Annotated in this window: 50 protein-coding genes and 1 pseudogene (1 of these 51 cut by a window edge); 16 read left to right on the top strand and 35 right to left on the bottom strand. The window is 61.4% G+C overall.

Annotation, left to right across the window (positions count from 1 at the left end; all coding sequences use genetic code 11):
* Together ACJ7C5_RS11815 and ACJ7C5_RS11810 are read right to left on the bottom strand one after the other, a co-directional pair.
* Positions 1-2,343 carry the 5' portion of a DUF6531 domain-containing protein gene (locus ACJ7C5_RS11815; protein WP_412703994.1) on the bottom strand. 879 nt of this gene lie to the left of the window's left edge, so 2,343 of the gene's 3,222 nt are visible here — the first part of the coding sequence; the start codon lies at positions 2,341-2,343; its stop codon lies off the left edge, out of view.
* Between the two features lie 192 nt (positions 2,344-2,535).
* A pseudogene (locus ACJ7C5_RS11810) lies at positions 2,536-3,381 on the bottom strand (PA0069 family radical SAM protein); the annotation flags it as partial.
* A 536-nt stretch (positions 3,382-3,917) separates the two neighbouring features.
* On the opposite strand from ACJ7C5_RS11810, the gene ACJ7C5_RS11805 reads away from it, so the two are divergent.
* Entirely contained in the window at positions 3,918-7,586 is a 3,669-nt protein-coding gene (locus tag ACJ7C5_RS11805; protein WP_412703993.1) for a YobI family P-loop NTPase, read from the top strand.
* A gap of 137 nt (positions 7,587-7,723) precedes the next feature.
* Here the strand turns inward: ACJ7C5_RS11805 and chrA are convergent, their stop codons facing one another.
* The 3 genes from chrA to arsH are packed head-to-tail and all read right to left on the bottom strand — an operon-like array spanning position 7,724 to position 10,134.
* The gene (gene chrA / locus ACJ7C5_RS11800; RefSeq protein WP_412703992.1) at positions 7,724-8,923 is read right to left on the bottom strand and encodes a chromate efflux transporter; all 1,200 of its coding nucleotides are present in this window, start codon (positions 8,921-8,923) and stop codon (positions 7,724-7,726) included.
* 54 nt (positions 8,924-8,977) lie between these two features.
* A complete protein-coding gene (arsC, locus tag ACJ7C5_RS11795; RefSeq protein ID WP_412703991.1) occupies positions 8,978-9,397 on the bottom strand; it encodes an arsenate reductase (glutaredoxin) in 420 nt (139 codons plus the stop codon).
* Positions 9,394-10,134 (bottom strand): arsenical resistance protein ArsH, encoded by a 741-nt coding sequence (gene arsH / locus ACJ7C5_RS11790; RefSeq protein WP_412703990.1) that lies wholly within the window; start codon positions 10,132-10,134, stop codon positions 9,394-9,396. The genes arsC and arsH overlap by 4 nt, the downstream gene beginning before the upstream one ends.
* A gap of 40 nt (positions 10,135-10,174) precedes the next feature.
* Between arsH and ACJ7C5_RS11785 the strand changes: the two genes are divergently transcribed.
* Genes ACJ7C5_RS11785 through ACJ7C5_RS11765 form a run of 5 tightly spaced genes read left to right on the top strand, consistent with a single transcriptional unit; the run spans position 10,175 to position 14,181 of the window.
* Complete coding sequence (locus ACJ7C5_RS11785; protein WP_412703989.1) at positions 10,175-10,489, top strand: ArsR/SmtB family transcription factor; 315 nt, start codon at positions 10,175-10,177, stop codon at positions 10,487-10,489.
* A 24-nt stretch (positions 10,490-10,513) separates the two neighbouring features.
* Positions 10,514-11,005 carry an arsenate reductase ArsC gene (locus ACJ7C5_RS11780; protein ID WP_412703988.1) on the top strand — a complete coding sequence of 164 codons (492 nt, stop codon included), beginning with the start codon at positions 10,514-10,516 and terminating at the stop codon, positions 11,003-11,005.
* A 20-nt stretch (positions 11,006-11,025) separates the two neighbouring features.
* Entirely contained in the window at positions 11,026-12,081 is a 1,056-nt protein-coding gene (arsB, locus tag ACJ7C5_RS11775) for an ACR3 family arsenite efflux transporter (protein ID WP_412703987.1), read from the top strand.
* A gap of 3 nt (positions 12,082-12,084) precedes the next feature.
* Complete coding sequence (trxB, locus tag ACJ7C5_RS11770; RefSeq protein WP_412703986.1) at positions 12,085-13,071, top strand: thioredoxin-disulfide reductase; 987 nt, start codon at positions 12,085-12,087, stop codon at positions 13,069-13,071.
* 24 nt (positions 13,072-13,095) lie between these two features.
* Positions 13,096-14,181 (top strand): ArsO family NAD(P)H-dependent flavin-containing monooxygenase, encoded by a 1,086-nt coding sequence (locus ACJ7C5_RS11765; RefSeq protein WP_412703985.1) that lies wholly within the window; start codon positions 13,096-13,098, stop codon positions 14,179-14,181.
* Here ACJ7C5_RS11765 and ACJ7C5_RS11760 read toward each other — a convergent pair.
* The 4 genes from ACJ7C5_RS11760 to ACJ7C5_RS11745 form a co-directional block, all read right to left on the bottom strand.
* The gene (locus ACJ7C5_RS11760; protein WP_412703984.1) at positions 14,160-14,675 is read right to left on the bottom strand and encodes an arsenate reductase ArsC; all 516 of its coding nucleotides are present in this window, start codon (positions 14,673-14,675) and stop codon (positions 14,160-14,162) included. The two genes, ACJ7C5_RS11765 and ACJ7C5_RS11760, sit on opposite strands and share 22 nt — an antisense overlap.
* A 107-nt stretch (positions 14,676-14,782) precedes the next feature.
* Complete coding sequence (locus ACJ7C5_RS11755) at positions 14,783-15,037, bottom strand: STAS domain-containing protein (protein ID WP_412703983.1); 255 nt, start codon at positions 15,035-15,037, stop codon at positions 14,783-14,785.
* Between the two features lie 316 nt (positions 15,038-15,353).
* Entirely contained in the window at positions 15,354-15,887 is a 534-nt protein-coding gene (locus ACJ7C5_RS11750; protein WP_412703982.1) for a hypothetical protein, read from the bottom strand.
* A gap of 98 nt (positions 15,888-15,985) precedes the next feature.
* The gene (locus ACJ7C5_RS11745) at positions 15,986-16,126 is read right to left on the bottom strand and encodes a hypothetical protein (RefSeq protein WP_412703981.1); all 141 of its coding nucleotides are present in this window, start codon (positions 16,124-16,126) and stop codon (positions 15,986-15,988) included.
* Positions 16,127-17,334: 1,208 nt separating this feature from the next.
* Here ACJ7C5_RS11745 and ACJ7C5_RS11740 point away from each other — a divergent pair.
* Together ACJ7C5_RS11740 and ACJ7C5_RS11735 are read left to right on the top strand one after the other, a co-directional pair.
* On the top strand, positions 17,335-17,475 hold the full coding sequence (locus tag ACJ7C5_RS11740; protein ID WP_412703980.1) for a hypothetical protein: 141 nt from the start codon (positions 17,335-17,337) through the stop codon (positions 17,473-17,475).
* 2 nt (positions 17,476-17,477) lie between these two features.
* Entirely contained in the window at positions 17,478-18,467 is a 990-nt protein-coding gene (locus ACJ7C5_RS11735) for a hypothetical protein (RefSeq protein WP_412703979.1), read from the top strand.
* A 468-nt stretch (positions 18,468-18,935) separates the two neighbouring features.
* Here ACJ7C5_RS11735 and ACJ7C5_RS11730 read toward each other — a convergent pair whose 3' ends face one another.
* From ACJ7C5_RS11730 to ACJ7C5_RS11695, 8 genes are all read right to left on the bottom strand, one after another.
* A complete protein-coding gene (locus ACJ7C5_RS11730; protein ID WP_412704038.1) occupies positions 18,936-19,235 on the bottom strand; it encodes a helix-turn-helix domain-containing protein in 300 nt (99 codons plus the stop codon).
* 733 nt (positions 19,236-19,968) lie between these two features.
* The gene (locus ACJ7C5_RS11725; RefSeq protein ID WP_412703978.1) at positions 19,969-22,035 is read right to left on the bottom strand and encodes a hypothetical protein; all 2,067 of its coding nucleotides are present in this window, start codon (positions 22,033-22,035) and stop codon (positions 19,969-19,971) included.
* 46 nt (positions 22,036-22,081) lie between these two features.
* Complete coding sequence (locus ACJ7C5_RS11720) at positions 22,082-23,911, bottom strand: hypothetical protein (protein ID WP_412703977.1); 1,830 nt, start codon at positions 23,909-23,911, stop codon at positions 22,082-22,084.
* Between the two features lie 96 nt (positions 23,912-24,007).
* A complete protein-coding gene (locus ACJ7C5_RS11715) occupies positions 24,008-25,039 on the bottom strand; it encodes a tyrosine-type recombinase/integrase (RefSeq protein ID WP_412703976.1) in 1,032 nt (343 codons plus the stop codon).
* Positions 25,040-25,699: 660 nt separating this feature from the next.
* The gene (locus ACJ7C5_RS11710) at positions 25,700-26,176 is read right to left on the bottom strand and encodes an NIF family HAD-type phosphatase (protein ID WP_412703975.1); all 477 of its coding nucleotides are present in this window, start codon (positions 26,174-26,176) and stop codon (positions 25,700-25,702) included.
* 118 nt (positions 26,177-26,294) lie between these two features.
* Complete coding sequence (locus ACJ7C5_RS11705; RefSeq protein ID WP_412703974.1) at positions 26,295-27,185, bottom strand: hypothetical protein; 891 nt, start codon at positions 27,183-27,185, stop codon at positions 26,295-26,297.
* A 196-nt stretch (positions 27,186-27,381) separates the two neighbouring features.
* On the bottom strand, positions 27,382-28,473 hold the full coding sequence (locus ACJ7C5_RS11700; RefSeq protein WP_412703973.1) for a PA0069 family radical SAM protein: 1,092 nt from the start codon (positions 28,471-28,473) through the stop codon (positions 27,382-27,384).
* Between the two features lie 149 nt (positions 28,474-28,622).
* Positions 28,623-28,958, bottom strand: coding sequence for a hypothetical protein (locus ACJ7C5_RS11695; protein ID WP_412703972.1), 336 nt, complete (start codon positions 28,956-28,958; stop codon positions 28,623-28,625).
* 80 nt (positions 28,959-29,038) lie between these two features.
* Here ACJ7C5_RS11695 and ACJ7C5_RS11690 point away from each other — a divergent pair, with 80 nt between their 5' ends.
* Entirely contained in the window at positions 29,039-29,263 is a 225-nt protein-coding gene (locus ACJ7C5_RS11690; protein WP_049452997.1) for a helix-turn-helix domain-containing protein, read from the top strand.
* 138 nt (positions 29,264-29,401) lie between these two features.
* On the opposite strand, the gene ACJ7C5_RS11685 is transcribed toward ACJ7C5_RS11690, so the two are convergent.
* The 15 genes from ACJ7C5_RS11685 to dnaA all read right to left on the bottom strand — a co-directional run bounded on the left by ACJ7C5_RS11685 (position 29,402) and on the right by dnaA (position 45,530).
* The gene (locus ACJ7C5_RS11685; RefSeq protein WP_412703971.1) at positions 29,402-29,671 is read right to left on the bottom strand and encodes a hypothetical protein; all 270 of its coding nucleotides are present in this window, start codon (positions 29,669-29,671) and stop codon (positions 29,402-29,404) included.
* A 124-nt stretch (positions 29,672-29,795) separates the two neighbouring features.
* Positions 29,796-30,539, bottom strand: coding sequence for a pyridoxine 5'-phosphate synthase (locus tag ACJ7C5_RS11680; RefSeq protein ID WP_412703970.1), 744 nt, complete (start codon positions 30,537-30,539; stop codon positions 29,796-29,798).
* Between the two features lie 9 nt (positions 30,540-30,548).
* Entirely contained in the window at positions 30,549-30,818 is a 270-nt protein-coding gene (locus tag ACJ7C5_RS11675; RefSeq protein WP_088022968.1) for a hypothetical protein, read from the bottom strand.
* Between the two features lie 40 nt (positions 30,819-30,858).
* Positions 30,859-32,319, bottom strand: coding sequence for a cardiolipin synthase (gene cls, locus ACJ7C5_RS11670; RefSeq protein WP_412703969.1), 1,461 nt, complete (start codon positions 32,317-32,319; stop codon positions 30,859-30,861).
* A 161-nt stretch (positions 32,320-32,480) separates the two neighbouring features.
* Positions 32,481-32,894 (bottom strand): ExbD/TolR family protein, encoded by a 414-nt coding sequence (locus ACJ7C5_RS11665; RefSeq protein ID WP_005411740.1) that lies wholly within the window; start codon positions 32,892-32,894, stop codon positions 32,481-32,483.
* Between the two features lie 3 nt (positions 32,895-32,897).
* Positions 32,898-33,290, bottom strand: a complete 393-nt coding sequence (locus ACJ7C5_RS11660) for an ExbD/TolR family protein (protein WP_005414972.1) — start codon at positions 33,288-33,290, stop codon at positions 32,898-32,900.
* 95 nt (positions 33,291-33,385) lie between these two features.
* Complete coding sequence (gene exbB / locus ACJ7C5_RS11655; RefSeq protein ID WP_005411738.1) at positions 33,386-34,147, bottom strand: TonB-system energizer ExbB; 762 nt, start codon at positions 34,145-34,147, stop codon at positions 33,386-33,388.
* A 94-nt stretch (positions 34,148-34,241) separates the two neighbouring features.
* The gene (locus ACJ7C5_RS11650) at positions 34,242-34,925 is read right to left on the bottom strand and encodes an energy transducer TonB (RefSeq protein WP_412703968.1); all 684 of its coding nucleotides are present in this window, start codon (positions 34,923-34,925) and stop codon (positions 34,242-34,244) included.
* A gap of 128 nt (positions 34,926-35,053) precedes the next feature.
* On the bottom strand, positions 35,054-36,241 hold the full coding sequence (locus tag ACJ7C5_RS11645; RefSeq protein ID WP_049447424.1) for a tetratricopeptide repeat protein: 1,188 nt from the start codon (positions 36,239-36,241) through the stop codon (positions 35,054-35,056).
* Between the two features lie 132 nt (positions 36,242-36,373).
* The gene (locus ACJ7C5_RS11640; RefSeq protein ID WP_006479406.1) at positions 36,374-37,180 is read right to left on the bottom strand and encodes a M48 family metallopeptidase; all 807 of its coding nucleotides are present in this window, start codon (positions 37,178-37,180) and stop codon (positions 36,374-36,376) included.
* A gap of 71 nt (positions 37,181-37,251) precedes the next feature.
* The gene (locus tag ACJ7C5_RS11635) at positions 37,252-38,097 is read right to left on the bottom strand and encodes a CPBP family intramembrane glutamic endopeptidase (RefSeq protein ID WP_412703967.1); all 846 of its coding nucleotides are present in this window, start codon (positions 38,095-38,097) and stop codon (positions 37,252-37,254) included.
* 67 nt (positions 38,098-38,164) lie between these two features.
* A complete protein-coding gene (gyrB, locus tag ACJ7C5_RS11630; RefSeq protein WP_094001764.1) occupies positions 38,165-40,624 on the bottom strand; it encodes a DNA topoisomerase (ATP-hydrolyzing) subunit B in 2,460 nt (819 codons plus the stop codon).
* 112 nt (positions 40,625-40,736) lie between these two features.
* The gene (gene recF, locus ACJ7C5_RS11625; protein ID WP_094001765.1) at positions 40,737-41,831 is read right to left on the bottom strand and encodes a DNA replication/repair protein RecF; all 1,095 of its coding nucleotides are present in this window, start codon (positions 41,829-41,831) and stop codon (positions 40,737-40,739) included.
* A gap of 991 nt (positions 41,832-42,822) precedes the next feature.
* On the bottom strand, positions 42,823-43,923 hold the full coding sequence (gene dnaN, locus ACJ7C5_RS11620; RefSeq protein WP_005411731.1) for a DNA polymerase III subunit beta: 1,101 nt from the start codon (positions 43,921-43,923) through the stop codon (positions 42,823-42,825).
* Positions 43,924-44,198: 275 nt separating this feature from the next.
* The gene (gene dnaA, locus ACJ7C5_RS11615) at positions 44,199-45,530 is read right to left on the bottom strand and encodes a chromosomal replication initiator protein DnaA (protein WP_005411730.1); all 1,332 of its coding nucleotides are present in this window, start codon (positions 45,528-45,530) and stop codon (positions 44,199-44,201) included.
* A gap of 255 nt (positions 45,531-45,785) precedes the next feature.
* Here dnaA and rpmH point away from each other — a divergent pair, with 255 nt between their 5' ends.
* The 6 genes from rpmH (at position 45,786) to ACJ7C5_RS11585 (ending at position 53,008) form a co-directional block, all read left to right on the top strand.
* Complete coding sequence (gene rpmH, locus ACJ7C5_RS11610) at positions 45,786-45,926, top strand: 50S ribosomal protein L34 (protein WP_005411729.1); 141 nt, start codon at positions 45,786-45,788, stop codon at positions 45,924-45,926.
* Positions 45,927-45,931: 5 nt separating this feature from the next.
* The gene (gene rnpA / locus ACJ7C5_RS11605) at positions 45,932-46,426 is read left to right on the top strand and encodes a ribonuclease P protein component (protein WP_021203275.1); all 495 of its coding nucleotides are present in this window, start codon (positions 45,932-45,934) and stop codon (positions 46,424-46,426) included.
* The gene (gene yidC / locus ACJ7C5_RS11600; protein ID WP_412703966.1) at positions 46,426-48,141 is read left to right on the top strand and encodes a membrane protein insertase YidC; all 1,716 of its coding nucleotides are present in this window, start codon (positions 46,426-46,428) and stop codon (positions 48,139-48,141) included. The genes rnpA and yidC overlap by 1 nt, the downstream gene beginning before the upstream one ends.
* A 149-nt stretch (positions 48,142-48,290) precedes the next feature.
* Positions 48,291-50,963 (top strand): polysaccharide deacetylase family protein, encoded by a 2,673-nt coding sequence (locus ACJ7C5_RS11595; protein WP_412703965.1) that lies wholly within the window; start codon positions 48,291-48,293, stop codon positions 50,961-50,963.
* A 3-nt stretch (positions 50,964-50,966) separates the two neighbouring features.
* Complete coding sequence (mnmE, locus tag ACJ7C5_RS11590; protein WP_412703964.1) at positions 50,967-52,316, top strand: tRNA uridine-5-carboxymethylaminomethyl(34) synthesis GTPase MnmE; 1,350 nt, start codon at positions 50,967-50,969, stop codon at positions 52,314-52,316.
* A gap of 104 nt (positions 52,317-52,420) precedes the next feature.
* A complete protein-coding gene (locus tag ACJ7C5_RS11585) occupies positions 52,421-53,008 on the top strand; it encodes a sce7726 family protein (RefSeq protein WP_088028168.1) in 588 nt (195 codons plus the stop codon).
* On the opposite strand, the gene ACJ7C5_RS11580 is transcribed toward ACJ7C5_RS11585, so the two are convergent.
* Entirely contained in the window at positions 52,956-54,038 is a 1,083-nt protein-coding gene (locus ACJ7C5_RS11580; RefSeq protein ID WP_412703963.1) for a beta family protein, read from the bottom strand. The genes ACJ7C5_RS11585 and ACJ7C5_RS11580 overlap by 53 nt on opposite strands.
* 203 nt (positions 54,039-54,241) lie before the next feature.
* Between ACJ7C5_RS11580 and ACJ7C5_RS11575 the strand changes: the two genes are divergently transcribed.
* Positions 54,242-55,357, top strand: coding sequence for a glycerophosphodiester phosphodiesterase (locus ACJ7C5_RS11575; protein ID WP_100447235.1), 1,116 nt, complete (start codon positions 54,242-54,244; stop codon positions 55,355-55,357).
* 112 nt (positions 55,358-55,469) lie between these two features.
* Here ACJ7C5_RS11575 and ACJ7C5_RS11570 read toward each other — a convergent pair whose 3' ends face one another.
* Together ACJ7C5_RS11570 and ACJ7C5_RS11565 are read right to left on the bottom strand one after the other, a co-directional pair.
* Positions 55,470-56,240: a rhomboid family intramembrane serine protease gene (locus ACJ7C5_RS11570; protein ID WP_412703962.1), complete on the bottom strand. Its 771-nt coding sequence runs from the start codon at positions 56,238-56,240 to the stop codon at positions 55,470-55,472.
* A 106-nt stretch (positions 56,241-56,346) separates the two neighbouring features.
* Entirely contained in the window at positions 56,347-57,309 is a 963-nt protein-coding gene (locus ACJ7C5_RS11565) for a TerC family protein (RefSeq protein WP_412703961.1), read from the bottom strand.
* Positions 57,310-57,671: the final 362 nt, after the last annotated feature.

The raw sequence follows: 57,671 nt of genomic DNA, 5'->3' as shown, positions 1-57,671 counted from the left end.
GGCTTGGCAGGCCGCAGCAACTCCTGGCTCGCTGGCGAGGCTTGCTTGAGTGCTTCCCAGGTAAACGTTTCCTTCGGCGTAGCCGTCCACCTGGATGGATCCGGCCGATCCGGTAGAGCAGGCCCAGCCACGAATGAACCAGTTCCACTGCCCGTCATGGGTGATTTCGTCAATCATTCCCTTGACCGCCGTATCGATCGGATAGTCGGTTTGGGAAACCTCGGTGCGCGTGCGATTGGACGCGTTGTTGTAGCTATGACGGGTCCACGCCCATTTGCCGTCCCCCATCGAACGGACTTCATGCGTCAGGCGGCGTCCTGCATCGTAGCCGTAGCGTACCGTCACGCCATCGGGCTGGGTGAGCGAGGCGATGTCGCCTGCGGAGGTGTAGCCAATGGCTGTGGTCGCCCAGCCGGTTCCCGAGTTGGTTCTGTCGGACACAACGCGGCCACGACCGTCATACGTCAGCTCCCGCACACCACCGTTCGCATTGACGATACGTCCCGGCAATCCCAAGCCGTTGAAGTTGGAATAGCTGATCGTATGACCGAGAGCGTTGGTGGTGCTGGTCAGATCGCCCTGGTTGTTGAAGGTCGAGGTGACGTCATCCTGCGGAAGCGGGCCATCGATCTTGATCGAGGCCTTCAATCCATTGGCGTGATAGCTATAGGTGGTGCGGGTTACCCGCGTCTGGCTGGGCACCCCACGTGCCGTCAGATTGCGCTCAGTCACGCTGGCCACGTTTCCGCGATCGTCATAGGTGTAGGCGACTTCAAGATCACCCACCACCGTTGTCTTGAGCAGCCGGTTACGCGCGGTATCCCACTCCTGCAACGTCGTACGTTCGGCCGTGCTGCCGACCGCTTCCACCCGCTTCAGCAGGTAGCCCTGTGCGCTGTAGTCGAAGTTGGTCAGATTGTCCTGGAAATCATGGACCAGATCAGGGTACCCATTGGCGTCGTAGCTCTGCTCCTTGTAGCTGGCAGGGCAGTTCGGCGACGGATCACCCTTGGTCGACACCATCTTTCCGTCCTTGAACGTGTAGGTGGTGCTGCGGCCAAGAGGGTTGATCACAGTGACATCGATATCGACGGGCCGCGTAAGGCTCGGCGCAGCGGCGGCAGTCATGCCGAGAGCGCTCTCCATCGGCAGCGAATCGACAGGCAGCGAGCGCGGCTGGTAGCAGATGCGTGAGCCTCCGGGGCGCTGCTCGCACCATCCACGCTCTTCGTCGGCGCGGACACCGCCCGGTCGAGCCGGGGCCGGGGGCGGAAGCACCGGTTCGGTGCTGCGCACGGCGTAGCTGAAGCGGAATCGTTCGATGCCGCCATTGTGCTCGGTGCTGATGGCGCGCCGCTCCGCGTCGTAGGCAAACGTGGAATAGCGCACGCCGTCAAAGGACTTGCCGGTCAGGGCACCCGGGAAGCGGCCGTCTTCGTAGTGGTAGCTGATCGTCGTTGCAGGAGCGCCTGGCAATGTCGTGCTGGCGAGCCGCCCACGCCCATTCCCGAACACGTTGGGGGTATAGGTGTAGCGGTAGATGTTGCCGGCCGGGTCGGTCACCTGGGAGACCTGTCCATTGGTCCAGCCAAAGCTGATACTGCGTCCCGAGGAGTGGGTGACCTTCTGCAGGTAGCGATCGGTATAGGAGAACGTCCAGCTCACACCTTGCTCATTGCTGAGCCGGGTGATGTAGCCCTCGGCGTTGTAGATTTCCGTCCCGTTGTTTTCGTTTCGAAGCGTGAACGTGCCGTCTCCGTTCGCGGCGAGATACGCGATGGGCTGGGCCTTGTCCTCGTACCAGCGGCCGCTGGCTGGATCCTTGAGATACTTGATGCGGCGACCGTCGGGCCGTTGTACCCACGCCAGCTGGTTTGCATCGGTGAACGCGAGCGAATAGTCGAAGTTGCTCAGCCAGTGATTGCCGAACAGACCGGTCGCGCTCCAGTAATGATTGTAGTTGCGCTGCAGGAACAGGCCCATTTCGCCCTGGCTGGCGAAATCGAGTTCCGGCTCGACCTTGTTGCCGCTGTAGAGCACGACAGGATTGCCCTTGCGGCCATTACAGTCCTTCTCCTTGTCATCGGTCGGCTGTTCCTTCGCCGTTTCGGTCGGAATTGCACCGCCGCCACCGCCATTGTCCATCTGTGACTCGGACAGGTGGACACCACTGCCGCCACCAAATCCAAAACCGCCTACGCCGCCACCTCCAGCAGGGCGCGTGGCGGTGACTTGAACGGTTTCGAGGGTGTTTGCCGCAGTTGCCAATGTCATCGGCAGGGAAAGCAGCGGCAGAAGAAGAAGTCGGGACTGCAAGGTGTTCCGTGTTGCAACGTGCGTCATGCGCTTGCCTAGCTCCTCATCCGAGACCGACTCATTCAGTCATCGGGAATTCATGTTTGTAACGAGTGTATGACGGCACGCTGCAACGGTGCAATGGAGGCACGTAATGTTTCTCGTGCATTGCCCATCAATGAGCTGGGCACAGCACAGCGCGACGAATCGCTGGTGCATACGCCAGCAGATGTACACACCTCAGAAGAGCGAACCCTGTGGCGAATCCCTCTTCGGCGGCAGCGGCTTCTGGAACCGGCTGCAATCCAGCTTCGGCCAATGGCTGTTCTGCGCATTGAAGCCCAACCGCTTGCGTGCCAGCTTGAAGCGGTTGTTCAACAGCTCCGCATACACGCCCTGGCCACGCATGCGCGTGCCGAACTGGCTGTCGTAGTCCTTGCCGCCGCGCAGCTGCTGGATCGTGCTCATCACATGCGCGGCGCGATCGGGATGGTGCGTATCCAGCCAGTCGCGGAACAGCGGCGCCACTTCCAGCGGCAGGCGCAGCAGCACGTAGCCTGCGGTGCTGGCACCGGCATCGTGTGCGGCCTCCAGCACGGCTTCCAGTTCGCTGTCATTGATCCACGGAATCACCGGCGCCACCATCACGCCCACCGGAATGCCTGCTTCGTGCAGGCGCTTCATCGCGCGCAGCCGTGCATGCGGCGCTGACGCGCGCGGCTCCAGCTTCGCGGAGAGGTGCGGGTCCAGCGAGGTCACCGAGAAATGCACGCTGACCAGGTTCTCCGCGGCCAGCGGTGCAAGCAGATCGATATCGCGCTCGACCAGCGCGTTCTTGGTGATCAACGAAAACGGATGCTTGGTTTCCAGCATCACTTCGATCAACTGGCGGGTCAGCTTGAACTTGCGCTCGATCGGCTGGTACGCGTCGGTGTTGATGCCCAGTGCGATCGGTTGCGGCACGTAGCCCGGCTTCGACAGCTCCTTGCGCAGCAGCTGGGGTGCATTGGTCTTGGCGAACAGCTTGGTTTCGAAGTCCAAGCCTGGCGACAGGTTCAGATAGGCATGCGAGGGGCGCGCGAAGCAGTAGGAGCAGCAGCACTATATGTGTTTGGAAAAAACTGTTCATCCGGTAGTGGCGGCCTGCACTTCATTGCGTGAAGAGTACCTGCGTCTAACCCATCACCGTGTAGGCCAACTGGCTTTGTCGAGTGGTTAGTTGGCCACGAGCGTTGTGTCTCACCGTCGCCTGCGCCAAATGCCTGAGCGTTGTGAAAGTGCCGAAGCATGCACAATGTGGCGACGCCGTTCCGATAATTCCCGGTCTTCCGCGGCTGATCGCAGCGCGGCGGACCGGATGCCTGTCTTGAACTCTGTCTTGTCAGCTACTCGATCGCTCCGCCAGTCTCGATCCGGGTTAGGGCCTGATGATCACCGCTACTAAGAGGCGGCTCACGGACACTGGGGAAAGGCCCGCGAAGGAACCCGCGGTATCGCGCCATTCGGACTGACCGTACGGCCGCTGGGTCATCCAAAGGCCACTTGCCAAATCAGCCCGGAAACTTCACATTTCGCAACGAGGTAATTTTAGTGGACTTGCTGGAGCAGGGGAGAAAAAGGGAATGTTTAGCTTCTCGCGGAAGATGAAGCCGGAAAAAGAGCCAGTTTTAAATCCGCTTACGCCCCACTTCATTGAGGAAGAGCATGGACTGTATGTCGATAAGCTCAATGAAGCCTTGGCCAATCCCAGAGTTCAGAACATAGCCCTTTCAGGGAGCTATGGCGTCGGAAAGAGCAGCATTCTGAAGCGTGTAGCAGAGATCCACAAGAAAGCTGTTCTGGAGCTATCACTTTCCACCTTGGCACCGATTGAGCAGCCTGAGGGGGAGGAAGGACCTCCGAGACAGGCAACCACTCCGACGAACACCATTCAGCAGGAGATCGTAAAACAACTACTCTACAGAGAAAAGCCCGGCAGGACGCCTGGCTCCCGATTTAGGCGAATCGAGAGATTCCACTGGTTGAGGGAGTGCCTTCTTGCGCTATTGGTGGGGGTGGTACTCGCTACTGTGTTCATCCTGACCGGATGGACCGGCAAGATTGTTACTGCGCTACCTTCCATTCAGCTAGCAACACCTTGGACTCATGCAGCCGTGCTGTGCGTAGGGGCCCTCGTATCTTTTCTATTAAGGCACGCCTTCTATGGAAGGCTAAACATCAAGGAGCTGAAAGCGGGCGCTGCAACGGTAACACTTGATGCGAAATCTGTTTCTTATTTCGACCAATATTTAGACGAGATCGTCTACTTCTTCGAGATCTCTAAGAAGAAGATAGTAGTTTTCGAAGATATCGACCGGTTCAACGATTCCCATATCTTCGAGACGCTTAGGTCACTCAACGCACTCCTTAACGGGTCGCCGCAGATCAAGGGCAGAATATGCTTCATCTATGCAATTAAGGACAGCATCTTTGATCGCCTTTCAATTGCACAGGACAAGCGGCGATTCGACCATGACCTACCGAGTGGTGATGACCCGGCCCAGGCCGAGATCATACGAGCGAACAGGACAAAGTTCTTCGACCTCGTCATTCCTGTCGTTCCATTCATCACTCATCAGAGCGCAAGAAACCTAGCAGCGCAGCTCCTTCGAGGCCTGAACCACAGCGTAGATCTGGATCTAATCGATCTTGCTAGCCGATTTGTGCCTGACATGAGGCTGCTCAAGAACGTCCGAAACGAGTTTCTGGTCTTTAGAGAGAAGGTTCTGACACCTGGCGTCGGAGGCCTTAAGCTTCATGAAACTGAATTGTTTGCCATGATGCTCTATAAGAGTACTCACCTCTCGGACTTCGAGGCGATTCGCGTTGGGAAAAGTAAGCTGGACGACCTCTACCTTATGAGCCGTCGGGCGGTTGCTACGAACATGCTGCGGCTCGAAAATGAGGTGCTTGAGCTGCGTCGTCTCGATACCCTTGACTTGACCATAAACAGTCGCAGCGCTGACCTGGGCAAGCGACTCCGCGCTCACTTGAAGGTCGCAATCAAGGCTTGCGGCAAGGACTACGATCGCGCTCGGTTCGTCCTGAATGCCGAGAATTTTACTGACGACGATCTTCAGCGAAAGAAGTTCTGGAAGGCATTCATCGATGCTGATGGAGATCCCGCGCTTATCGTGGAGCTTCCTCAACGGCACTACCAAGATCCGCTCACCAGGCTGAGCTTCTCAAGATCGGATCTTGAAGGTGTTCTAGGAAAACTAGATGCAGCGGCCTGGAAAACTGTGGATCGCAACAAGAATCTCGAATCTCAGGAGGGACTACGGGAACTGATGCGATTTATCAGGAGCGCAGACATTCATAATTTTATGGCACGTGATGACATTCCAGTTGACGGAAATTCTGGCAGCGGCGGACTTGATCAAGCCGCCAAAGGGATCTTTCGGGAGGGCCTAGCCTATCAGCTGCTCAAATCCGGTTACATCAATCGAAATTTCACTCTGTATACGGCAACCTTTCACGGAGACCGAGTAAGCTCAGCAGCAACAAACTTCATAATTCATCACATCGACAGAGATGAGAGAGACGAAGATTTCGCACTGGCCACTGCAGACGTTGAAGCGATTATTCGCGAGCGCGGCTCCTCTTTTGGCGACCCTGCTGTATACAACATTGATATTCTTGATTTTCTCTTGTCATCAACAGCGCATGGCAAAGTAACGACAAAGATTATTAACTCTCTTGCCAAACTAGGAAAGGAGCAACAATCTTTCGTAAACAGCTATCTGAGACGGGGAGCGGAGCCAGATGCTTTGGTTGAGCGCATGACCCCTATCACGACAAGAATACTTGTTTACCTGGCGTCCGAGGCGGCGCTTGAGTTATCGGACCGCGTAAGGTTCTTCAACTCTGCCTTGTCGAAGCTCTCCCTCGACGTGAAGTACATGACTGGCGGAGACATCACGACGCTTTTGTCTCACAATTACGAGAAACTGGAGCTTCTCTCATCTGACGAATCCAGTGACGAGCAGCTGGATTTGGCCGCGTCGCTTTTTGAGCAGCTTGGTATTGAACTGAGGTCGCTTCAGCCGCTCGGGGATAAAGCACGGAGGATGTTTACCGGCAGGAGGCTGTACCAAGTCACCACAGAGAACCTCCAAATCGCAGTTGGCGATCAAACCGCCTTGGCTCTTGACCTCATCGAGAAGATCGACAAGAGCGTCTACTCACACGCGATCAATCACTTGTCAGATTACCTGTCTAGCGTGGAGGGAATATCCCCTTCAATAGAAGATGGCCAAAATTTTGCGCGGATACTCTCAAGCTCCGCGTCCGCCGATCGTGCGTTGCTGAAGCAGCTAATTAGCAAGGCGGCGGATGACTGTGTCCTTCATGACATATCTCTGGTTCCATCCGGCTTGTGGACGCTGCTGGCGGAAGAGTGCCGGTTTGAAGCCAGCCTTCACAACGTGAGTCTCTACTTGCAAGAGTACGGAGCGGTGGACGCTAACCTTGCAGAGGTATTAAAGAAGAGCGGCGTCATCACCGATGTCGGCAAGCGCGGAGATGCAGAGGAAGATAAGAAGAAGGTGGCGCGTGCCGTGTTGCAGGCCGGAGCCATGCTATCCGCAGCGGCGCGCGCGAAACTTTGTTCCACTTTGCACTTGAAGTACTACCTGGATCCTCTATCAATTGAGCCTGAGGAGGGTAGCCTCTTCGCAGAGTTGGTACGGCGAAATGTCATTCAGGACGCGCTTCCTTCGTATCTGCGTCTGAGCGAAATGAGCTGGAATACTAAGGAGAGCCTCATCACTTCTTCCAGGAATTTTGCTGAGTTCGTCACCCCCGTTGCCTTGGGTTCTGACCTACAAGCTCTGCTGACTAGCCAATCTGTGCCGAGCACTGTCAAAGATGTAGTTCTAGAGAACGCATTGGCCTATGCAGAAGCTAGCGACACTGCAGGTCTGAAGCAACTTGGCATGTATGCTGCAGAGCGAGGTGTAAGTCTTGAGTATGAGCTAGTTGATCGTCTCGCGAAGGAGGGCTTGGACGCAAGCGCCACGCTGGCGTTGCTGGAACTGATCCTGAGCGACCTCAACGAGCCACAGGTCTCATCCATTCTCAGGACGCTTGGCGGTGATTACGCAGCCCTCACTGAGGTCGGAAAGGACCGTCCCAAGTTACCAAACACCCCAGCCGCGGTCGCATTGCTTGATTTCCTGACTGCTCATGGTGCGGTCAACACCGTCACCGAAGAGAAGGAATACTTAAGGGTGAACAAAAGACACAAATGAAGTTGCGCCGACCGCCATGCCTTTTTTGAGGAAGGGCCGTCGGCAGTTCATTGACATCAGTATTTGTGTCCGCTTACGGCCAGAAGCGGACGTCAGGTTGCGCTGCCGAGCCGCTCTTGACCAACCTGGCGGCGTTGTCACGTCATCGCCCAACCCGCCACGGCAGCCAGCAACACGACCAGGACCGGCGGAGCACGCGCAACGACCAGTAGCCCAAACGCAACCAGTGCCATCGCGACATCCCATCGGTCATGGATCGCACTGGTCCACACCGGGTCATACAACGCCGCCAGCAGGACGCCGACCACCCCGGCATTGACGCCTGCAATCGAAGCTTGGAGATCCTTGCGGTGGCGCAGGGACTCCCAGAACGGCAGCACCCCCACGAGCAGAAGAAAGGCTGGCAGGAAAATGACCACCAACAGCGCAAGGCCTCCTGCCCAGCCACCGAGGGACCCCTCGGCCATAGCCCCCAAGTAAGCCGCAAAGGAGAAGAGAGGGCCCGGCACCGCCTGCGCCGCACCATACCCGGCGAGCAGGTCCGCCGTGCTCAGGGAGCCGCTTTGGACAACCGCGGTCTGCAGCAACGGCAGCACGACATGGCCGCCGCCGAAGACCAGGGCGCCAGCGCGGTACACACCCTCCAACAGCACGGCCAAGGGGGAGCCGCTAGCCACCGCCCACAAGGGCAGCAGAACAAGCGGCAGGACCAGTAGCACCAGTGCCACCGTGCCGGTTCTTCGCGAGACGGAATAGCCGCCGTCTAATTGGCCGGAAGCCGGTTCGATATTCAGTATCCAGCGACCGACCAGTCCGCTAGCGATGATCACCACGATCTGGCCGGCGACCGAGGGCATGGACAAGGTCAACACAGCCGCGAAAACCGCCATCGCTGCCCGTAGACGATCCGGGCACAGGGATCGGGCCATTCCCCATACTGCTTGGGCCACCACTGCAACTGCCACGATCTTCAGGCCATGCAGCCAGCCGGATTCAATGATGGCCTGGTATTTGGCAACGCCCAAAGCGAACAGGATCATCAGCACGGCCGACGGCAGCGTAAAGCCGGCCCAAGCGGCCAACAGGCCAGGCCAGCCGGCGCGACGCAAGCCCAGCGCCATGCCTACCTGGCTGCTGGCCGGGCCTGGCAGTAGCTGGCACAGGGCCACCAGATCGGAGTAGCTACAGTCCGTCAGCCAACGGCGGCGTTCGACGAACTCGAGGCGGAAGTAGCTCAGGTGGGCGATTGGACCGCCAAACGACGTCAGCCCCAGTCGCAGGAACACCAGGAAGACGCGCCATGCGCTGTCGCTTGTCGTGGGATTCAGCGCCGGCATGGGGCATGACCTCCTGTGGTTCTCAGCGGTGGCAAGCCCAGCCTGGCAATGGGATCACAGCGTCGAGCTTCCGGTATGCCCGGTCACCCACTCTCCATCTTCCTTTCGGAACGGTCCGGGCAGCGGCGGCAGGATCTCCAGCACCACTTCCGAAGGCCGGCATAGACGAGTACCCCTATCGGTTTGTACGAGAGGACGATTGATGAGTATCGGGTGCGCCAGCATCGCATCTAGCAGCGCGTCGTCGCTCAGTGCTGCGTCGCCTAACCCGAGCTCGTCATACGGCGTTCCCTTCTGCCGGATGGCATCGCGCACGCTCAACCCTGCCGCCGTAATGAGTTCGACAAGACGAGCGCGGCTGGGTGGGTTGGCCAGGTAGTCGATCACTTCCGGCTCGATCCCGGCAAAGCGGATCAGCGCCAAGGTATTGCGCGAGGTGCCGCACTTTGGGTTGTGATAGATGACAGCGTTCACGCGCTTTCCTCCTGGTTCAAAACGGTCTCCACCACGCCTGCGGCAGCGGCCAGCGCCGCCGCCTCGACGGCCCCCTTGCGCTCGCTGTAGCGGTCCACCAGGTAGTCACTGCGCCCGCGCACCAGCAGAGTGAACTTGACCAGTTCCTCCATCACGTCCACCACGCGATCGTAATACGCCGAAGGCTTCATTCGACCGTCGTCATCGAACTCCTGCCAGGCTTTGGCCACCGAGGACTGGTTGGGAATTGTCACCATCCGCATCCACCGGCCGAGCACGCGCAGCGCGTTGACCACGTTGAACGACTGGGAACCGCCGCAGACCTGCATCACTGCCAGCGTACGGCCCTGGGTGGGTCGCACGCTGCCCTCTTCGAGCGGCAGCCAGTCGATCTGGTTCTTGAATACCGCCGTAAGGGTGCCGTGGCGTTCCGGGCTGACCCAAACGTGCCCTTCCGACCACAGCGAGGCCTGGCGCAGCTCCTGCACCTTGGGGTGGGTGGCCGGCACCGAGTCAAGCATCGGCAGCTCATGTGGATCGAACAGGCGGGTTTCCGCCCCAAGCTGCTCCAGCAGCCGCCGCGCCTCCAGCGCCAGCTTGCGACTGAACGACTGCGGCCGCAGCGAACCGTACAGGATCAGGATGCGTGGCCGGTGTGGCTGCGCGGCCGGATCGTTGAGCTTGGCGGCCGTGGGAATATCCATGGCACCCGGGACCACGTTGGGGATCTGCTGCACGGGGGTTGTCCTGTCATTTTGCTTCGATTATTCTAGAATCATGGAACATAAGAACGCAACCCACGCCTTGGCAGCCCTGGGTCATGCCACCCGCCTGTCGATCTTCCGTCTTCTGGTCCAGGCGGGTGGCGCCGGCAAGCTGGCCGGCGACATTGCCCAAGCCCTCTCTTTGCCTGGCGCCACGCTCTCCTTCCACCTGAAGGAACTGCTGGCCGCGGGACTGATCAGCGCCGAGCAACGTGGCCGGACCATCTGCTACCGGGCCGAGTTCGTGGCGATGAACGCGCTGGTGGCCTACCTCACCGAAAACTGCTGTGCCGACGAACAGGCCTGTGAACGCCCCGAAGGCTGCTGACCCCTTACCCCAGAGATCGCCAAAATGACCCGTCGTGTTCTGTTCCTTTGTACCGGCAATTCCGCGCGCAGCGTGTTGGCCGAATCGACCCTGAAAAAGTGGGGCGAAGGCCGCTATCAGTCTTTCAGTGCAGGCAGCCAGCCAGCCGGTCGGGTCAATCCGTTCGCCATTGCCCAATTGCAGCGCGAGGGCTTCCCGGTGGAGGGCCTGCGCAGCAAGTCCTGGGACGAATTTGCCGAAGCGGATGCTGCTGCCATGGATCTGATCGTCACCGTGTGCGACAGCGCGGCCGCCGAGGCGTGCCCGGTTGTGTTTGGCGATTTCGTGCGCGTGCACTGGGGCCTGTTCGACCCGGCCGGTGTGGAAGGCTCGGATGCACAGAAGGCTGAAGCGTTCGACCGGGCGCATCAGATCATCAAGGCCCGGCTGAAGGCCTTCCTGGAGATTCCTGACGGGGCATGGGATGACCGTGCGTCTCTCAAGGCCCAGCTTGATCCGATTGCGCAGATCCACTGACCGTCTTCCCGGAAACCCCCATGACCACTGACACCTCCCGTCTGTCGTTTCTGGACCGGTACCTGACGCTGTGGATCTTCGCCGCCATGGCGCTCGGCGTCGGCCTGGGCGCGCTGTTCGAAGGCGTGCCCAGCGCGTTGAACAGCCTTTCCGTAGGGTCGACCAACATCCCGATCGCCATTGGCCTGATTCTGATGATGTACCCGCCGTTGGCCAAGGTGAAGTACGAGGAACTGCCCACCGTCTTTGCCGACAAGCGCGTGCTGATGCTCTCGCTGCTGCAGAACTGGATCGTGGGCCCGTTCCTGATGTTCGGCCTGGCGGTGCTGTTCCTGCGCGACTACCCCGAGTACATGACCGGCCTGATCCTGATCGGCCTGGCGCGCTGCATCGCCATGGTGCTGGTGTGGAACCAGCTCGCCCGCGGCGACGGCCAGTACGTGGCCGGCCTGGTGGCATTCAACTCGATCTTCCAGATCGCGCTGTTCAGCGTCTACGCGTGGTTCTTCCTTTCCTGGTTGCCGCCGGTGTTCGGACTGCAGGGCAGCGTCATCGATGTCAGCGTCTGGACCATCGCCGAGGCGGTTCTGATCTACCTGGGCATCCCGTTCCTGGCCGGCTTCCTCACCAGTCGATGGCTGAAGGCGCGCAAGGGCGTGCAGTGGTATGAAGAGAAGTTCCTGCCTGCCATCAGCCCGATAACGCTCGCCGCACTACTGTTCACCATCGTGGCGATGTTCAGCCTGAAAGGCGGTGACGTGCTGCGGATTCCCATGGACGCGGTGCGCATCGCGATCCCGCTGACGTTGTACTTCATCATCCAGTTCGTCATCAGCTTCTTCATGGGCAAGCTGATCGCCAAGGACTATCCACGCACCACTGCGATCGCGTTCACCGCGGCAGGCAACAACTTCGAACTGGCCATCGCGGTAGCCATCGCGGCCTTCGGCCTGGCCTCGCCGGTCGCCTTCGCCGCCGTCATCGGCCCGCTGGTGGAAGTGCCGGTACTGATCCTGCTGGTCCATGTCGCCCTGCGGCTGGGCAAGCGCTACTTTCCTGCCGCACGGAGCCGCTGAGCCATGAGCACCACCCGACACATTCCATTGCTGATCCTTGGTTCCGGCCCGGCCGGCTGGACCGCCGCTGTCTATGCAGCCCGCGCCAACCTGAAGCCGGTCGTCATCACCGGCCTGCAGCAGGGTGGCCAGCTGATGACCACCACCGAGGTGGACAACTGGCCGGGCGACGCTCATGGCCTGATGGGTCCGGACCTGATGGCGCGCATGCAGGCCCACGCCGAGCGCTTCGAGACCGAGGTCATCTTCGACCACATCCATACCGCAGACCTGTCGCAGCGCCCGTTCAAGCTGATCGGCGACAGCCACGAGTACACCTGTGACGCCCTGATCATCTCCACCGGCGCGACCGCCAAGTACCTGGGCATCCCGACCGAGGACGAATTCAAGGGCCGCGGCGTCTCCGCCTGCGCCACCTGCGACGGCTTCTTCTACCGTGACCAGGACGTGGTCGTGGTCGGCGGCGGCAACACCGCCGTGGAAGAAGCGCTGTACCTGTCCAACATCGCCCGCAAGGTCTACCTGGTCCACCGCCGCGACACCCTCAAGGCGGAAAAGATCATGCAGGACAAGCTGTTCGCCAAGGTGGAAGCCGGCAAGATCGAAACCGTCTGGCACCACCAGGTGGAGGAAGTGCTGGGCAACGAGGCCGGCGTGACCGGCGTGCGCGTGAAGTCGACCCTGGACGGCAGTACCCGCGACATCGATGCCCACGGCTTCTTCGTGGCCATCGGCCACCACCCGAACACCCAGCTGTTCGACGGCCAGCTGGCGATGAACAACGGTTACCTGGAAATCCGCTCGGGCCTGGGCGGCAACGCCACTCAGACCTCGGTGGCAGGCGTGTTCGCCGCCGGCGACGTGGCCGACCAGCACTATCGCCAGGCGATCACCTCGGCCGGCTTCGGCTGCATGGCCGCACTGGACGCGGAACGCTATCTGGATGCACTCAAGATCTCCGATCAACAGCAGCACAAGAACGCCGCCTGAGTGCAGCGGTGGGAGGAAGTCCAGATGGACAACGTCGATGTGGTGGTGATCGGAGGTGGCCAGGCGGGTCTTTCGGCCGGCTACTTCCTGCGTCGCAGCGGGCTGTCCCATGTGATTCTTGATGCCGAGACGTCTCCTGGCGGGGCCTGGCAGCATGCTTGGAAATCTCTGCATCTGTTCTCGCCGGCAAGCTGGAGCTCGATTCCCGGTTGGCCGATGCCCGCCACCCGGGAACCGTACCCGTCGCAGGCGGAAGTGCTGGACTACCTCACGTGCTACGAGCACAAATATGCACTGCCCGTCATCCGTCCCGTGCAGGTGGAACGCGTCAGTCGTTCGGGAGCCCGGCTGCTGGTGGAAGCAGATGACGGCCGACAGTGGCATACGCGTGCAGTGATAAGCGCCACAGGTACCTGGCGGCATCCCTACACGCCCGACTATGAAGGCATGGACGCATTCGGCGGCGTGCAGCTGCACTCGGCCCACTACAGCCATCCTGGATCCTTTGCCGGAATGCGCGTGGCGATCATCGGCAGCGGCAACTCAGGCGCACAGATTCTGGCCGAGGTATCAAAGGTGGCCGACACCACCTGGATCACCCGGGGCAAGCCAGCCTTCCTGGCCGACGATGTCGACGGGCGCGTTCTGTTCGCACGCGCAACCGAGAAGTGGAGGGCTCAGCAGGAAGGACGCGAACCGGATCTTCCGCAGGGTGGTTTAGGCGACATCGTCATGGTGCCGCCGGTGGTGGACGCACGGCGCCGCGGCGTACTGGTCTCCATGACGCCACCTGTCCGTTTCACCACCACCGGCATGCGGTGGCCAGATGGCAGCGAACGCAACTTCGACGCGGTGATCTGGTGCACCGGCTTCCGGCCGGCCTTGTCGCACCTGGAAGGACTGGGCCTGGTCAACGCCCAGGGTCGTATCGACGTGGATGACACCCAGGTCCGTTCGGTCGCAGCGCCATCGGTCTGGCTGCTTGGGTATGGTGACTGGAATGGGGCAGCGTCGGCCACGCTGATCGGGGTGACCCGATACGCGCGCGAGGCAGTAAGGCAGATCAGCGACTACGTCGGGGCTGTTTCTCAGCCGCCGTCTGGCCCCTGAGCCTCGGCGCCATTGCCCAGCGCCCGCACCTGCGATTGCAGGGTCATGCGGTCCAGCGCTTCAGGCTTGAGCGCCAACAGCAAGCCGAGACGATGCTGGAGCTGGTGAAGCGTGCTCAGGAACGCCTTGTGGACCTGCTCCGCGCTGCCCTGTACTGCAGCCGGGTCGGGGATACCCCAGTGAGCCGTAACCGGGTGACCTGGCCACACTGGACACGCTTCACCCGCGGCGCGATCGCACACGGTCACGATCAGATCCATCTGTGGTGCTTCCGGACCTGCGAATGCCTCCCACGGCTTGCTCGACAGCCCGGCAACGTCGAAGCCAATCTCCGAGAGCACCTGCAGGGCCACTGGATGAACTACGCCCTTGGGATAACTGCCGGCACTGTAAGCGCGGATACGTTCGCGCCCTAAATGGTTGGCTAGTGCCTCGGCAAGAATGCTGCGCGCCGAGTTGCCTGTGCAGAGGAACAGAACATTCAGGGTACGCATACCATCGCAACCATTTATCTAGAATAATCGAAGTATTACCTTGCCATATGTCAGTTCGATGACTGCCGGAAAGGACGCGGGCACCTTTCGGTGCCCGCTTCGCTCATTCAATGACCCGACGACAGCGCGGCGCCTGAAGTACGGTGCTTCCCCAGGCGGTCAACCAAGGTCTCATTTGCATCGTTGAGACCGGACACTTCAACGGTCGCTCCGTGCTCGCGCAGCTTCATCACGACCCTGTCGAGCGCATCAACGGCGGTCAGGTCCCAGAAGTGGGCGTTCTCCAGATCGATTTTGACGTTCTTGGGGGCATCCAGGTAGTTGAAGCTGCTCACGAACTGGCCAGCGGACGCAAAGGACATGCGCCGCGCCCCTATGTCCGCTATCGGCCAAAAGCAGACACTCAGAGGATCAGTAGTTGTCCACAGTTACTTGGGCGCTTCAGTGTCTTGGTGGGCGTGAGCCTACTGGTGCACCTTAGATGAGGCGGAGTTGGTCCGGTTGGAGAGCCAGACGGCATGATCTGCGTAGTTCCGAACGTGACAGACAGCGCAGGATTTTATCCACTCCTCCAAGTAGTGCTGGCGTGCTCATGTGCACGCCAATGGCGGAGGACGTGTAGCGACGGGGTTGCGTGCCCGCGATGATCTGCCCGAGTTGGACCTCGCTCTGTAGGCTTCAATTGGCTGGTCCACCGTGACCATTGAGCGGCCCTCTGAGATCGTACTCATTGACCGGGTGGCCTGCGGTGTTCAGCGTCGGATGCTGCCTTACATGGACAAGGCGATTGGCAACCAGATGGTCGATACCGGCTGCAACATCGCGGGGAGCTAGGGACATGGCCTCCACGAGCTTCCGGTGGGAGATGAGCGTCTTGGAGCTGCCCTTCGAGCGGCTCTCGAGGAGCTTCAGATAGATCTTGAACGCAGCCAGGACCGTCACGCCTCGATTTGGCAACTGCTGCATGGCCTTGGTTGCAAGGTCCGCTGGCACCTTGGTCCAGCGCGTGTTCTCCGCACTAGGGACCTGAGTGAAGCGATTGCGATAGCCGCTGTTGTCAAAATTCAAAACGCCTCTGTCCGCCAGAGTCTCCACAGCTGGCAGGAGCATTGGACGGGACAGGCCCGTCAGGTGAGTCAGGCGATCATTGGTGATTTCGCTTGATCGGGTAGTGAAGTCCACCTCGATCGCTACCGCGATGAAGACCTTCATCGCAGCGATGTGCCTCCCGGTCAGCTTGTTGGCTCCGCCTCGTAAGGGGCCGAGGGCCAAGGGCCCTACAGGCCATGAAGGGAAGCTGCCCCAGGCGCTCACTTGTCATCCTTATTACGAATGATCTTGCCGAGGATATGAAGGACCTTCCAAGCCACTGCAAAAGCGCAGAGAGCCAGGACAAAAATTGCGCATGCGGCCGGGTTGATGGCGCCAAACTGCTGGAAGAGCTGTTCCACAGTAATGTTCCACGGAATGGGGAGTGCTTTAAATTAGAGAGCACGCCCATTGGAGCATCTAGATAGAGCGATCATCGATATCTTGCGCCAATGAGGCGCAAGGCCTTGGTACATAAGGATCTAATGGGATCACTCGGCGAAAAAACATAGTAAACGAGAAAGCATCAGATGGTCCGGTCGTTTACTGTCCAAGCCCTCGGAATCCCCGAAATGCGCAAAATTTGCTCCTCACATCTGGTCGACGGCGGCTTCCCAATAGCCGGGAGCGGGACCAGGGGCGGCGCAAATTGCTTCATGCCTACCGCCGATTCCGCCCGCAGCACCTCCTGGCGCAACTCAATTGACAGTGTCTGAGGCGGAAGGGCAAAAGCTGTGGTAGGGAATTTCTGACTGGATTTGGCCCAAATCCGGCTTCGGCAAGGAATTTTCGCTGACGATTGCGCAAAATTGAGCACTTTTGGAGGAATTTATCTCGGATGTTTGCCGACTTTGGCCGGACTTCGGCGAGGATCTCCACTCGCACTGGCCAAAAGTAATACCCCGTCCGAATGGCCCTAGGAGGCGCTGTGTGCAATTCCAAAGCAATTGCTAATCAGGATAAGTTGGTGGGGCTGGAATCGCCGCTACGGGCCAAATAGACGGCTTAACGTTAAGATTTTTTCTCGACTTACCGAAATCGCTTGACTGAACCGAGTCGCCTCGGTTAATGTTCGATCAAGGGTGTGATACGCCCACGAAAAAACCCCCGCTGTTTAGGGCGAGGGTCAGTTCTTTAACAATGTAGACGTCACCGAGGGTCGCGTTAGAGCGCGATTCCTAGGTAACAAGGCCGGGGACAGGAGCGAGTGCCAGAGGGGACTCACCTGTCAGACTGCCAAGTACCGTCTTGTCGTTTGGCTTCGACTGGACAATGGTTCCACGGTTGACCGAAGTGTGTCAATAACACGCCCGGGCGACTTGGAGCTCTCTTGGCGAGACCGCGCTCCTCTCACCTTCTCCGAAGGAGAGAGCTATGCGTACCAAGAATGTACCGGTACGTGCTTACACCCGCCGTCGATTCGGCCGTGTGGAACACGTCATCCGTCATTACCGCTCCCATCCGCGCCGTTAAGGGCTGATAGGAAGGCCCCGGACCCAGTCGTTGGGTCCGGGTGCCCAGGACTTGGAGCAGAGCATCTTCTGGAGAGATCTCGCAAAAAGGATCAGATATGTCCAGTAAGAAGGGCCCCGCGGACTTCCGCAGCTCGGAGACTGGCCGGTTTGTGACCGAGCGCTTCGCGGAGAACCACCCGCGCACCACTCAAAAGGAACACAACCGTCCGTCGCCGCAGCCCACCAAGAAGAAGTGATGATGAATGAAGGGCCCGCATTGCTGCGGGCCCTTTTTTTTGGGGTGCAGCTCACGCCGGCGCATCCGCCACCGTTGGAAGTCTTTTCCCACTCGGGGCGGCCGAACCTGGTCAACGTGGCCAGTCCCGCCTCCACCATCCTCGAAACCAGCAAATGGATTGCCCCGATGCCCATCAAACAAACGCGCGGTCCTCAGGTCGGGAGGTGCAACATCTGTGGCGAGGTCGGCCCACTTACCGTGGATCACTGTCCACCCAAGGGATGGGCCCCGCGCGTTCCATTGCGCGTCTCCGAAGTAATGGCTCCCTATCGCGACGGGTCAAAGTTCCGGTACCAGAAGTTCAACAATGGCGTTCAGTTCAGATCACTCTGCGAGCATTGCAATCGAGACATCCTCGGTACCCGCTATGACCCTGAATTGATTTCTTTGGTGGAGAAGGTGACGGCGCTAACCACGTCAGTACTTCACATTCCGGCTCTCCAGTACGTGCGCGTACGACCCCAACGCATCATGCGCTCGGTGATCGGCCACCTGTGTTCCCAAGGCGTTGATCGGTTCAACAAGGGGGAGCTGACAGACGTACTGAAGAACTACCTTACCGATCCCTCGGCAAAATTCCCCAATTCCCTGAGCCTGTGCTACTGGCTTTTCCCGCATCCAGGCGTCGTGCTGACCAGGGACTACTCCATCACACATCTGGGGTACGGTAGCGCGAGCATGCTCTGGATCATGAAGTGCTTCCCGCTGGGGTTCGCACTGATCAATAGAGGGTACGCGTTTGACGGTGTGACACCTCAAATGGTGATGGACGACTTCGGGGATCTTGGTGACGATGATCTGGCTGAGCTTCCGATCGCTCTCATCAATTATCCCCCGCGCCACTTCCCCGAGCACCCAAGCCGTAACTCGGCGATCCTTGCAGGCCCTCAGTCCACCATGGCAAACGCCAGTCCTCCCAGGCCATTAGACCTTTTCAGGTTAAAGAAGTAGCAGACTGCGGCGCAGTCCTGAGCTGCGGGTCAAGCCATGAAGGACTGATGGAAGATCGTGCTCCGATGAGCCGACTGGCGGTCGACACTGTTCCGCACGTCTGACAGTGCATTTGTTAGATCCATGTAGAGGTGCTGGCCGCTGCCGATCGCCTGGAGTGCTGAGTCTCCCGACAAATTCTGGTCTGGTGACGGAAGAACCGAACCCCTGCCTAAGCTCAGCCGGCATGACCGATAGGAAGAGGCTAGGCGCGGAACCGTGGCCTAACCACCAGATCTCCGGCTGCAGCCTGAAATCCGCTCGCGGAATTTTGAAGCAATAAATACTGCGAATCGCCCAGCTTCATGTAGACAATCGCTACCCGCCCCTGGGCGCCCGCTTCCGGCCAAAAGCGGGCGCGACTCCAAAGCGCACCTCATTCATGCCGAGCACGGACGGACGCCTTCGATAGGGGCGAGTATGCGCCTACTACTCTCGCGGCGTCGCACGGCGTCTACTCCTCTTCCCGAGGTTAAGCATCGCCATTGGACTCACCTTGGGCGCCGGAATCAACTGCATGAGTTCGGTTTCCAAGCCTAGCGCCTTTAGGACACTGACGAGCGTGACCAGGTTGGAGCCGCCACCACTCTCCAGTTGGGCCAATGCCCGTCGGGACACACATGCCTTATCGGCCAAATAGGCTTGCGTTAGGTTTGCAGCGAGCCGCCGGTGCCGGATGCGCTCTCCTAGTACCTTAACGATTTCAAAGGGTGTGCGTAAGGGAAACATGTTCATATGCGCGGGGTTCTGCTCATTGTTCTAGCAATTGGAGTTCTACGAGCGCATTTAATCCCATTAGGATCCCGTGCGACGGGCCGCGACGCTTCACTGTGCTGACTCGCTGCAGCTTGGACAGCCCGAGGGCGAGCGTTTCGTTAGAGCTAGCCAGGCACAGCGCAGTGCGCAGTGCGCAGTGCGCAGGAGAAATTCTGTGGCATATCTCAGGTCTATCGACTACGCGCGACCGATGGCTGCGCCTTGGCTACGGGAATAGGTGCGGGAGTTGCATCTCAGTCCGACGGTTGAATTGCGAATAGGGTATCTTTCGAAGATCTCCTGTAAGAGGACGGCAGTATGACCAGACCAAACTCTGTGGAACAGAAGGCACTGGCAGCTCTTGATCGTCTCGCAAAGGGACAGCCTACTAATGAGCTACTGAAGTTCAAACTGGCTGCGGGACACCGGATCATCACGCCCACTTCCGTCGCGGTGGAGGCCGGTGTGAACAGAGGCAGCTTTGGGTCGAGGCACGCTCGGCTTGGACATGTCTGGCTTAAGATTCAAGAGGCGGCCGAGGAAGAGAGACGAGGCTCGGTGACGGAGGAGCTCGCCAAGCTCCGGAGCGAGAATGCTCGACTAAAGGCCCTTCTATATAAGGCCAATGTCTACAACGCTTCTCTTCAGCTTGCGGTCTCCCGATTGCAAAAGCGCCCTGGCAATAGAATTGAAGAGAATAATGTCGTCAACTTTCGGAGGAACAATCGGAACCGTCCCCGCTAGCCTGCGAAATCATCTTCAGAACCGTTCTGCTCTGAAGAACTCGTTTTGCGGCGATCTTTGACGTCTGATGCTTCGGCCTAGTTCGCTGCGCCTCGACAATCACTTGATTCTTCTGAAGACGAGCCTCCCAGAAATCCCGATGTTCCGGCAGGATGATGCAGCACTTGCAGCCCGCACAGAGCCCCGGAGACCGAACGGCGAAATTCGGTGCGGAGCGAACCGCGAGCAGACCTGCTTCCGGCTTGCAGCTCGAGTGGCCGGGCAAGACGTCAATAAGACAGCTTGCGTAGGTCCCCGTCCAGATCCTGAGGTCGATCTCCTGTACGTATGCTACGGCCCTTTCGATCAAGGATTCACCTTCGCAGTCGTTCAAGGCTCTACTCATTGACTCTGCATGCTGTGCAAGCAGCCTCTGTGCCGGCCCTCCTCCGATCGGTTTTCCGAGCGTGATCTGGACGAGAAATCGAGATGTTTCCATAACTCTCTCTCCCTCCAGGTTCTCAAGCAATGCAGCGTCATTCCCGATGTAACCCTGATCGGTGATCTGCTCGCTCATATGCCGAAAATGTGTGCGTAGCGCGGGCATCAGCTCTGGCTTTGAACGGAACACATATTGCGCAAACGTTATCCTCCATCGTTGCGGACGCAGCGAGCGCACCTCATACATCGCCTGCTCTAGATCGATGCCCCGCTTCTTGATCAGCGCCTCGACGGCGAACTCCCGCTGCATCAGCGAGTTTCTGGATGCGGTCATTCGTCCAACCCCGTCGGCGGTGTGCGGCAGCGACTTGCCGTGGACAAAGCTCAGCATCAGAGCGGTTGAGCCCGCGAGCGCTCTCCAAGGTGCCATCAGGCGCACCAGCACATCAATTGCTTTCACCGGAAGCGGTTGGTGATCTGTTCCGAGAGGGCGCAATCCAGCGGTCCACTCATGGGGAGTTGCTTCTCTCTTGGCGGAGATACCGCAAATGGAGAACACCTCCATCAGCCCATCCAGGGAGGCGACTGACCTAACGATGCCGTGCTGTAAGGTCGAATCATGGTCGAGGGATAGCCCGATTAGCTCATGCGCTCGAATACCGGTGCAGCCTTGCAGCAACGAACTGCAAGCGCTCTCCGTCATGAGGATCAGTCTTCTAAGGCTCTGGAGGCCACTTACTTCGTACTCGTCCCCAGACTCCGAAGTGCGGTCGGTCGGGGTCAACGGCTCATGCCACGGGGTTTGGCTGCTTGGGATCAGACTCATCTGGAAATTCTCGATGTGCCGCCTGATCTTACGAAGCTGACTGGTCCGCCTTAGTCCGGTGAGCTGCCTCGCCTTGATGAGCATTGGGATGATTTCACCCTGGAGTCTGATGACATCTTCCGAGCCGTACTCAATCCACTCGCTTGCGTAAGAGAGAATGGGCACTGCGATCTCGTCCGGGATCGGCATCAGCCCGCCCGTGCGAGCGAGCCCAAGCGGACCTGTAACAACATCGTATGTTCTCCTTCCGTCGAACGGAGCTTCGCACGGAGCCTCTCCGCCTCGCTCGCGGAGACTAGCCGCCATTTCATGGATCTGGGTGAGAGGGTGAATCAGCTTGTAAGCGGTGGCATGTGTCCATGACCTGTCTTTTCCAATACTGGTTCCGCCAGCCATGTACTGCTCTTCTAGATCCTCAACGTACTGCCAACTGAGAGCCGTGGATATATCAAATAGGGAGATGATGTCGTTCTTGCCCATGAACTTCACCAGCTCCTTAAGCCCCATATGTGTCGCGGGTATGGAACCGACCGTCATCCGCACCGCGTCCTCGACGATGGCGGCTTTAAGAAAGCATTTCAGCTCGGAGAGCAGTCTGCGATGCTTGCGATCCGTCAAACGCTCTCCCCGAATGACCGGAATTGACCAGTCAACTTCTACGACATCCTTAGACTGGCCGACCGTAGTTTGAGTGAAGATCCACAGATCGCTTTCGTAGCTGACTTGGAATGCGGGGTGCAGGCTCTCTTGGGCCGCTCTTTTACGTTCTTTGGCGGGGGGCATGGGGTTGAATCCTAGAGATGGACTTTTCGTGCAACTTGTTTCACAACTACTCGAGCGCCGGCAACGGGGCCAGAATGATCGTCGTCGCTAGATCTCTGTTCACCTCATTGCTCACTGCGGGTATCCACCAATCACGGAGCGCGGCGTAGGCGTGCTGGAATTTTATTCTCCATATCTCGCCCCCCAATTCCGCCCTCGCTTCCTCGTAGAGCTCCTGCAACTGAAGGAACCGTGCCAATGCGTATGCTTCGTTTGTGTCTGCGGCAGCATGTGGGCACGCAGGGCACGCTCCATAACTAGTGCATAGCTTTCCATCACGCTGCCCTGGTTGGGGACTTTCATAGGGATCGGCGCAGAGGAAGCCTGGAGTGGTGGCCGTGCGCTCCCGAGAGCTGGAGGAAGAGCGGGTGTCAATCTTCCCGTTGGACGTCACCCAACGTTCGTGTACCGACATCGCCCCCCCAAGCTGCTCCCTCTGTCGGAGCTGCATCTTATTGGTCTGGTAGCTGTCTTGGGCAGTAGAAATGAGGCGATGACCAAGCATTGCCCGAAGTTCGAATGCGTCGCCGTCAGTCAGCCCATCAACAGCCTGGGAGAACGCGAGTCTGTTGGCGCGCGTTCCGCAATACTTGAGTCCCCTCCGCTTGCAGAACAGCGTGATGTATCCAGTAATGCGCGTGTTCACGTCGTCTGTTCGTGCCGAGTACGAGTCGATAAGCATGCCTCGGCGCGCATGCCTTCCCCCTTCGGATACGGCGTGAAGAAAGAAGTCTTCCGCCAGCTCGCCGACGGCGTACTCTCTTATACGGCTCGTCCAATCCAGTATGAATCGAATCAGTCGTTCAGGTGCCAACGGATGATCGCTAGCCGGAAAGACTGCCCGCTGAGGCACACCTTTTATTGACTGGCTGGCGCGTATCTTTGACGATTTGATTACTGTCCTTTTCTGGCCAAGCGGATAGTGCTCCGAGATACCGCCGAGTGTCAGTGTTCGAAGGGGCTGCTCGTTGAACCCCGAATGCATGGCCAAAACCAGGAAGAATGGAATGAGATCGCCGCCAATCGGATGAGCTAGCTTTCTCAGGTGGAAGTAGTCGCTCTCACTGATTTTCTTGACTCCAGGAAGTTGGCGGACCTGCGACTGGCGAGGCAGATGCCCGTCGAAATCTGTCAAGATCTGGGCAACTGCCTGGGCCGGATCGGTCAGATCCACAGCGCCGCCCTTCTTCTTTCGCGTTATGGCGGTGCGGACTCGGTCTAATTGCGGCCAAACCTCATCCATGGTCAGGATGCACTCCTCGATGGCTGCCCTCATGACAGCAGCCCATGCCGCACTGTCCAGTTCCTTTGGCTTAGACTTCCTAGGCACTCCGGCGAACGGCTTCGGCGGAATCCGAATTGCCTCCCACTTCGGATCCATTTTATGGAGCTGAAGCACTATCTTCTTGAACGCGCCGTAGTAGTGGCGTTGTGTCTCCACCGACAGTGCGACCGGGTGGTCAGCGTCTCGCCCTTTCAGATATTCCAGGAAAGCCATTCCCAGTCCTGTCGGGATCGCGCCTGGTACGTCTATCTTTACTCCTTTGAGGGCAAGATATTGGCAAAAGCCGCTTGCGATGTTGCCGGCGGCTGACGCGCGAGTTGATTCCCTGCTACTCCTATAGGCTATGCAGTACGCCTCGGCGAACACTTTCGCCACCTCACCCATGCTTTTCCACCGGCTGAGGTTGACGATGTTATCCCGCAGACCCTCTGCACGCCTGAACACTGCTTCCAATCGTCCTGGGCGCTCAAGGACTGACCAATTCTTTGTGGATCGGACGTCGTCCTTTTCTGCTAGTGCATGCCTTAGCTGAGCGGTCCTCTTTCCTGCCATGTCTGGTTCCAACTGAGGTGTTGTTCGGTCAGAGGGAGCGTTGCCTACGCAGTTGTCCCCACGGGTTAAGGCCTAGCTCGAGCTGTGCTCTTGAAGTCAGTTTTGAGGCGGACCGATTCGCATGAACGGCTGAGCTTCAATGTGCAACCGGATCGATTCCCTGGTTTCGCTTTCAAACGCGTTTGCGCTTCGGAGATAAATGGCTTCGGTGGTGTCTCGAAGGGTGTGCCCTAGCACGGATTGAACATATTTGATCGCGTCCCTATCTCCTTGCGCACGTTTTTCCATGTATGTGTAAAGCGCGAAGGTATGTCGAAGCGCATGGATCGTGATCCGCTCGCGCAGCGTTGACTCATATCGAGCGAGTTCCCCCCCTTTGGACAGTCGGCTGAGGAGCATGTCTCTGGCAATCGCGAAATGACGGTCGAACATCTGCGGCGTTATCGGATTGCCGACATGCCTGCGATCGTTGGTGTCAAGAACGAATAGGAAACCATGATCCTCTCGATTGTCGTGGCGACACCGGAGGTTAACGAGCCGCTGTCTGACGTCTTCCGCATAGCGCTTCAATGCATCTATTAGCCACACGGGCACGGGTACGTTCCGTCTCTTCTTTCCTTTGCCAATCACGGAGATGGCTACCGCGCTCAGCGGATCTCGCCTGTCCGTTCGGATTGCGAGGATCGTTGCCGCCTTGAGACCGCACACTTCTGCCCTTCTCAGGCCAGCGTTGTAGCAGAGCTCGCCCATCAGTCGCTGGGCGGTGGTGGCTGATGCCAGTTCAAGAAGTCCCTGATGCTCCACCACCGGCGTAGGGCCCAGTCCATCAAGGATCCCAGTGACAGTCTCAGGATGCAGCGCGGTAATCAGTTCGTCCGGATCGTTCAGTCGCGGCAGGTCGACGTCGATGTCCAGGATTTGGGTATCACCCCGCTTTGTAGGCTTGGTGACGATAGGTGGCGGCTTCTTGAGGTAACCGCGCTTTGCGCAGAAGGCGACCAGCTTGGTCACCGATGACCATCGCCGATGGATGGTTGCCGCAGCTAGCTTCTCGTGCGTCACCACCGAGTTCAGCTCAGTCAATGTGAGCGCGTAGCCTTGGAGAAGTTGCTCGTCGGTGTCCGCCATGCACTTTCTTCTGGCGTCCAGAAAGTGATGGTAGTCCGTTAGGTCAGCCGCAATTGCTGCTGCCGTATTCTCACTGCAGGATAACTTCGGCTCAGGCCCAACAGTGAGATGTGAGTCTGCGAAGAATTCGAAGGCAGGGAGAACGAGTGAACCACTGGACCTGCTAACCAAGAAACAGAACCCTTTCGGGAGCGGCACGCCGCGCGCCGGGTTCCCCTCTGGCTGCGCGGGCGGCTGCGCTTTGACCGTGCAGATTTCAGCGTCGTAGTTCATGGCGCCGAAAGCTACCAGACGCGCAAATTTCTTTTTTGGTCGTGAGCCTAATGGTACGTTAACAAACTAAAGGATTCTTATTATCATCTAAAGCTCTTTCGTAATCATTGCTTTACGCGCGACCGTGAGCCTACTGGTACGGTGAATGTGAAGAAGCGTCGTGAGAACTGATCGCCGAACTGCGCAAACTCTGCTTTCGCTTGTCGTTTCTAGTGCGTTTGAGAGGGAGTCTGGATCGATAGGTGCGGTGGCAGCTCGCCACCGAAGACCCACCGCACACTCGGCATGTTGCGATCGCTGGAACTACTCTCCTCTTCGTCAGGGTTGCTACTTACGCCTGCACGAAGCCAGATGCGTCGGGGATCTAGCGAAGGATCTCGACAGTATTCATAGTGGCTGCTCGCCGGTCGTTTCCTGTGGCGCGTCATGAGCCTGTATTTGTCTGACGCGCGACTTTACGCGGTCAAATGCCTGGTGCAGCGCGTCGTCCTCAGGCGAGTAAGGTGAACCAAAGAGCGGTATCTCTATCCACAGGTGCTCCTGTCCCACGTGGACGTAGGGTCTGTAGTCATCAAGCAGAAGTGCATCTCCAAGACGATCGGAGACGTAAAACAGGTCCTTCGTCTTGCCGGACCAATCAATGTAGCGAAGACCCGCGAACCATGCCGGAGCACTTCCTTCGCTGATCAGCACATCCGCTATTCGTCGCGCTAGGTTCTCGGGAACCGTGGTGAAGAGCACAAGCTCCTCAAACTGCGATCGGACATCCTCCAGAAACTGATACAGACCGGGGCGAGGAATCTGGCTGACTGCGTTAGAGATGAGCGTCCCTTCCAGGTCCAGCGCGAGTATTGTTGGCGTCATGGGAAGCTCCTACGTACGTTTCGGGAGCCAACATTGCCGCTTCGGCGGCTCGCTGTCCATCGCGTGACCCTACTGGTACGGGTTTTGTATCTGAGGCCTAGACTTTGCCAAAGGCACTCTACTGCCGCTGTATCGCTTCTGACACTTCTATGGGCCAACGTGAGGTATGAACAATCCTTGCCTCCTGCAGCTGCTCCTGTAGGATTTGACGCTTGGTGAGCTGGGACACTTCCTCCCATTCGTTCCGGAAAATGTAGGTGGCATTGCCAGTCTCGGGGCTTTCGAGTACGTACCGCCGCCTACGCGTAAATCCAAAGACAATGTACTCGCTAAATCCGCCTAGCCCGACTGCCATGAAGTCAGGTTCGTGGCGCGTGATTGTCCGAATGCGTTGCTCAGCGACAATGCGGTCGGCGTCCGTCAGCTGTACCAGATAGCTATCTAGTACTTGCATTGCTCTGTCGAATGGGAACGTCCCTGGAGGAAGAATGCGCCAATTGATCTTTTGGACTCTGACGGGTACCGCTAAGTTCGTATCGACGATATCAAAGCGCGGGAAGCACTCAAGATAAATGTTGAGAAGGTTCGCGATGATCTCTTCTGACTCTGTGCGGTCTATGACCCTTGTAACCATCGCAATACCACTGTCGGTCTCCACCGCGGTCAGGAATTCACCAGGTGGTGCGATGTGCTCCCTGGGATAGGCCTCGTAGGATCTTGTCTGACTACCGTGGTGGGTGTACCCATGCCAGTCCTTCCACGATGTATTGATCGATCGAGAATTGGTGATCATCGGAAGATCCCTTCTGATGATTTCTTTACCTCTGGCATTGAAGAGCGTCGCGGGCCCTTCGGCGCTGGGGACGATGGAGGCGCCCGCGGGCGGAACACTCTCAAATCCCAGAGTCGCCGCTTGGTCATCTGTGAGTGGGCTACTGAGGAGACGAAACTGTGGCAGCCGTTCAATTGTGTTTCGGTAGACTGATAGACCTCGCACTTGCTTGGGCATACGCTACTCCTTGCCATCAGGAAGCGGGATAACCAACTGATTGAAGAGCCTTCTGAAATAGCTACGAGGGAGATGCCGGTTCCTCTTAGGGAGATGGTATCAGTACTCGAGATCCTAATGATCCATGGCCCGGTAGGTACCGCTCCGACTCCGTCGGCTGCAGAATCTTGCTTCTGACGCCACGTTTTTAGTCTGGTTAGAAGAGTTGACCCTGCGGAGAGTTCTCCTTAGGAGGCTGAAACAGATGAGTGGCCAGGGCCGGCAGTCTAGTGAGTCCGAGTTCACGATGCTTCTTTTCAAACCGCTTGCGGATCAGGTCTGCCACTGGCCCGGTCCCGGACATTCTCGTGCCGAAGCTTGCGTCATACTCCTTGCCTCCATGCATCTGCCGCATCAAGCTGAGCACGTGCGCGGCCCGATCGGGGTAGTGCAGCTCAAGCCATTCTTTCCAGATGTCTTTGATCTCGTTAGGGAGCCTGAGGAGCACGTAGCCTGCGGCACGAGCGCCGTGGTCGTGAGCAGCCTGAAGGATAGCCTCTAGGTCATGGTCCGTGATCATGGGGATGACGGGTGCGATCAGAACCCCCACCGGCACTCCTGCCTCGTGCAGCTGATTCATTGCTCGCAGCCTGGCGTGGGGAGCGGCAGCTCTTGGTTCCAGTTTTGCCGATAGCTTCCTGTCCAGCGTAGTGACCGAGAAGTAGACAGTAACCAACCGATCCTTGGCCATCGACGCCAGCAGTTCGATGTCCCTGGTGATCAAGGCGCTCTTGGTGACGAAGCTCACCGGATGCTTGGCATCAGCAAGTATCTCAAGGCATTGGCGTGTAATTTGGTAATTCCTTTCAATCGGCTGATAGCCGTCTGTGTTTATCCCTAATGCGATCGGGGCGCACTTGTAGCTCGACTTGCTAATTTCTGCTCTGAGCCGCTCCGGGGCATTTGTCTTTGCAAACAGGCGCGTCTCAAAGTCTAAGCCTGGTGAGAGGCTTAAGTAGGAGTGAGAAGGGCGAGCAAAACAGTAAACGCACCCATGCTCGCAGCCGCGGTACGGGTTAACCGACGCGCTAAACCCAACGTCGGGGGATGAGTTGTGGCTGATCACCGTGCGCGCTCGCTCTTCCTGCACCTGAGTTCTCAGCCGTGGCGCGTCTCCCATCTCCTGGTAGACCGATTCCCAGCCATCGTCGACTCCCACTGTTGCAGTGGTATCGAAACGGCTTGGGACACGCGATGCGGCCCCTCTACCTTTGAGGGGAACTTGGGCCTTTCGAGCATCCTGTTCCATGACAACAACTTGGGAAGGTTGGGCCATTAGTATTATTGCTAACCACAACCACCGCAAGACCCTGAAATTCAGTTAGCTGTAGGCCATTCGGTCGTCTGGCGATAAGGTTTTGCCCAACCTTATCCACAGCTTTGACTGGTAATGCCTTGTCAGCTGCGTTGGCCATGGAGCGCTTTGGCTTCCGCCAGAAAGATCTGCATCAATGCCCGCGATCGACGTGTTGCTGCAGGCAGTGCAATGCCCAACTGTGCGCAGAGCGAAGTCGCGTATGCCATCTGTGCACCCGTGGGAGGCTTGATGTCCCAATCCGTTAGTTGGGGGATGAGCTTTGACAGCTCTTCTGCCAGGCGGTATTCGAAGCCTCTTGCTTGCCCTTCCTCTTCCTGCATTCGACGCACCTGCATTGCGACTTGCTCCCTGCCCATGGGAGAGAAGGGAAGCTCAAGAGTGAACTCCAGTTCCGGACATACGAGGTAAAAGTTCATGGGAAAGGTGAGTAGTACTTATAAGTAGACTACCTTTAGAGGCGTAGTCTTTAAAGTACTGGAACCACAAGCTGCTTCGTATGGTCGAGCATACGAACCAAGCGAAACTTGCAGATGTGATCCGCGCGCATCGTATTGATCTGGGTGTCAGCCAAGAGGCCTTTGCTGACCACATCGAGATGCACCGCGCGTACTACAGCAAGATCGAACGTGGTGAAAAGAACCTTACTCTCGCTACCTTGGAGCGGGTTGCTAAGGGCATGGGTACGTCGATGTCGGCCCTGCTACGCGCCGCAGGGCTCTAACTCTCTTTGCGGATCACGAAGGTTTGCGAACTCCTCCAAGACGAGCGTGTTAGCCGGCGCTGCGCATGCTCTGCCGAACGAAGTGTTCACTAATCCACCCTTAAGTACCTGATCTATATGAATTTCCCTAATGAACAATTAGGGGGTATTGATACAGCACTCGCAACCGCGGTAGGGATTCACCGATTGACTGAAGCCGACGTCGGGCGAGTTGTTGCGGGTGATGATGCTGCGCGCGGTTTCGGCGCGCACTTCAGTGCGCAGGCGCGGGGCAAGGAACTCATCGCTCTCGTCGACCGCCCAGCCGTCGTCCACCGCCTCGCTGACGGTGCTTTCAAAGCGCCCGGCAAGGTGGGACGTGGAACCTCGGCCCTTGATCGCAATACCCATTGCGGCAAGGTACGCCAAGGCCGTCTCAATGGCTGCGACGGCCGCCTGAAGGGTTCAGGGCGGTGCTGAGCCGAGCATGGGCTCGGCTCTACAGTTGATGCAGAGACCTTGTAGAGCCGAGCCTACGCTCGGCTGCAATGCATCAAAGCAACGCCAGGTACCCGCGCACCGTGGCATCCAGCCCGTCGTACAGCGCCTCGCCGATCAGCGCGTGGCCAATCGACACCTCCAGTACCTCTGGCACATTGGCCAGGAAATCGCGCAGGTTGTCCTGCGACAAGTCGTGGCCGGCGTTGACCCCCAGTCCCACCGCCTGCGCTCGTCGAGCAGCGGTCGCGAACAGTTCCAGCATCGCCGCAGCGTCGCCGGCCGCGTGCGCTTCGGCGTAGGGGCCGGTGTACAGCTCGACACGATCTGCACCGACTTTGGCCGCCTGCTCCAGCAGTGGGTTGCCCGCGTCGACAAACAGGCTGACCCGGCAACCCATCGCTTTCAGTTCGGCGATCAATGGGCGCAACCGCTCGGCATCGCGCTCCAAGTCGAAACCGTGGTCCGAGGTGATCTGGCCATCGCCATCCGGCACCAGGGTGGCCTGCGCCGGACGGGTCTGTTCGCACAGCGGCAGCAGCCCCGGGTAACCATCGCGCGGCGGCGCAAACGGGTTGCCTTCGATGTTGAATTCGACGCCACGCGCGCGGGTCAGCGTGGACAGGGCCAGCACGTCCTCGGCGGTGATGTGGCGACGGTCCGGCCGCGGGTGCACGGTGATGCCATGCGCACCGGCATCCAGGCAGGCCTGGGCGGCACGCACCACGTCCGGTTCGGCACCGCCGCGCGAATTGCGCAGGACGGCGATCTTGTTGACGTTGACGCTGAGCTGGGTCATGGAACGGAACTACTTGGAAAGAGGGGACGGATCGTGGTCGTTGGCGTCGTCGTTGCGGCGGGCCTGGGCCTGCTCGCGCAGGCGGCGCAGTTCTTCGGCATCGACCAGGGTGGCGGGATCGCGCTGCAGGTCACCGAAGCGGGCCACGTAGCGGCCGCGCACCCAGGCCAGCAGGAAGGCGAGGGCGGCCAGCAGGCACAAGCTCATCAGCCCGGCGCTGGGCGTCTTCAGGGCGAAGGCAAAGCAGCCCAGCGCCAGCAGCAGGTACAACCAGTACATAGTCGGGCTCCCCGGATGATCGCCGCAGTGTAGCGCTGCGTCAGAGCAGCGGCGAGGCCAGCCGGGCGAAGGCCTCGGGCAGGCGGTGCAGCCACAACGAGCGGCCGGCCTGGTCGTGCACCCGCGTGGAACGGTCGAATTCGCCCTGCAGCAGTTCGGCCAGCGCGGCGACGCGGTCACGGTCGCTGATCATCATCGACAGCTCGAAGTTCAGCCGGAAGCTGCGGTGGTCGAAGTTGGCGCTGCCGACGATGCAGACATCGTCATCGGCGATGAAGGCCTTGGTATGCAGCATGCGCGGGCCGTACTCGTAGATCTTCACGCCGGCGTGCAGCAGCTCATCGAAGTAGGAGCGTGCGGCCTGGGTGACGAACCAGGAGTCGCTCATCTTCGGCACCAGCAGGCGCACGTCCAGGCCGCCCAGCGCGGCCGAGGTCAGGGCCATCCGTGCCGCTTCGCCGGGCACGAAGTAGGGCGTGACCAGCCACACGCGCTCGTGTGCTTCCTGGATGGCTGCCACGTGCAGGCGGTGGATGGTTTCCCAGCCCGAGTCCGGGCCGGAGACCAGTACCTGCGCGTTGATCGCGCCATCGCCGCGTAGCGGCATGTCGGCCGGCCATAGACGAGCGATGTCCATCCGCGAGGGATCCTGTCCACTGGCGTACAGCCAGTCTTCGGCGAACACCAGCTGCAGGCTGCGTACCACGTGGCCGCGGATGCGCATGTGCAGGTCCCGATAGGCATCCGCCCTACGGCTCTCATCCTCGTCGTCGGTGATGTTGATGCCACCAGTGAACGCCAGGCGGCCATCGATGATCACCAGCTTGCGATGCGTGCGCAGGTTCAACCAGGGGCGCTTGAAGGGCTTCAGCAGCTGCCGTGGGTGGAACCAGATCGCTTCGCCACCGGCGTCGAGCAGCGGCTGCAGGAAGCGGCGGGGCAGGGCCGAAGATCCCACCGCGTCGAGCAGCAGGCGCACCTGCACGCCGGCCCGCGCACGTTCCACCAACGCGTCGCGCAAGGCGGTGCCGGCGTGGTCCGGGTTGAAGATGTAGTACTCCAGATGCACGTGGTCGCGCGCCTGCGCGACAGCTTCCAGCAAGGCCGCGTAGGTCGCCGCGCCGTCCACCAGCCAGGTCACTTCGGTGGCGCTGCTCGGCGCCAGTCCTGTCGTGGCCTGGGCGATCTTGGCCAGCTCGGTGCAGTCGGCATCGGGCGGGCAGACATCGCTGTAGTGCTCCATGCCCGAGCGTGCACGGCCTCGACGCAGCCGTTGCCGCTTCACCTTCTGCGGCCCCAGCAGGTAGTAGATGAAGAGCCCGAGATAGGGCAGCAGTGCCAGCGACAGGATCCAGCTCAGCGTGGCCACCGGCTCGCGCTTCTGCAGCATGATCCAGCCCGCCAGCGCGAACAGGTACAGCAGGTAGGCCACCGCCAGGATCGTGCCGAGGTGGGCGATGCCGTCGAGCCAATGGCGTAGGGAGTCGAAGAGGGCGAGCATCCGCCGATCATAGCGGGCGCGTGCTCCCTGTTGGGGTCAGATCCCTTTTCCGCAGGAAAAGGGATCTGACCCCGATGGGACCCCTCGGACACAAAAAAAGACGCCCCTGTTTCCAGGGGCGTCTGCAGTCGCGTCATGACTGTTGTGTTGCGGTGTAGCGTTTACTGCTGCACAAAACCGATCTTCTTCATCTGAGCATTCTTCGCGGCGGCCAGAACCTTGGCCATCACGTCGTACTCGGAATCCGGGCTGGCGTCGATGCGCAGTTCCGGCTGGTTGGTCGGGTCACGCTGGACCTCCTGCTCCATCCGCTGCTGCAGCTCGCTCGTATTGATCGGGCTGTTGTTCCACGAGACCTGGTTGCTGGCGTCGATCTTCAGTTCGATCGGCGGCGGCGGTTCGACCAGCTGCGGCGGTGGGTTGAGCACGCGCTGCGGCAGGTCCACGGCGATCGGGTACGTCATGATCGGCGCGGTCACGATGAAGATGATCAGCAGAACCAGCATCACGTCCACGAGGGGCGTGACGTTGATGTCTGCCATGGGGCCCTTGCCACCACCACTACTGAATGCCATGGCTTATTGCCCCTTTTCTTTGGTCGCGACGAAGCCGACGTCCAGCATGCCCTGCTCCTGCGCGACCTTGGTCAGGTCGTTGATGACGCGCATCTTGGTGGTGCGGTCACCACGCAGGTTCAGCGGCGGCTGCGGGGTCTGCTGGGCGGCGGTCGCCAAGCGCGACTCGAGAGTCTGCTTGTTGATTTCTTCGTCGTTCCAGTAGATCGAGCCGTCTTCCTTGACTGCCAGGGTGATCGGTCCGGAACGCTTTTCAGCGTCTTCCGGCTTCTGGATCAGGTTGGCTTCCGGCAGATCCACCTTGACCTTGTGGGACATCAGGGGCGCCGTGATGATGAAGATGATCAGCAGCACCAGCATCACGTCCACGAGGGGCGTAACGTTGATGTCGGCCATGGGGCCGCCGCTGTTACCACTACTGAAAGCCATAACGGGCTCCGTCTAGATCTTGGTGACTACTTACGTTCGTCGCTGGGTGACGCGCGCCGCAATTAGCGGACGCGCGAGCCGGTGGCGAAGAAGTCGTGCAGGTCGTGCGCGAAGGTATCGAACTTGCTGATGGTCGCGCTGTTGATCTTGCTGAAGAAGTTGAAGGCGAACACGGCCGGGATCGCGACGAACAGACCGATCGCGGTCATGATCAGCGCTTCACCCACCGGGCCGGCAACGGCGTCGATCGAAGCGGAGCCGGTGGCACCGATCTTGATCAGCGCGCCGTAGATGCCCCACACGGTACCCAGCAGACCGACGAACGGAGCGGTTGCACCGACGGTGGCCAGCAGGGTCATGCCCGACTGCAGCTTGTTGCTTTCGCGGGTGACGGCCTGACGCAGAGCGCGGTCGACGAACTCCGAACGGCTCAGGTTCTCACCGACGCCGCCGGTAGCACCGCCTTCAGCGCGCTGGTGGTGGGCAGCTGCCTGGGCAGCGTCCAGGGCGATCTTCGAGAACGGCTCGGAAGCCGGCTGCTCTTCCATCGCACGGATGGCGTCCTGCGCGTTCGGGGTGTCCCAGAACAGGCTGACGACGCGATCAGCGGCGCTCTTCAGGCGGGTAGCACGGAAGATGTTGATGACGGTCCAGTACCAGGACATGGCCGACATGGCGATCAGGGTCAGCAGCACGACCCAGGAAACCGCGAAATCACCCGGCTTGGTGGTCATTTCGTGGATCAGGTGCTCGAAGCCCATCTGCGACAGGGCGTTGGACGGATTGCCCCCGGCAGCAGCGGCGATGAAAATTTCCTGCAGCATGACGCTTACCTTTGTTGTGTGTGGTGATAAAGGGTGTAGCTAAGCTAAACAATCGAACCGGGAGCGGGGGTGGCCAGGCGGCCACCCGGACGCATCAGTTCAGCGCAAAGTTGACCGGGACGCGAACGCGACCTGCCGCCTTCTTACCGCCAGATTCAGCGGCGTTGAAGCGCCACTTGCGAGCTGCTTCCATCGCAGCACGGTCCAGGTCGCGGTTACGGCTGGACTTTTCCACCGTGACATTGGTGACGTTGCCGCTGGCATCGACATCAATGATCAGGATCACTTCGCCCTGGATACCAGCGCGGAAGGCTGCCGGCGGGTAGCGCGGCGGATTCATGGCCTTCGACGAGATGTCCACGCTGGCCTCGATCGAGGTCGCAGGTGCCGGCGGCGCAGGGGGCGACGGCGGCGTGACGATATCGTTCGGACGCGGTTCCGGCACGTCCACGACCGGCGCCTGCGGCGGCGGCGGGACCGGCGACGGCTTCGGCGGCGACAGATTCTTCACCGGCGGCGGCGGAGTATCGGTCGGCGGCGGCGGCGGCGGCGGCGGGGGCGGCGGCGGCGGTGCATCGACGATGGTCACCATGACGTTGCGCTCCTTCTCCGCAACGGCCTTGGGAGCCACGGCGGGAATGAGGAGCATCATGAAGGCGGCCAGATGCAGGGCAATTACAAACGCGATGCCGACGATGCGAGGCCAGCTCAGCCCCTTGTCATCGGGTTGTTCGTACCGGTGAACGACTAGTTGTTCCGTCATGCGCCAAGAGCTCAATAGTGGGGCCGGGATGCCGGGGGCGGAATCCCTGATCAGCGGTGCATGACACCGCAGGAACCTCCAAGCTTATACCAATCCTGAGCGCCTGCGCATCAACTGAGCAGGCATTCAGGCGTTATTCCTACTTACTTCAGGTTGATGATTTTTTTGGCATCAGCCTGGTTCTTCACACCCTTCGCCAGCGCCTGCTGGGCGGCCTGCTTGGCCTCCGGGATGCGACCTTCGGCATGCAGGACGCGTGCCAGGTTCAGGTAGGTCTCACCGTCCTTGGACAGCGGGGCAGCCTTCTGCCACGCATCGATCGCCTGCGGCACCTGGTCGGAGTAGTAGTAGGACTGGGCCAGCGCCAGGTAGACCTGGTAGTCCGGCTTCAGGATGCCCTTCTGCAACCCTTCGTTGATGACCGCGATGACGTCCTTTTCCTTGTGTTCGGTGTTGGCATAGATCGAGTACAGCTGCTTGTACTCGCGCTCTTCGGTGAGCTGGCCGCTGCTGCGCAGCTTGTCCATCACCGCAGCCGCCTTGTCCATCTGGTCGGCCTGCATGTACATGCTGGCCAGGTTCAGCTGGGCCTTCTTGTCGTTCGGGTTCTTGGCAGCCAGGGCCTCGGCTTCCTTGACCGCTTCACCGGACTGGCCGGCTTCGGACAGGGCCGCCATCAGCAGCTGGTTCCAGTTGTCCTTCGGTTCGGTCGAACCGGCGATGGCCTGCTTCAGCACCGGGATCGCTTCCTGGTAGCGCTCCAGCTGGTACAGCGCCTGGCCCTTGGCGATCAGCTCTTCCGGCTTGGTCGACTTGCTCTCGGCGAAGTACTTGTCGAGGGTGGCCAGGCCTTCGGCGGTCTTGTCTTCCTGCAGCTCCAGCTGGCCCAGCATCAGCATCGACTGGAAGTGGCCGTTGTTGTCCAGGCCGTTGAACTGCAGGACCTGCTTCAGGTAGGCGATCGCCGCTGCGGTGTCGTCGGTCTGGTAGGCGGCCTGCGAGGCCAGCTGCGCAGCCAGCGACTTGTCGTACTCGTTCGCGGCGCTGTCAGCCAGGATGGCGTCGGCCTGGGTGCGGGTCTCCGGGAACTTTTCCTTGTTGTAGCTGTCGATCATTTTCTGCAGCTTGCTGCCCAGCTTGGCCGAAGCCTTGACCGTCGGCTCCTGGCGGGTCGCGTTCGGGTACAGCACCTCGGCCTTGGCCTGCTTGCCGCCGCGGTTGCCGCGCTCGGAGGAGCGCGAGGACTGCGCGAAGGCATCGGTGACCACGGCGCCGGTCAGGGCGGTCGCGACGAGGACGGAAAGCACAGCTTTGTGGTTACGGAAAATCATCGTTCACCTCGATCGAACCGCCGGTTAGCGGCAAAGTCGGACTGTCAGAAAAATCTGAGCCGCCAAACGTATCAGAAACAGATGGCGTGAGAAATCGTTTTATGTGCTGCAATACAGCATGAAACTGCGCACTCATCCGCACTTTGGCCGCAGTCCGGCCGCCTGCGCCTGCTGATAGACCGGCGTCAGAGCCGGTGCATCGCGTCGCAGTTCCTGGATCCGGTTGGCTGGGTCGGGGTGCGTGGACAGCCATTGTGGGCTGCGACCGCCACTGGCCGCCATCATGTTCTGCCACAGATCGACCGCCTGTGCCGGGTTGAAACCGGCCTGGGCCATCAGTCGCTGGCCGATCACGTCGGCCTCGCTCTCCTGGGTACGCGAGCCGGGCAGCAGGAAGGCGGTCTGCGCGCCCATCCCGCCAAGCTGGTTCACGGTGCTGGCCGCCCCCTCGCCGTAAGCGGCACCGGCGAGCGCGCCGAGCACGGCCAGGCCAGTCTGCGCGCCCATCTGACGGGTGATGCGCTCTTCGTGGTGACGGGCGATGACGTGGCCGATTTCATGGCCGATTACGGCAGCCAGCTGGTCCTGGTTCTTGGCGACGGTGAAGATGCCGGTGTTCACGCCGACCTTGCCGCCGGGCAGGGCGAAGGCGTTGGGCTCCTTGTCGACGAACACCGCGGTCTCCCACCGTACGCCACGGTACTGAGCAGGCAGCTGCGCGACCAGCGCGTTGACCACGCATTGCACGTAGCCGTTCTGGCGGCCGTCGGTGCTGATCTTTTCCTTCTGCTTGGTTTCGGCGAACGCCTGCGCTCCCAGCTGGTCCAGCTGCGCCTGTGATACGCCGCCCACCATCTGCCGACGCCCGGTCGGGGACGTCGTGGTCGCGCAGGCGCTGACCAGGGTGGTGATGACAAGGGCCAGCAGCAGTTGTTTCATGGAAGCTCCCCCGTGTTCATGTGCGCAGTGTGTAGCGTAGCGGCTTAATCTTTCGTCAAGCGGACACGGCGTTACGTTGACCCCAGGAACACCATCGCGGCAAGCGCGACGGCGTTGTTCAGCCCATGCGCGGTGATCGCCGCCCACAGCGTACCGGTGCGCTGGTAGAGCCAGCAGAACGCGGCGCCCATGCCGCCATAGACCAACCACAACTGCGCGATTTCGGCCGGGCCATTGGCACTGGTGCCAGGGATTTCATGGATGAGGGCGAAAGCAAGGCTGCTCAGTACCACGCCCAGCCACGGGCGCCCCGCCTTCCACAGGCGGCCAAACAGCACGCGGCGGAACAGCAGCTCCTCGTAGGCCGGTGCCAGTACCACCGCGAACAGCACCAGGAACAAGGGAAAGCGCGCGATCGCACTCTGCATCAGCGCCAGGTTGGTGGGGACCGGCTCGACGCCGAACTGCTTGGCCAGGAAGGCGATGCCATTGCTGCCGAGCACGATCAGGGTCGCCACCAGCAGGGTCCAGCCCCAGGTGGAGGGACGGCGCAGCGCCTGGCGGGACGCGTGGCGCTCGGCGGCGTTGGCCGGCCGTCGCCAGAAGTACAGCAGCAGCGCGGCCCCGCCGGTGGCAAACAGCGCCATGAGAATCTGCGCAAGCGCGCCGGGCTGGCCCAGTGACGCCGCTACCGAACTGGGCTCGGATGCGCCAGCACCGGCCTGCGCGTTCGCGTAACCCACCGCCACGCCACGGTACAGGCCCCACAGCAGACCGCTGATCAGGCTCAGGCCAAACAGGGTCACAGCGGCGATGCCCAGGTCGATGAAGAACCCCGCCAACGGCGAAACGGCACGCGGCGCGGCAGAAGCCGGCGGAACCGGGGGCGGGGCGGAAACCGGGGCGGATGCAGACATCAGGTACCTGTATTCAAGAGTCGAAGGCCGGCGCGCCTCCCCGCGCACCGGCCGTGTCCCGATTGTGTCAGATATCCAGGTTTGCGACCTTCAGCGCGTTGTCTTCGATGAAGTCGCGACGCGGTTCGACGACATCGCCCATCAGGGTGCTGAAGATCTGGTCGGCAGCGACAGCGTCTTCGATGCGCACCTGCAGCAGTCGACGGGTTTCCGGATTCACCGTGGTGTCCCACAGCTGCTCCGGATTCATTTCACCCAGGCCCTTGAATCGCTGGATCTGGCGGCCGCGCTTGGCCTCCTCGAGCAGCCAGTTCTGTGCCTTGGCAAAGCTGTCGACTTCGATCGACTTGGCACCGCGGGAAATAGTCGCGCCTTCGCGGACCAGACCGTGCAGCAGCTTGGAGGCCTGGTGGATCGCGCGCAGTTCGCCGCTTTCGAAGGCCGACATCGGCAGCACCTGGATGTGCTGTTCGCCCATGTGGCGACGGGTCACCAGCACAGCGGCCGGACGCTCGTCGTTGGCTTCCTGCAGTTCCAGCGTGAAACGCGGGCTTCCCAGGCTGCCCTGGTTGAGGCGCTTGGCCAGTGCATCCAGGCCCTCGCCGTCGCCGGCAGCGCGCAGGCTTTCCAGGTCCATCGGCACGAAGTCGACCAGCGCTTCAAGCAGGTTGCGATCGTAGCGATGTGCGTTGCGCTCGATCGAATCCAGCGCGGCCGCGTAGGCCAGCAGCAGCTTCTCCAGCGCGAGGCCTTCGATGCCGGGCTCGCCGGTGGCCGGCACCAGCGCGGCGTTTTCCACTGCGCTGCTGGCCAGGTAGCTGTCCAGCGCCGGGTCGTCCTTCAGGTACAGCTCCTGCTTGCCCTGCTTGATCTTGTACAGCGGCGGCAGGCCGATGTAGACGTAACCGCGCTCGATCAGCTCCGGCATCTGACGGTAGAAGAACGTCAGCAGCAGGGTGCGGATGTGGGCGCCGTCGACGTCGGCGTCGGTCATGATGATGATCTTGTGGTAACGCAGCTTGTCGGGGTTGTACTCGTCACGGCCGATGCCGGTGCCCAGCGCGGTGATCAGCGTACCGACCTGGTCGGAGGACAGCATGCGGTCGAAGCGTGCGCGTTCCACGTTGAGGATCTTGCCGCGCAGCGGCAGCACCGCCTGGTTCTTGCGGTTGCGGCCCTGCTTGGCCGAGCCACCTGCCGAGTCACCCTCGACGATGAACAGTTCGGACAGTGCCGGATCCTTTTCCTGGCAGTCCGCCAGCTTGCCCGGCAGGCCGGCGATATCCAGCGCGCCCTTGCGGCGGGTCAGGTCGCGGGCCTTGCGCGCCGCTTCACGTGCACGCGCGGCATCGACGATCTTGCCGGCGATCGCCTTGGCTTCGTTCGGGTTTTCCTGCAGGAATTCTTCCAGCCGCGCACCGAAGGCGTTTTCCACCGCCGGACGCACGTCGGAGCTGACCAGCTTTTCCTTGGTCTGGCTGGAGAAGCTCGGGTCCGGCACCTTCACCGACAGCACCGCGATCATGCCTTCGCGCATGTCATCGCCGGTCAGGTTGATCTTGGCCTGCTTGGCGATGCCGTTCTGCTCGATGTAGTTGTTGAGCACGCGGGTCAGCGCACCGCGGAAACCGGCCAGGTGGGTACCGCCGTCCTTCTGCGGAATGTTGTTGGTGAAGCAGTACATCGTCTCCTGGTAGGAGTCGGTCCACTGCAGCGCCACATCCACGACGATGCCGTTGTGCTCGCCGGTGACCGAGATGACGTTCGGGTGCAGCGGGGTCTTCAGCTGGGCCAGATGCTCCACGAAGCTGCGGATGCCGCCTTCGTAGTGGAAGTCATCGCGACGGCCATCGCCACGCTCGTCGGCAAGGACGATCTTGACGCCGGAGTTCAGGAACGACAGCTCGCGCAGGCGGCGGGCCAGGATGTCGTAGTGGAACTCCACGTTGTCGTGGAAGGCGACGGTCGACGGCCAGAAGCGCACGGTGGTGCCACGCTTGGTGGTGGCCTCCAGCTTGGCCAGTGCGGTCACGGCTGCGCCGTTGCTGAATTCCTGCTGGTAGTGGGAGCCGTTCTGGAACACGTCCACCAGCAGTTTCTGCGACAACGCGTTGACCACGCTGACGCCGACGCCGTGCAGACCACCCGAAACCTTGTAGCTGTTGTCGTCGAACTTGCCGCCTGCGTGCAGGACGGTCATCACCACTTCGGCGGCGGAGACTTCGCGACCGAGCTTGGCGCTCATCTGCTCGTGCTTGCCGGTCGGAATGCCGCGGCCGTTGTCCGACACCGAGACCGAGCCGTCGGCGTGGATCGTCACCGCAACATGGTCGGCATGGCCGGCCAGCGCTTCGTCGATCGAGTTGTCGACGACTTCGAACACCATGTGGTGCAGACCGGTGCCGTCATGCACGTCGCCGATGTACATGCCGGGACGCTTGCGGACAGCCTCCAGGCCTTCCAGGGCGGTAATGCTGTTGGCGTCGTAATTGCCGTTGTTTGCCGGGGTGTTCTGTTCGTCGCTCATTGCGCTTGCCGTAGGCTCCGCAGGTCGGCCACCGCTTGGAGCGATGCGCCGAGAATGAAAGGATTCCAACCCGAATTATACCAGCCGGGGTCGAGCGGCCCTGGTGTGTCCACTATGGCACAGCCACGATCTGTGCATGTTCCACGTGGAACCGGGCGATGTGAGTCAGTTCTTCCAGCGCCGCCGGCGTTTCGGTGGCGGTGATGAAGATCTGTGCCGGCCCATTGAGCAGGCGCTCCAGTACCCGCGCCTGGTGGGTGCGATCCAGCTCAGAGGCCAGATCGTCCAGCGCGATCACCGGCCATTCGCCGCGCTGTTCCGCATAGTCTTCGGCCTGTGCCAGCAGGCAGGCCAATGCCGTCAGCTTGGCCTGGCCGCGGGACAACGCGTCACGCCCGGGAATGCTGTGGAAATCCACACTCCAGTCCGCCCGGTGCGGGCCCACCGAGGTATACCCGGCCTGTCGGTCACGTTCCCGGGCCAGAAGCAGGGCATCGGCCAAGGGAAGCTCATGCCGCCGCCAACCGGGGCTCAATTCCAGTCCCTGGATGCCGAGTTGCGGAGCCAGACTGGCGGCCAAGGCTACCGTGCGCTGCTGCAGACGCTCCAGGTAGTGCTGGCGGCGGCTGGTCAGTGGTTCTCCGGCCTCGGCCAGCTCGTGATCCCAGGTATCGAGCATCCGCGACGGCCCGCCCTGCTTGAGCAGGGCATTGCGCTGTTTCAGTGCCCGGGAGTAGCGGCGCCACAGGGACAGAAAATCCGGTTCCACGTGGAACAAGCCCCAATCGAGGAAGCGGCGGCGGGGTTCACCACCACCGCTGACCAACGCATGGCTGCCTGGCTCGAACGTGACTACCGCAAGCGCTGCGCACAGATTGCCAAGCTGGGCCACGTCTTCGCCGTCCAGCCGTCCCTTCCAGTCCTGGCCACTGTGGCGCAGGCCGGCCTTTCGGCGGTGCGGTGGGTGATTGGCACGTTGTTCGTCCCATTCCACGAAGACTTCCAGCGCCTCCTGGCCTTGACGCACCAATCCATCGCGCACCCGGCCACGGAAGCTGCGGCCATACGCCATCAGATGCAGGGCTTCGAGCACGCTGGTCTTGCCGGCACCGTTGTCGCCGGTCAGCAGGTTCAATCCCGGCTGTGGCGACAGGTCCACCGCACTGAAGCGACGCAGTTGATGCAAGGCGAGGCGGCGGATCTGCATGGGGCGCGAAAGACCATCCGCACAAGGCGGTAGAGGGGCAGGGAATCCATCAGCTTACTGCATTGGTCAAGCCGGACGGCCCTCTGCGGCTGCCATGCCGGAGGATGGAACGAAGCGGAGGTCCGGATCGCGTGTTCCACGTGGCGGCGCTTCAACAAAGGGCACGATCACCGGTCTGGAGCGCCCTGGAAATCCTTCAAATCTGCAGCGGAAGGCAGGGCATGGACCCTCAGAATTCAACGATTCCAGGCCCTGTGTCCGGACCTCGTGCGCACCACGTTCCCGCAGTCGCCGTAAATGGCCCGCAGATTTCTTGAAATCTGCGATGCCGTCTCCTGGACGGTTCCACAGATTTCAAGAAATTCATGCTGTCCGTTTCACGCTGTCCACAGCGACCATGTATGACTTATACACAAGGTATGGGCAATTTGTGGATAAAAAAGCCATTTTGACCAAGCTCTGAAACTATCCACAGGTTCCCCCCCAGCCTGAGGGGCCTCTATACAGGGGGTTTCAGGTGCATAAATGCCTTTTAAATCATGGAGATAAGGCATTTTTCCACGAGATCTGGCCCTACCATCACCACCATGCTTTAGATTTATACCCAGATTTAGAAGCTAGGCTCGGCCCGATCTGATCCGAACCAGAGCTGTGGACAGTGGCGTTTTCAGAAACGGCAACGAAGACGCAGGCCACCCATTCCACATGTTCGCTGATCGGCAAGCAGGGCACCGAAGCTTGATCCTGGAATCCGGCAAGCGCGGCAGAGCAATGCGGGTTGATCCTCTGACCATGGCCTGTTGCCCAGCTGCTTCAGTTCAAAGGTTTCAGAAGGATCGTTCGGAGACATCAAGCATCTAGTGACCGAGGACATCCACTCGGGCAGGATCCATTTCAACGGGTTCGCGTTCGATGCTCCACGTGGAACCTGCAAAAAAACGCCCGGGAAGATCCCGGGCGTCGTTCGGTTCCACGTGGAACAGCGCAGCGGTCAGAGCCGCAGCGGCATCACCACGTGGCGCGACTTCTCGCTGCTGGATTCACGCACCAGCGCCGAGGAGTTGGAGTCGCGCAGCTGGATGATGACTTCCTCGTCGCGCAGGGCGGAAAGGGCGTCCAGCAGGTAGTTCACGTTGAAGCCGATGGCCAGATCGCTGACCGTGGTGTCGGCTTCGATCTCTTCCTGGGCTTCTTCCTGCTCCGGGTTGTGCGCGCTGATCTTCAGGTTGCCCGGCGAGACTTCCACGCGAATGCCGCGGTACTTCTCGTTGGACAGGATCGCGGCGCGCTGCAGTGAGGCACGCAGTGCTTCACGATCAACCTTCACTTCGCGGTCGGCACCGATCGGAATGACCGCTTCATAATCCGGGAAACGGCCGTCGATCAGCTTCGAGGTGAAGGTGACATCGTCGCGCTTGACGCGGACGTGGCTGCGGCCGACTTCCAGCTCGATCTCGCGATCGCCGCTCTCCAGCAGGCGCTGCAGTTCGGTCACGCCCTTGCGCGGCACAATGATCTGGCGCTTGGAACCACTGGGCTTGGCCAGGTCGGTTTCACACAGCGCCAGGCGGTGGCCGTCGGTGGCAACGGTACGCAGGGCATCACCGCGCAGGTCGAACAGCAGACCGTTGAGGTAGTAGCGCACGTCCTGCTGGGCCATCGCGAACGCGGTGCGCTCGATCAGCTCCTTCAGGGTCGCTTCGCCGATGGCCACGCGCTCGGTGGCTTCCACTTCGTCAACCGACGGGAAGTCGTTGGAGGGCAGGGTGGCCAGGGTGAAGCGGCTGCGGCCGGCCTGCACGGTGATCTTGTCACCGGTCTGCGAGACGGTGATCCGGCTGCCGTCGGGCAGAGCGCGGATGATCTCGAACAGCTTGCGGGCGGGGATGGTGGTTTCGCCGTCCTGGGCATCTTCAACCGCGATCCGCGACACCATCTCCACTTCCAGGTCGGTACCGGTCAGCGACAGCTGGCCGTTCTGCACCTGGACCAGGAAATTGGCCAGAACCGGAAGGGTCTGGCGGCGTTCGACCACGTTGACGACCTGTGCCAACGGCTTGAGAAAGGCTTCGCGCTGCAGTGTGAAACGCATGTGGTTCCGTGCCCCTATGCTTTAAAAAATGTGGAATAAATCAAAAGCTTGGTGGTGCTGGTAGAGACAGAATCGCTGGAAAACAACGCTAAGTCTTTGTAAATAAAAGAATTTCAGACCTCGAAACCCTCTGTATTACCGACCCCCAGGGGGTGGGGAAAGCTGTGGATAAATTCGACGCGATTTCAGACGCCATTTTTATCCACAACGTGTCCCGCGCTTGCTACCGGATTCTGCACCGTTTTGTGCGATGACGCCTCATCGGCATCCGTGCATCATTCGCTCAGCTTCCGGATCAGCTTGTCCCAGTCCTCGCGGAGCTTGCCGTCGGTTTCCATCAGAGTCCGGATCTGGCGGCAGGCATGCAGCACCGTGGTGTGATCGCGACCGGCAAAGGCGTCGCCGATCTCGGGCAGGCTGTGCTCGGTCAGTTCCTTGGTCAGGGCCATGGCGACCTGGCGGGGGCGGGCCAGCGAGCGGGTCCGACGCTTCGACAGCAGATCCTTGATCTGCAGGCCGTAGTAGTCGGCAACGGTTTTCTGGATGTTGGGAATGCTGATCGCCTGCTGCTGGGCGCGCAGCAGATCGCGCAGGGTTTCCTGGGCAAATTCGGTGGTGATCGCGCGGCCGGTGAAATTGGCGCGGGCGGTCAGGGTATTGAGCGCACCTTCAAGGTCGCGCACGTTGGAGCGCATCTTCTTGGCGATCAGGAACGCAACATCATCGGGAATCTCGGCACCGCGTTCGCGTGCCTTGGCCAGCACGATCGCGGCGCGGGTCTCGAAGTCCGGCGGTTCGATCGCGACCGACAGGCCCCAGGCAAGCCGCGACTTCAGGCGCGCTTCCAGGCCTTCGACCTCGCGCGGATAGCGGTCGCAGGTCAGGATGATCTGCTGCTTGCCATCGAACAACGCGTTGAAGGTGTGGAAGAACTCTTCCTGGGTGCGGTCCTTGCCGGCGAAGAACTGGATGTCATCGATCAGCAGCGCGTCCACCTGCTGGAACTGACGCTTGAACTGATCCATGGTCTTTTCCTGCAGGGCCCGGATCATCGCGCTGAAGAACTGTTCCGAACGCAGGTACAGCACCTTCGCCCCCGGGTTGGCCTGGCGCATGGCGTTGCCGGCGGCGAACATCAGGTGGGTCTTGCCCAGGCCGGTGCCTCCGTACAGCAGCAGCGGGTTGTGCGCACGGTCGCCCGGCTTCTGCGCCGCCTGGAAGGCGGCGGCCAGGCCCAGCTGGTTGCTGCGGCCTTCGACGAAGTTGGCGAACGTGTAGTGATTGTCCAGGTTGCCGGCAAACGGCACCTGCGGTTCGCTGGACACATGCGCCGACGGCGTGGAAACCGGCGCGTTCTGCGCCTCCACAGGGCGCGGACGCGAGCCGATTTCAAGAAAAACGTCGCTGAAACCGGCGAAATGAGCCAGCAGTTCGCGGATCCGGGCCAGGTACAGCTCGCGGACCTGGTCGACGATGAAGGCATTCGGTGCATACAGCACCAGGCTGTCCACGCGCAGATCGGCCTGCAGCGGCTTCAACCAGGTATGAACGTCTTCCGGCGGGAACTCCGCTTCGAGGCGCTCGAGACTACGGGACCAAGCATCCATCAGCAATAATCGTCCGGTGGCCGGGGCATGGACGCGACAAGGCGCCCAAACACAGGCCGGAAAGGGGGGAAATGGATGGCTCAGACTACCACCGAGCGCCCGCCTTCGGAATGCTTGTCCCCTACTTATTCACAAAAACATCCACAGCTATTGCACAGCCCAGTGAATTCGCGTAGCTGCCAGGGGTTGACTTGGGGCGGGGTACCTCTCTAGAATTTCCGGTTCTTTCCGTCCCATTCATACGAGAGGCCCCCAATGGCCACGAAGCGCACCTACCAGCCCAGCAACCTCAAGCGTAAGCGCGACCACGGCTTCCGTGCCCGTATGAAGACCGCTGACGGCCGCAAGATCCTGTCGCGTCGCCGCGCCAAGGGCCGCAAAGTCCTGAGCGCCTGATTGCCATGCCGCACATCGCGGCAGACGCAATCCCTTCGACAGTGAATACTGCAGACCCGCGCAAGCGATTCCCTCGCTCTGCGCGGGTTCGCACGCGTGCCGAATACTCAACGGTCTTCAACGGCGCCCGCCGTGTGTCCGATCCGCTGATGACCCTGCACTGGCTGCCGGCTGACCGGCCGGCCAGGCTGGGTCTGGCGGTTTCCCGCAAGGTAGATCCGAACGCCGTCGGGCGTAACCGGATCAAGCGCGTCCTGCGCGACATCCTGCGTCAGACACGTACCGACATCCAGCCAGGCGACTTCGTCGTCGTGGCTCGAAGTGCTGCGCGTTCCGCCAGCAACGACGAGATCCGCCAGGCCTTCCTGCGCCTGCTGCGTCGCCTGCGTGCATTGCCCACGCCGGGCGTGGACGGCACAATGCCGCCGCCTGATGGCATCGCAACTCCTTCTTTGACCGAGCCGGCATCGCGTCCCGGCCCCGCCGAGCCTGTCCGCTGATGAACCAGACCCGCGTATTCCTCATTTTTGCCTGGCTGATGGTGGCCGTGCTGCTGTGGATGGAGTGGAGCCGTGAAAAGGCTGCTCCGACCCCGGCACCGACGACCACGTCGGCCCCGGCTGCCGCACAGAGTGTTCCGGGCGCCGCCCCGGGCAGCATCCCCAGCGCACAGGTTCCGGGTGCCCCGGGCCAGACCGCTGTGCAGGCCCAGGCCAGCGCCACCCCGGCCAGCCAGCGCGTGACCGTCACCACCGACGTGCTGCGTCTGGTGCTTGATGGCGGCCGCGTGCTCGACGCCGAGCTGCTGCAGTTCCCGCAGACCAAGGACGAAGGCAGCCCGCCGGTCCGCCTGCTGACCGAAGATCCCGCGCATCCGTACAGCGCGATCAGTGGCTGGGCCAGCGAAGACAAGAACACCCCGGTTCCCGGCGCTGACGGCTTCAAGCTGGTCGGTGACACCACGGACTTCGTGCTGGCCAAGGGCCAGAACGAGCTGCAGATCCCGTTCGTGTGGACCGCCGACAACGGCGTGACCATCAAGCGCACCCTGACCGTCTCGCGCAACGAGTACGCCGTGCGCTTCAAGGACGAAGTCAGCAATGCCGGCGCCGCGCCGTGGAACGGCTACGTCTACCGCACCCTGGACCGCACCCCGACCATCCTGTCGCGGAGCATGACCAACCCGGATTCGTTCAGCTTCAACGGTGCCACCTGGTACGACAACGACAAGAAGTACCAGCGTCGTGCGTTCAAGGATTACCTGGACGACGGCGCGCTGAACCAGAACATCACCGGCGGCTGGCTGGCGATGCTGCAGCACCACTTCTTCACCGCCTGGATCCCGCAGAAGGACCAGACCGCACACTACGTGCTGTCGCAGGTGGCCGGTCGTGACCTGATCGAAGCGCGTGGCCCGGCCTTCACCGTGGCCCCGGGCCAGTCCACCAGCACCGAGGCCCGCCTGTGGGTTGGCCCGAAGCTGGTCAACCTCATCGCCAAGGAAGACGTGCCGGGCCTGGACCGCGTGGTCGACTACAGCCGCTTCTCGATGATGGCGGTGATCGGCCAGGGCCTGTTCTGGGTGCTGAACCAGGTGCACAAGCTGGTCGGCAACTGGGGCTGGGCGATCGTCGGTCTTGTGGTGCTGCTGAAGCTGGTGCTGTACCCGCTGTCGGCGACCCAGTACAAGAGCGGCGCCAAGATGCGTCGCTTCCAGCCGCGCATCGCGCAGCTGAAGGAACGCTATGGCGATGACCGCCAGAAGTTCCAGACCGCGATGATGGAGCTGTACAAGAAGGAAAAGATCAATCCGATGGGCGGCTGCCTGCCGATCCTCATCCAGATGCCGATCTTCTTCGCCCTGTACTGGGTGCTGGTGGAATCGGTCGAACTGCGCCAGGCGCCCTGGTTCGGCTGGATCCAGGACCTGACCGCACGCGACCCGTACTTCATCCTGCCGGTCATCAACGTGGCGGTGATGTGGTTCACCCAGAAGCTGACGCCGGCACCGGGCATGGACCCGATGCAGCAGAAGATGATGCAGTTCATGCCGCTGGTGTTCGGCGTCATGATGGCCTTCATGCCGTCCGGCCTGGTCCTGTACTGGGTGGTCAACGGCGGCCTGGGCCTGCTGCAGCAGTGGTGGATGACCAAGCGCCATGGCGGCGAGCCGGTTCCGACCACCACCGCGCCGGCCCCGGTCAAAAAGAAGTAATCCGACCGGCAGGTCACCTGCTTGGTAGAGTCGACTGTTAGTCGACTGCTCCTGGCCTGACCGACCAGCAGAAGCCCGCCGCAAGGCGGGCTTTTCGCATGCGGCGTTAGAATCGCCGGCACACCGTTCCTCCATCCATCGAGTCCGCCATGCCGCGTGCGTCGTCGTTCCGCCTGTTCCTGCCCTCGCTGTTGTTGACCCTGGTCGTTGCCGGCTGTGGCGACAAGGACGCGAAGGCGCCGGCGACCACGGTCACCCAGCCCAGCGCGCAGGCCGCGGCCGCCGCCGATCCCGCCGCGGCCCCGTTGCTGGCCGCGCTGCAGAAGCAGCTGGACGGCTACCGCCGGATCATCGTGTTGCTGGCCGACGAGGACCAGCAGTCGGCCGCCGACCGCGGCACCTCCACGCGCGTGGGACAGCAGCTGTTCCACGATGGCCTGGAACAGCGCACGGCCATCGCCGCGCAGTTCGACACGCTGTTGCGTGGCTCCAGTTCGCAGCGCTTCGCCACCCTCGGCACCGTGCTGGACTACATCGAGTCGGCGCCGGAACTGTTCGATGCCGATCGCCTGGCCTTCCGCGAAGTGCTGCGTGATCTGCATGAGCGGATCGGCACCGATTCCTCGCTGCCGGCGGTGAAGCTGCACCAGCGCATCGGCGAGGACCTGGAGGCGCTCGACGAGATCGAGCGCAACTACAACCAGGAACTGACCCGCATCTTCAGCCGCTTTGAGCGCACCCGTGCCATCGAACTGAAGCGCGAGAAGTGGGACGACTACATCGCCCACCTGCACAAGGACTACAGCCGCGAAGCGATCCTGCGCGACTATGGCGTGATCGAGCCGTATCCGATGTCGATGAAGGACAGCGACCGCGAGATCTTCGGCCGCGACCTGCCGGCCAAGACCGTGGTGCTGACCTTCGACGATGGCCCGCACAAGGCCTACACCGATGAAGTGGTGGCCATCCTCAAGCGCTACGACGTACCGGGTGTGTTCTTCGAAGTGGGCCGCAACCTGGGCAAGGTCGAGGCCGATGGCAAGGTCAGCCTCGGCCCGATGGCGAAGATCAGCCGCAACCTGATGGAAGAGGGCTACGCTGTGGGCAACCACAGCCTGACCCACGCCCAGCTGTCGCGCACCACCGGCGACGCGCTGCGCCAGCAGGTACTCGACACCGACACGCTGCTGAAGGACGTCGACAGCAAGCGCGCGCCGCTGTTCCGCTTCCCGTATGGCGCGCGCAATGCCGAAGGCCTGCAGCTGCTCAACGAAGCCGGGCTGAAGTCGATCATGTGGAACATCGACTCGATGGACTGGGCCGACCCGGTGCCGGAGTCGATCGTGCAGCGCGTGCTCGACCAGGTGAACAAGGAGCAGCGCGGCATCATCCTGTTCCACGACATCCATGACCGTGCGGTCAAGGCGCTGCCGCAGATCCTCGACCGGCTGATCGCCGACGGCTACCAGTTCGCCGGCTGGAATGGTCGCGACTTCACCGTCGCCCGTGCGCGCAAGGGCGATACCGGTGCCGCCACCATCACCACCGGCTACGAGAAGTCCTGGGCGATCGTGGTCGGCATCGACACCTACGCCAAGTGGCCGAAGCTGGAGTACGCCAGCCACGACGCGCAGGCGGTGGCCGATACCCTGACCGGGCAGTTCGGCTTCCCGTCCTCGCAGGTGATCGTGTTGAAGAACGAGCAGGCCACCCGCAACAACATCCTGGCCGCCTTCCACGACCGCCTGGCCGACGACCGCACCGGCAAGAACGACCGCGTGTTCGTGTTCTTCGCCGGCCATGGCGCGACCCGCCAGCTCGCCTCCGGGCGCGACCTCGGCTACATCATCCCCGTCGATTCGGATCCGAAGGAATTCGCCACCGACGCGATCGCAATGACCGACATCCAGAACATCGCCGAGAGCATGCAGGCCAAGCACGTGATGTTCGTGATGGATGCCTGCTACAGCGGCCTGGGCCTGACCCGTGGCGGCCCGTCGTCGTCGTCGTTCCTGCGCGAGAACGCCCGCCGCAGCGCGCGGCAGATGCTGACCGCCGGCGGTGCCGACCAGCAGGTGGCCGATGCCGGCCCGAACGGCCATTCGGTGTTCACCTGGGTGCTGCTGCAGGCGTTGGCCGGCAAGGGCGACCTCAACGGCGATGGCCTGATCACCGGCACCGAACTGGCCGCCTACGTGGCGCCGGCAGTGTCCGCGGTATCGCACCAGACGCCGGCCTTCGGCAGCCTGCCCGGTTCGCAGGGCGGCGAGTTCGTGTTCCAGGTGCCGGACAGCCAGGAATTCCTCAACGCCGATACGCGCCAGCTGACCGCCGAGGCGATCGCGCTGAACAACAAGGTCGATGCCGCCAGCGAGGCCAAGGGCAGCCAGGCACCGGTGACCGTGGCCGACCTGCAGGGTGGCAAGGCCAAGCTGGTGGTACCCACTGCCGGCCCGGCGTCCGACCGCCAGCGCGCGCAGCAGGCCAATGACCGCGGCCTGCAGCTGTACCGCGAGAAGCAGTACGACGAGGCGGCCGCGCAGTTCACCGAAGCACTGAAGCTGCGCCCGGACTTCGCCCAGGCTGCCAACAACCTCGGTTTCGTCTATTACCGCCAGCAGCGCTACGCCGAAGCCGCACGCTGGCTGGAGAACACGCTGAAGATCGATCCGTCGCGTGCGGTGGCCTATCTCAACCTGGGCGATGCCTACTTCAACGCGGGCGACAAGGCCAAGGCCAAACAGGCCTACACCACCTACCTTGCGCTGCAGCCGCAGGGCAGTGGCGCGGCGCAGGCACGTGCGCAGCTGGGGAAGCTCTGAGCGATGAACGACGCGATCCGTACCGACACCATCGTGGCCATCGCCAGTGCGCCCGGCGCTGGCGGTGTCGGCCTGCTGCGCCTGTCCGGTCCGCGCGCTGCGGCCATCGCCAACGCGCTGGGTGCGCCCGCGCTGCGCCCGCGCCATGCGCACTACGCACGCCTGCGCGATGCCGACGATGAGGTGATCGACGATGGCATCGTGCTGTGGTTCCCGGCACCGAACAGCTTCACCGGCGAGGAAGTGGTGGAACTGCAGGGCCATGGCAGCCCGGTGCTGCTGCAGCAGCTGGTCGCGCGCTGTATCGCGCTCGGTGCGCGCCAGGCGCGGCCGGGCGAGTTCAGCGAGCGCGCGTTCCTCAACGGCAAGCTCGACCTGGCCCAGGCCGAGGCCATCGCCGACCTGATTGCCGCAGGCGACAACCGTGCCGCACGCGCCGCACGGCGTTCGCTGGATGGCGTGTTCTCGCGCCGCATCGACGCCGTGGTCGAGCAGCTGGTGCTGCTGCGCATCCACGTGGAAGCGGCCATCGACTTCGCCGACGAACCGTTGGATACGCTCGGTGGCGCGCAGGTGCGGCGTGGGCTGGAACAGGCGCGCAGCGACCTGGCCCTGCTGCGCCGGGATGCAGAACGCGGCCGTCGCCTGCGCGATGGCCTGCACGCAGTACTGATCGGCCCGCCGAATGCCGGCAAGAGTTCGCTGCTGAATGCCCTGGCCGGCAGCGAGCGCGCCATTGTCACCGACATCGCCGGCACCACCCGCGACACGCTGCGCGAAACCATCCGCCTGGACGGCCTGGAGCTGACCCTGGTCGACACCGCCGGCCTGCGCGACGGCGGCGACGCCATCGAACGCGAAGGCATGCGCCGCGCCCACGTGGAAATCGAGCGCACCGACCTGGCGCTGATCGTGCTGGATGCGCGCGATCCGGCTGCGGGTGAAGCCGCACTGGGCGATGCCGTGGCGGCGGTGCCGCACAAGGTCTACATCCACAACAAGTCGGACCTGCTGGATGCGTTGCCGGCGCTGGACGATCCGGATCGGGTGTTCGTTTCGGCCGCCACCGGCGCCGGGCTCGAAGATCTGCATGCGCGCCTGCGTTCGATCGCATCGGCCGGGGCAGGGGAGCAGGTGGATGGCGAGTTCTCCGCGCGCACGCGGCATGTGGATGCAATCGAGCGTGCGCAGGAACACGCGCAGCGCGCCGATGGCGAACTGGCCCACGAACACCTGGAGCTGGCCGCCGAGGAACTACGGCTGGCACATGACGCTCTGGGCGAGATCACCGGGCAGATGAGTGCCGATGACCTGCTGGGAAGGATCTTCTCCAGTTTCTGCATCGGCAAGTAACGCGAGGTGAGATCCCCGGAGAGGCTCTGACTGCCTCGCTTACTCATGACTGACGGCGAGGGGTTTCAACCCGGTGCGCGACGCCTCCTTGATATCATGCCGCCATGAACCCGATCACCGACAGTGACGTGCGATCAGCCCTGCTGGGCAAGGTCATTGCTGAGCATGTCGCAAATCCGAACACGCTTGTGGTGGAGGAAATGGGGCTTGCGCGCGGTGCCTGCCGGGTCGACGTCTGCGTCATCAATGGCCACCTGCACGGCTACGAGATCAAGAGTGATGTCGACACGCTGCGGAGACTCCCGTTGCAGCAGCAGTTCTATTCCGATGTCCTTGACAAGGCAACGATCGTGGTGGGACAGCGTCATCTGGACCATGCCCTAGAGACGTTGCCTGCTTGGTGGGGGGTCAGGCTGGCATTACGTGGAGCGCGCAACGCAGTGAGGCTGGAACTAGTGCGGGCTGCAAAACTCAATCCATCAGTGAGCGCGACGGCCGTCGCGGCACTTCTCTGGCGCGATGAAATTTCTGCTCTGATCGGTGGGCGGACGCCTGAAAAATCAGCGCTGCGCGGCAACCGCGCAGCGCTATGTGAACGTCTGTCGGAGCTCTACAGTCTTGCGGAAATCCGTGCGCTGGTCAGGGATCAGTTGAAGCGCCGGTCAGACTGGCGAGGTCGCGAACAACCTTAGTCATATGGTGGTTGGTCGCTACCGTTGGCCAGGTCGAGCTTCCCCCCGTACTGGTGACACTGTTTGCGCAGTCCTCGATGTACGCATCGCCCCAGCTGTAGCTGCGCCCCATGAAGACCACCGGCAGATCGGAGACCAGGTGCCGGCACAGATCACGGTACTGGTCGCGGCCGTTGCGCTTGATCTGGGTACCTACAACGATCCGCCACTGATCATCTATCGTGTACTTGATCTTGGCATTGGGGTCGAACAGGCGCGGATCCATCAATTCCGTCTGCGGAGAAGCACAGCCATAGTCACCAAACCATGGCATTCGTCCAGAGTGCATGCGGGCTAGCCGCGTGTACGCGCGCCATTCCCGCCGGTTCACGTCGCCATGTGGGCGATAGCTCGAAGAGGGGCTCAGACTGGCGGGGAAACTACCACCTGCGAGGGTGATCGATCTCCAGTCGGCCAGATCCGGAACCGCCGTAATCCATGCCTGCCAAGTCGATGCCTGAAGCGTGGGCGAGTCGGCGACATCGGCCGAGCTGTCGAGGATCAGGTCCACCTGACCCGAGACCACGCCCAACAGTTTCAGCAACCCTGATATCCGGGCCAGGCGCCCTCCTTCAAGATCATCCGGCACCAGCCGTAATCCGCAGCCACGAGCATCGCGGGCGACGATCCGTGCTACCGCCTGCTGGTAGTCGACATGCCGGTCAATGCCGGTCACGGGAATGGCCTTGCATCCCGCGGTCCGCGTGAGGTCGAAGATCCGTTCCAGATGGTGCTGCCCGTCCGCCATGGTGTCGTCCCCGGCAAGATAGGGCGAATCGAACAGGCAGCTCCGCGCCTTCCAGTTACTGCTCAGACGTCTGCCTACCATCTTTAGGTGGTCATCGAGCGACTTGGCCGGTGCATCGTTCTCGAAGTCCCACTGCTCGATCGGGATCTCGAACAGGGGATAGATCCCATCCTTGACTCCTTCGCTGGTACGACCCACCGCGAGATACTCCCCCTGCCGCCATTTGAGAATCGGCATGTACATCGGTTGTTCCATGATCTGCCCCTGACAACTTCGCTGTTGGTCCTTGGAGGCTAGTCGCGGGCCGTGCAGCGCTTCAATCAGAATTGTTTGAAGAATGGGGGCGGTCAGGTCGGAGCCCCTGCGGGGATCCGACCCCAGGTCCCCCACCTGTCACATTGCCGCCGCATACTGACGCCCATCACATACCGCTTGGGGAAGTCGCAGTGAAGTCGTGGGGCTGTGCGTTGCTGTTGTCGCTGGCCGTGGCACCATCGGTGGCCATGAGTGCTGAATCCTCCACCCCGGCCGCGCACAAGGTGTCGGTCTATGGCCACCGCGGGGCAAGCGCGCTGCTGCCCGAGCACACCCTGGCGGCCTATGCGCAGGCCATCGCCGATGGCGCCGACTACATCGAACCGGACCTGGTCATGACCAAGGACGGGGTGATGGTGGCCCGCCACGAGAACGAGATCGGTGGCACCACCGACGTCGCCTCGCATCCGGAGTTCGCCAGCCGCCGGACCAGCAAGGTCATCGACGGGCAGAAGGTCGATGGCTGGTTCACCGAAGACTTCACCCTGGCCGAGCTGAAGACGCTGTACGCGCGTGAGCGCCTGCCGGAACTGCGCAGCACTGCCTACGATGGCCAGTTCCGCATTGCCAGCCTCGACGAGATCCTGGCCTTCCTGGTGCAGCAGGCCGGCCGCGCCAACCGCGGCATCGGCCTGGTCCCGGAGATCAAGCATCCGACCTACTTCCAGTCGATCGGCCTGCCGATGGAGGACAAGCTCCTGGCCGCGCTGCGTGGCAACGCATACACCAACGTCGGGCCGGTCACCATCCAGTCGTTCGAGACCGCCAACCTGCGCTACCTGCGCGGCAAGATCCCGCGCGGCAGCAACATCCGCCTGCTGCAGCTGCTGTGGAAGGGCGACACCCAGCCAGCCGACATTGCCAAGGCCGGTGGCACCCTGACCTACGCGCAGATGATGACGCCGGCCGGACTGAAGGACATCGCCAGCTACGCCGACAGCATCGGCCCTGAGCTGCGCTCGATCATTCCGCTGGATGACAAGGGCGCACTGGGCACGCCGACCACGCTGGTGCGCGATGCGCATGCGGTGGGCCTGATGGTGATTCCGTATACCTTCCGCCCGGAGAACCACTTCCAGGCCAGCAACCTGCGCAAGGGCGCTGACAACGCGCGCAATGCAGAGGGCTCGATCGCCGAAATGCGCGCCTACCTGGCCACCGGCATCGATGCGTTCTTCACCGATGACCCGGCGCTGGGCCGGCAGGCGGTGGATGGGATGGGCGCGGCGGGGAATGCGGCGAACTGACGGGGGGTTCTGGTAGATGCCAACCTTGGTTGGCACACGGCAGGAGTGCCGACCAAGGTCGGCCACTACCGGGTCATGAGGTTGCCGGCCAGCGGCCGGCACTACCGTCACCTCAACCGCGGGGGTCTTCCGGCCGGCGGAACGGGATCACCACGTAGTCCTGGCCCTCGCGCGGCTGCCACAGCACCGGCACGCGCTGCGGTGACGGCGGCTCCAGCTCATCGTCGGGCAGCGGTTCGATGTCTTCTTCTTCGTCCTCCCAGCTGTAGCGCGGGCGCGGCGGCAGCGGGTCGGCGTTGCGGAACAGCAGCGCGGCGATGATGCCGGCGAAGGCACCGCCTATGTGCGACTGCCAGGACACGCCGTCGGCGTGCGGCAGGATGGTCATCAGCATGCCGCCGTAGAACAGCATGCCGATCAGGCCGGTGGCGATCGCCGCACGGTCACGGCGCAGCAGGCCGAGGCTGGCCAGCAGGAACATCAGGCCGTGGGTGACGCCGCTGGCGCCCAGGTGCACGCTGCCCGGATTGCCCAGCATCCACGCACCGATGCCCGAGCCCAGCCACAGCAGGGGCAGGGCGCGCACGGTGGCTTTCGGGTAGACGCTGCCGGCCAGCGTGCCGAGGATCAGGATGGCGATGCTGTTGGCGACGATGTGCTCGACCGAGGCATGCAGCATCGGGCCGCCGATCAGGCCAAGCAGGCCCTTGGCTTCCAGTGGCGCGACCGCCCACGGTCGCCAGTCGAACGTGCCCTGCAGGGCGAACACGGCCACCAGCACCAGCACGGCGGCCAGGCTGACATTGAACGCCCGCAGGATGCGCGAGCGGTCATTGCGGGGGGCCGGCGCGTCGCCGGCGGGCAGGGGCGCGTTGTTGTTCATACCTCAGCAATGGCGGTGGTTGGCGCGAAACCAAGGCTACCGCTGCGGGAGAGTGGAAACGGCCGGCGGGACAATCCCACCGGCCGCGCCAACCAGCGGGTCAGGCTCAGGCCTGGCCTTCGCCTTCCTTCGGCGGGTACTTCAGGCTCAGCACCACGGTGGCGGCGATGATCACCGCGACCACGCCCAGCGACACCGGGGTCGGGATCTTGAACAGGTCGATGATCATCATCTTGATGCCGATGAAGCCCAGCACCAGCGCCAGCCCGTACGGCAGCAGGTGGAAGCGGTCGGCCATGCCGGCCAGCAGGAAGAACATCGCACGCAGGCCCAGCACCGCGAACACGTTGGAGGTGAGCACGATGAACGGGTCGGTGGTGATGGCGAAGATCGCCGGGATGCTGTCCACCGCGAAGATCACGTCGGTCACCGCGATCAGGATCAGCACCGCGAACAGCGGGGTGAACCAACGCACGCCGTCCCGCTTCACGCTCATCGCGTTGCCGGCGTAGTCCGGCAGCAGGCGCAGGTGCTTGCGCATCCAGCGCAGGGCCGGGTTGGCCTCCAGATCCGGCTCCTGGCCGGCGGCGAACCACATCTTCCAGCCGGTGAAGAGCAGGAAGGCGCCGAACACGTAGAGCAGCCAATGGAACTGGGTGATCAGCACGCTGCCGGCGAAGATCATGATCGTACGCAGCACGATCGCACCCAGGATGCCGATGATCAGCACCTTCTGGCGCTGCTCCTCCGGCACCGCGAAGTAGCTCATGATCATCAGGAAGACAAAGATGTTGTCGACCGCCAGCGCCTTCTCGACAAGGTAACCGGTCAGGAACTCGAGGCCGACCTTGTTGGCCACCACCTGGCCGGCGGTCTCATTCAGGTAGTACCAGAGGCCGGCATTGAACAACAGGGCCAGCGCGACCCAGCCGATGGACCACCACAGGGCCTCCTTGAAGGTGACCTTGTGCGGTCCACCATGGCGCATCAACACGAGGTCGACCAGCAGGGCGATGACCACCACCGCTGCGAAGCCGCCCCACAACCACACGTTACCGATCGTCTGCATTGGGAATGTCCGTTGGAAAGATGAATGCCAGGCCGGACGGCGAGGATCTGCAACGGAGGATCGGGAGGGGGATCCAGGGACAGAGCTTCGCCAGTACGGCGAAGGTCTCGCTCGCAGTTCCAGTCGGCTGGAACTGCCGTTGCACCGGAGCCTGCGGGCTCGAAATGACGGCGACAACGTCTGGGAGCTACTCCCCTTCTGGCGCCGATTCTGCGGCCTGGCCGGGCTGCCGTCAAATGGCGGGTGACCGGGGTCCCCGCTCTGGCAGGTGCCAACCTTGGTTGGCATACCCGCCGGGGGGGGGGGCCCCCCCCCGGGCCCCCCCCCCCCCCCCCCGGGAAAAAAGAGAGGGGTGTAAACCC

Source organism: Nocardiopsis yanglingensis (genome assembly GCF_045809185.1).
GTDB lineage: Bacteria > Pseudomonadota > Gammaproteobacteria > Xanthomonadales > Xanthomonadaceae > Stenotrophomonas > Stenotrophomonas yanglingensis.
Note: the sequence above shows the minus strand (reverse complement) of the source record. Positions and strands in the feature narration are given on the sequence as shown.

Coding starts and splice junctions, on each gene's coding strand:
- ACJ7C5_RS11805 (WP_412703993.1), top strand. CDS start 3,918: ATGTTTAGCTTCTCGCGGAAGATGAAGCCGGAAAAAGAGCCAGTTTTA.
- chrA (WP_412703992.1), bottom strand. CDS start 8,923: ATGCCGGCGCTGAATCCCACGACAAGCGACAGCGCATGGCGCGTCTTC.
- ACJ7C5_RS11785 (WP_412703989.1), top strand. CDS start 10,175: ATGGAACATAAGAACGCAACCCACGCCTTGGCAGCCCTGGGTCATGCC.
- ACJ7C5_RS11780 (WP_412703988.1), top strand. CDS start 10,514: ATGACCCGTCGTGTTCTGTTCCTTTGTACCGGCAATTCCGCGCGCAGC.
- arsB (WP_412703987.1), top strand. CDS start 11,026: ATGACCACTGACACCTCCCGTCTGTCGTTTCTGGACCGGTACCTGACG.
- trxB (WP_412703986.1), top strand. CDS start 12,085: ATGAGCACCACCCGACACATTCCATTGCTGATCCTTGGTTCCGGCCCG.
- ACJ7C5_RS11765 (WP_412703985.1), top strand. CDS start 13,096: ATGGACAACGTCGATGTGGTGGTGATCGGAGGTGGCCAGGCGGGTCTT.
- ACJ7C5_RS11760 (WP_412703984.1), bottom strand. CDS start 14,675: ATGCGTACCCTGAATGTTCTGTTCCTCTGCACAGGCAACTCGGCGCGC.
- ACJ7C5_RS11755 (WP_412703983.1), bottom strand. CDS start 15,037: ATGTCCTTTGCGTCCGCTGGCCAGTTCGTGAGCAGCTTCAACTACCTG.
- ACJ7C5_RS11750 (WP_412703982.1), bottom strand. CDS start 15,887: ATGAAGGTCTTCATCGCGGTAGCGATCGAGGTGGACTTCACTACCCGA.
- ACJ7C5_RS11740 (WP_412703980.1), top strand. CDS start 17,335: ATGTCCAGTAAGAAGGGCCCCGCGGACTTCCGCAGCTCGGAGACTGGC.
- ACJ7C5_RS11735 (WP_412703979.1), top strand. CDS start 17,478: ATGAATGAAGGGCCCGCATTGCTGCGGGCCCTTTTTTTTGGGGTGCAG.
- ACJ7C5_RS11730 (WP_412704038.1), bottom strand. CDS start 19,235: ATGTTTCCCTTACGCACACCCTTTGAAATCGTTAAGGTACTAGGAGAG.
- ACJ7C5_RS11725 (WP_412703978.1), bottom strand. CDS start 22,035: ATGCCCCCCGCCAAAGAACGTAAAAGAGCGGCCCAAGAGAGCCTGCAC.
- ACJ7C5_RS11720 (WP_412703977.1), bottom strand. CDS start 23,911: ATGGCAGGAAAGAGGACCGCTCAGCTAAGGCATGCACTAGCAGAAAAG.
- ACJ7C5_RS11715 (WP_412703976.1), bottom strand. CDS start 25,039: ATGGCGGACACCGACGAGCAACTTCTCCAAGGCTACGCGCTCACATTG.
- ACJ7C5_RS11710 (WP_412703975.1), bottom strand. CDS start 26,176: ATGACGCCAACAATACTCGCGCTGGACCTGGAAGGGACGCTCATCTCT.
- ACJ7C5_RS11705 (WP_412703974.1), bottom strand. CDS start 27,185: ATGCCCAAGCAAGTGCGAGGTCTATCAGTCTACCGAAACACAATTGAA.
- ACJ7C5_RS11700 (WP_412703973.1), bottom strand. CDS start 28,473: ATGGAACAGGATGCTCGAAAGGCCCAAGTTCCCCTCAAAGGTAGAGGG.
- ACJ7C5_RS11695 (WP_412703972.1), bottom strand. CDS start 28,958: ATGAACTTTTACCTCGTATGTCCGGAACTGGAGTTCACTCTTGAGCTT.
- ACJ7C5_RS11690 (WP_049452997.1), top strand. CDS start 29,039: ATGGTCGAGCATACGAACCAAGCGAAACTTGCAGATGTGATCCGCGCG.
- ACJ7C5_RS11680 (WP_412703970.1), bottom strand. CDS start 30,539: ATGACCCAGCTCAGCGTCAACGTCAACAAGATCGCCGTCCTGCGCAAT.
- ACJ7C5_RS11675 (WP_088022968.1), bottom strand. CDS start 30,818: ATGTACTGGTTGTACCTGCTGCTGGCGCTGGGCTGCTTTGCCTTCGCC.
- cls (WP_412703969.1), bottom strand. CDS start 32,319: ATGCTCGCCCTCTTCGACTCCCTACGCCATTGGCTCGACGGCATCGCC.
- ACJ7C5_RS11665 (WP_005411740.1), bottom strand. CDS start 32,894: ATGGCATTCAGTAGTGGTGGTGGCAAGGGCCCCATGGCAGACATCAAC.
- ACJ7C5_RS11660 (WP_005414972.1), bottom strand. CDS start 33,290: ATGGCCGACATCAACGTTACGCCCCTCGTGGACGTGATGCTGGTGCTG.
- exbB (WP_005411738.1), bottom strand. CDS start 34,147: ATGCTGCAGGAAATTTTCATCGCCGCTGCTGCCGGGGGCAATCCGTCC.
- ACJ7C5_RS11645 (WP_049447424.1), bottom strand. CDS start 36,241: ATGATTTTCCGTAACCACAAAGCTGTGCTTTCCGTCCTCGTCGCGACC.
- ACJ7C5_RS11640 (WP_006479406.1), bottom strand. CDS start 37,180: ATGAAACAACTGCTGCTGGCCCTTGTCATCACCACCCTGGTCAGCGCC.
- ACJ7C5_RS11635 (WP_412703967.1), bottom strand. CDS start 38,097: ATGTCTGCATCCGCCCCGGTTTCCGCCCCGCCCCCGGTTCCGCCGGCT.
- gyrB (WP_094001764.1), bottom strand. CDS start 40,624: ATGAGCGACGAACAGAACACCCCGGCAAACAACGGCAATTACGACGCC.
- recF (WP_094001765.1), bottom strand. CDS start 41,831: ATGCAGATCCGCCGCCTCGCCTTGCATCAACTGCGTCGCTTCAGTGCG.
- dnaN (WP_005411731.1), bottom strand. CDS start 43,923: ATGCGTTTCACACTGCAGCGCGAAGCCTTTCTCAAGCCGTTGGCACAG.
- dnaA (WP_005411730.1), bottom strand. CDS start 45,530: ATGGATGCTTGGTCCCGTAGTCTCGAGCGCCTCGAAGCGGAGTTCCCG.
- rpmH (WP_005411729.1), top strand. CDS start 45,786: ATGGCCACGAAGCGCACCTACCAGCCCAGCAACCTCAAGCGTAAGCGC.
- rnpA (WP_021203275.1), top strand. CDS start 45,932: ATGCCGCACATCGCGGCAGACGCAATCCCTTCGACAGTGAATACTGCA.
- yidC (WP_412703966.1), top strand. CDS start 46,426: ATGAACCAGACCCGCGTATTCCTCATTTTTGCCTGGCTGATGGTGGCC.
- ACJ7C5_RS11595 (WP_412703965.1), top strand. CDS start 48,291: ATGCCGCGTGCGTCGTCGTTCCGCCTGTTCCTGCCCTCGCTGTTGTTG.
- mnmE (WP_412703964.1), top strand. CDS start 50,967: ATGAACGACGCGATCCGTACCGACACCATCGTGGCCATCGCCAGTGCG.
- ACJ7C5_RS11585 (WP_088028168.1), top strand. CDS start 52,421: ATGAACCCGATCACCGACAGTGACGTGCGATCAGCCCTGCTGGGCAAG.
- ACJ7C5_RS11580 (WP_412703963.1), bottom strand. CDS start 54,038: ATGTACATGCCGATTCTCAAATGGCGGCAGGGGGAGTATCTCGCGGTG.
- ACJ7C5_RS11570 (WP_412703962.1), bottom strand. CDS start 56,240: ATGAACAACAACGCGCCCCTGCCCGCCGGCGACGCGCCGGCCCCCCGC.
- ACJ7C5_RS11565 (WP_412703961.1), bottom strand. CDS start 57,309: ATGCAGACGATCGGTAACGTGTGGTTGTGGGGCGGCTTCGCAGCGGTG.